This is a genomic window from Ramlibacter monticola, assembly GCF_016722785.1.
GTDB classification, from domain to species: domain Bacteria; phylum Pseudomonadota; class Gammaproteobacteria; order Burkholderiales; family Burkholderiaceae_C; genus Ramlibacter; species Ramlibacter monticola.
In genome coordinates this window covers 1-52500 of the sequence record NZ_JAEQNE010000012.1, presented here as the reverse complement: position 1 = coordinate 52500, position 52500 = coordinate 1, and the positions used below count along the sequence as shown (strand labels likewise).

61 protein-coding genes and 1 pseudogene (1 of these 62 only partly in view) are annotated in these 52500 nt (G+C 70.2%); 27 read left to right on the top strand and 35 right to left on the bottom strand.

Annotation, left to right across the window (positions count from 1 at the left end; translation table 11 throughout):
• Positions 1-59, bottom strand: partial view of a DUF3612 domain-containing protein gene (locus tag JJ685_RS28655; RefSeq protein WP_201677807.1) — the beginning only. It extends 1510 nt beyond the left edge of the window; 59 of the gene's 1569 nt are visible here — the first part of the coding sequence; it begins with the start codon at positions 57-59; its stop codon lies off the left edge, out of view.
• A 131-nt stretch (positions 60-190) separates the two neighbouring features.
• Here JJ685_RS28655 and JJ685_RS28650 point away from each other — a divergent pair, with 131 nt between their 5' ends.
• The 6 genes from JJ685_RS28650 to JJ685_RS28625 all read left to right on the top strand — a co-directional run bounded on the left by JJ685_RS28650 (position 191) and on the right by JJ685_RS28625 (position 6138).
• Positions 191-1267, top strand: coding sequence for a hypothetical protein (locus JJ685_RS28650; protein WP_201677806.1), 1077 nt, complete (start codon positions 191-193; stop codon positions 1265-1267).
• Positions 1268-1429: 162 nt separating this feature from the next.
• On the top strand, positions 1430-3367 hold the full coding sequence (gene ftsH, locus JJ685_RS28645) for an ATP-dependent zinc metalloprotease FtsH (protein ID WP_236599365.1): 1938 nt from the start codon (positions 1430-1432) through the stop codon (positions 3365-3367).
• A gap of 15 nt (positions 3368-3382) precedes the next feature.
• A complete protein-coding gene (gene lhpI / locus JJ685_RS28640) occupies positions 3383-4426 on the top strand; it encodes a bifunctional Delta(1)-pyrroline-2-carboxylate/Delta(1)-piperideine-2-carboxylate reductase (protein WP_201677804.1) in 1044 nt (347 codons plus the stop codon).
• Between the two features lie 26 nt (positions 4427-4452).
• Positions 4453-4803: a RidA family protein gene (locus JJ685_RS28635; protein WP_201677803.1), complete on the top strand. Its 351-nt coding sequence runs from the start codon at positions 4453-4455 to the stop codon at positions 4801-4803.
• A 143-nt stretch (positions 4804-4946) separates the two neighbouring features.
• Positions 4947-5474, top strand: a complete 528-nt coding sequence (locus tag JJ685_RS28630) for a hypothetical protein (RefSeq protein WP_201677802.1) — start codon at positions 4947-4949, stop codon at positions 5472-5474.
• A gap of 103 nt (positions 5475-5577) precedes the next feature.
• Positions 5578-6138 carry a hypothetical protein gene (locus tag JJ685_RS28625; RefSeq protein WP_201677801.1) on the top strand — a complete coding sequence of 187 codons (561 nt, stop codon included), beginning with the start codon at positions 5578-5580 and terminating at the stop codon, positions 6136-6138.
• Positions 6139-6193: 55 nt separating this feature from the next.
• Here the strand turns inward: JJ685_RS28625 and JJ685_RS28620 are convergent, their stop codons facing one another.
• The 9 genes from JJ685_RS28620 to JJ685_RS28580 form a co-directional block, all read right to left on the bottom strand.
• Entirely contained in the window at positions 6194-7153 is a 960-nt protein-coding gene (locus tag JJ685_RS28620; protein WP_201677800.1) for an MBL fold metallo-hydrolase, read from the bottom strand.
• 142 nt (positions 7154-7295) lie between these two features.
• Positions 7296-8540 (bottom strand): CoA transferase, encoded by a 1245-nt coding sequence (locus JJ685_RS28615; RefSeq protein WP_201677799.1) that lies wholly within the window; start codon positions 8538-8540, stop codon positions 7296-7298.
• A 29-nt stretch (positions 8541-8569) separates the two neighbouring features.
• On the bottom strand, positions 8570-9319 hold the full coding sequence (fabG, locus tag JJ685_RS28610; RefSeq protein WP_201677798.1) for a 3-oxoacyl-ACP reductase FabG: 750 nt from the start codon (positions 9317-9319) through the stop codon (positions 8570-8572).
• A gap of 24 nt (positions 9320-9343) precedes the next feature.
• On the bottom strand, positions 9344-10387 hold the full coding sequence (locus tag JJ685_RS28605) for an NAD(P)H-dependent flavin oxidoreductase (RefSeq protein WP_201677797.1): 1044 nt from the start codon (positions 10385-10387) through the stop codon (positions 9344-9346).
• 74 nt (positions 10388-10461) lie between these two features.
• Positions 10462-11190, bottom strand: coding sequence for a TetR/AcrR family transcriptional regulator (locus JJ685_RS28600; RefSeq protein WP_201677796.1), 729 nt, complete (start codon positions 11188-11190; stop codon positions 10462-10464).
• A gap of 29 nt (positions 11191-11219) precedes the next feature.
• On the bottom strand, positions 11220-12401 hold the full coding sequence (locus JJ685_RS28595; protein WP_201677795.1) for an acyl-CoA dehydrogenase family protein: 1182 nt from the start codon (positions 12399-12401) through the stop codon (positions 11220-11222).
• 13 nt (positions 12402-12414) lie between these two features.
• Entirely contained in the window at positions 12415-13185 is a 771-nt protein-coding gene (locus tag JJ685_RS28590) for an enoyl-CoA hydratase/isomerase family protein (protein ID WP_201677794.1), read from the bottom strand.
• Positions 13186-13195: 10 nt separating this feature from the next.
• A complete protein-coding gene (locus JJ685_RS28585) occupies positions 13196-14014 on the bottom strand; it encodes an enoyl-CoA hydratase family protein (RefSeq protein ID WP_201677793.1) in 819 nt (272 codons plus the stop codon).
• Positions 14015-14037: 23 nt separating this feature from the next.
• Complete coding sequence (locus tag JJ685_RS28580; RefSeq protein WP_201677792.1) at positions 14038-14787, bottom strand: SDR family NAD(P)-dependent oxidoreductase; 750 nt, start codon at positions 14785-14787, stop codon at positions 14038-14040.
• 173 nt (positions 14788-14960) lie between these two features.
• Between JJ685_RS28580 and JJ685_RS28575 the strand changes: the two genes are divergently transcribed.
• Positions 14961-15143, top strand: a complete 183-nt coding sequence (locus tag JJ685_RS28575) for a hypothetical protein (RefSeq protein WP_201677791.1) — start codon at positions 14961-14963, stop codon at positions 15141-15143.
• Positions 15144-15241: 98 nt separating this feature from the next.
• Here JJ685_RS28575 and JJ685_RS28570 read toward each other — a convergent pair whose 3' ends face one another.
• The 6 genes from JJ685_RS28570 to JJ685_RS28545 form a co-directional block, all read right to left on the bottom strand.
• On the bottom strand, positions 15242-16198 hold the full coding sequence (locus tag JJ685_RS28570; protein ID WP_201677790.1) for a Bug family tripartite tricarboxylate transporter substrate binding protein: 957 nt from the start codon (positions 16196-16198) through the stop codon (positions 15242-15244).
• Positions 16199-16377: 179 nt separating this feature from the next.
• A complete protein-coding gene (locus JJ685_RS28565; protein WP_201677789.1) occupies positions 16378-17163 on the bottom strand; it encodes a helix-turn-helix domain-containing protein in 786 nt (261 codons plus the stop codon).
• 34 nt (positions 17164-17197) lie between these two features.
• Positions 17198-17587, bottom strand: a complete 390-nt coding sequence (locus JJ685_RS28560) for a response regulator (RefSeq protein ID WP_201677788.1) — start codon at positions 17585-17587, stop codon at positions 17198-17200.
• Between the two features lie 145 nt (positions 17588-17732).
• Positions 17733-17987, bottom strand: a complete 255-nt coding sequence (locus JJ685_RS28555; RefSeq protein WP_201677787.1) for a hypothetical protein — start codon at positions 17985-17987, stop codon at positions 17733-17735.
• A gap of 95 nt (positions 17988-18082) precedes the next feature.
• On the bottom strand, positions 18083-18697 hold the full coding sequence (locus JJ685_RS28550; protein WP_201677786.1) for a YbhB/YbcL family Raf kinase inhibitor-like protein: 615 nt from the start codon (positions 18695-18697) through the stop codon (positions 18083-18085).
• Positions 18698-18825: 128 nt separating this feature from the next.
• Complete coding sequence (locus JJ685_RS28545; RefSeq protein WP_201677785.1) at positions 18826-19203, bottom strand: hypothetical protein; 378 nt, start codon at positions 19201-19203, stop codon at positions 18826-18828.
• A gap of 312 nt (positions 19204-19515) precedes the next feature.
• On the opposite strand from JJ685_RS28545, the gene glgC reads away from it, so the two are divergent.
• Together glgC and JJ685_RS28535 are read left to right on the top strand one after the other, a co-directional pair.
• Positions 19516-20775, top strand: a complete 1260-nt coding sequence (gene glgC, locus JJ685_RS28540; RefSeq protein WP_201677862.1) for a glucose-1-phosphate adenylyltransferase — start codon at positions 19516-19518, stop codon at positions 20773-20775.
• 45 nt (positions 20776-20820) lie between these two features.
• On the top strand, positions 20821-22080 hold the full coding sequence (locus JJ685_RS28535; protein WP_201677784.1) for a multidrug effflux MFS transporter: 1260 nt from the start codon (positions 20821-20823) through the stop codon (positions 22078-22080).
• Between the two features lie 444 nt (positions 22081-22524).
• Here JJ685_RS28535 and JJ685_RS28530 read toward each other — a convergent pair whose 3' ends face one another.
• Both JJ685_RS28530 and orn read right to left on the bottom strand, forming a co-directional pair.
• Positions 22525-24099, bottom strand: a complete 1575-nt coding sequence (locus JJ685_RS28530) for a DEAD/DEAH box helicase (protein WP_236599364.1) — start codon at positions 24097-24099, stop codon at positions 22525-22527.
• 240 nt (positions 24100-24339) lie between these two features.
• Positions 24340-24945 (bottom strand): oligoribonuclease, encoded by a 606-nt coding sequence (orn, locus tag JJ685_RS28525; RefSeq protein ID WP_236599363.1) that lies wholly within the window; start codon positions 24943-24945, stop codon positions 24340-24342.
• Between the two features lie 36 nt (positions 24946-24981).
• Here orn and JJ685_RS28520 point away from each other — a divergent pair, with 36 nt between their 5' ends.
• From JJ685_RS28520 to trxC, 3 genes are all read left to right on the top strand, one after another.
• Positions 24982-26235: a M48 family metallopeptidase gene (locus tag JJ685_RS28520; RefSeq protein ID WP_201677781.1), complete on the top strand. Its 1254-nt coding sequence runs from the start codon at positions 24982-24984 to the stop codon at positions 26233-26235.
• Between the two features lie 27 nt (positions 26236-26262).
• Entirely contained in the window at positions 26263-27177 is a 915-nt protein-coding gene (gene rsgA, locus JJ685_RS28515) for a ribosome small subunit-dependent GTPase A (RefSeq protein WP_201677861.1), read from the top strand.
• A 62-nt stretch (positions 27178-27239) separates the two neighbouring features.
• A complete protein-coding gene (trxC, locus tag JJ685_RS28510; RefSeq protein WP_201677780.1) occupies positions 27240-27692 on the top strand; it encodes a thioredoxin TrxC in 453 nt (150 codons plus the stop codon).
• Between the two features lie 51 nt (positions 27693-27743).
• On the opposite strand, the gene JJ685_RS28505 is transcribed toward trxC, so the two are convergent.
• The 6 genes and pseudogenes from JJ685_RS28505 to rpsP form a co-directional block, all read right to left on the bottom strand.
• Positions 27744-28736 carry a CobD/CbiB family protein gene (locus JJ685_RS28505; RefSeq protein ID WP_201677779.1) on the bottom strand — a complete coding sequence of 331 codons (993 nt, stop codon included), beginning with the start codon at positions 28734-28736 and terminating at the stop codon, positions 27744-27746.
• 34 nt (positions 28737-28770) lie between these two features.
• Positions 28771-29487: a CoA pyrophosphatase gene (locus JJ685_RS28500; RefSeq protein ID WP_201677778.1), complete on the bottom strand. Its 717-nt coding sequence runs from the start codon at positions 29485-29487 to the stop codon at positions 28771-28773.
• Positions 29488-29560: 73 nt separating this feature from the next.
• Positions 29561-29941: pseudogene (gene rplS / locus JJ685_RS28495) on the bottom strand (50S ribosomal protein L19); the annotation flags it as partial.
• Positions 29942-30048: 107 nt separating this feature from the next.
• Complete coding sequence (gene trmD, locus JJ685_RS28490) at positions 30049-30792, bottom strand: tRNA (guanosine(37)-N1)-methyltransferase TrmD (protein WP_201677776.1); 744 nt, start codon at positions 30790-30792, stop codon at positions 30049-30051.
• 10 nt (positions 30793-30802) lie between these two features.
• On the bottom strand, positions 30803-31396 hold the full coding sequence (gene rimM / locus JJ685_RS28485) for a ribosome maturation factor RimM (protein ID WP_201677775.1): 594 nt from the start codon (positions 31394-31396) through the stop codon (positions 30803-30805).
• 7 nt (positions 31397-31403) lie between these two features.
• Positions 31404-31673, bottom strand: coding sequence for a 30S ribosomal protein S16 (gene rpsP / locus JJ685_RS28480; protein ID WP_201677774.1), 270 nt, complete (start codon positions 31671-31673; stop codon positions 31404-31406).
• A 139-nt stretch (positions 31674-31812) separates the two neighbouring features.
• On the opposite strand from rpsP, the gene JJ685_RS28475 reads away from it, so the two are divergent.
• Together JJ685_RS28475 and JJ685_RS28470 are read left to right on the top strand one after the other, a co-directional pair.
• Positions 31813-32346: a GNAT family N-acetyltransferase gene (locus JJ685_RS28475; RefSeq protein WP_201677860.1), complete on the top strand. Its 534-nt coding sequence runs from the start codon at positions 31813-31815 to the stop codon at positions 32344-32346.
• Positions 32343-32789, top strand: coding sequence for an NINE protein (locus tag JJ685_RS28470; RefSeq protein ID WP_201677773.1), 447 nt, complete (start codon positions 32343-32345; stop codon positions 32787-32789). Before JJ685_RS28475 ends, JJ685_RS28470 begins: the two co-directional genes overlap by 4 nt.
• A gap of 66 nt (positions 32790-32855) precedes the next feature.
• Here JJ685_RS28470 and JJ685_RS28465 read toward each other — a convergent pair whose 3' ends face one another.
• The 3 genes from JJ685_RS28465 to JJ685_RS28455 form a co-directional block, all read right to left on the bottom strand.
• Positions 32856-33866, bottom strand: coding sequence for an inorganic phosphate transporter (locus JJ685_RS28465; protein WP_201677772.1), 1011 nt, complete (start codon positions 33864-33866; stop codon positions 32856-32858).
• Positions 33867-33876: 10 nt separating this feature from the next.
• Positions 33877-34524, bottom strand: coding sequence for a DUF47 domain-containing protein (locus tag JJ685_RS28460; RefSeq protein ID WP_201677771.1), 648 nt, complete (start codon positions 34522-34524; stop codon positions 33877-33879).
• 66 nt (positions 34525-34590) lie between these two features.
• Positions 34591-34962, bottom strand: a complete 372-nt coding sequence (locus JJ685_RS28455) for a DMT family protein (RefSeq protein WP_201677770.1) — start codon at positions 34960-34962, stop codon at positions 34591-34593.
• On the opposite strand from JJ685_RS28455, the gene JJ685_RS28450 reads away from it, so the two are divergent.
• The 4 genes from JJ685_RS28450 (at position 34961) to bktB (ending at position 38299) form a co-directional block, all read left to right on the top strand.
• Positions 34961-35599: an RluA family pseudouridine synthase gene (locus tag JJ685_RS28450; RefSeq protein WP_201677769.1), complete on the top strand. Its 639-nt coding sequence runs from the start codon at positions 34961-34963 to the stop codon at positions 35597-35599. The genes JJ685_RS28455 and JJ685_RS28450 overlap by 2 nt on opposite strands.
• A gap of 32 nt (positions 35600-35631) precedes the next feature.
• Entirely contained in the window at positions 35632-36249 is a 618-nt protein-coding gene (locus tag JJ685_RS28445) for a dioxygenase family protein (RefSeq protein ID WP_201677768.1), read from the top strand.
• Positions 36250-36260: 11 nt separating this feature from the next.
• Positions 36261-37013, top strand: a complete 753-nt coding sequence (locus JJ685_RS28440; RefSeq protein ID WP_201677767.1) for an SDR family NAD(P)-dependent oxidoreductase — start codon at positions 36261-36263, stop codon at positions 37011-37013.
• A 101-nt stretch (positions 37014-37114) separates the two neighbouring features.
• Positions 37115-38299, top strand: a complete 1185-nt coding sequence (gene bktB / locus JJ685_RS28435) for a beta-ketothiolase BktB (RefSeq protein ID WP_201677766.1) — start codon at positions 37115-37117, stop codon at positions 38297-38299.
• Positions 38300-38449: 150 nt separating this feature from the next.
• Here the strand turns inward: bktB and JJ685_RS28430 are convergent, their stop codons facing one another.
• A complete protein-coding gene (locus JJ685_RS28430; RefSeq protein ID WP_201677765.1) occupies positions 38450-39178 on the bottom strand; it encodes a 2OG-Fe dioxygenase family protein in 729 nt (242 codons plus the stop codon).
• Between the two features lie 74 nt (positions 39179-39252).
• Between JJ685_RS28430 and JJ685_RS28425 the strand changes: the two genes are divergently transcribed.
• The gene (locus JJ685_RS28425) at positions 39253-39699 is read left to right on the top strand and encodes a hemerythrin domain-containing protein (RefSeq protein WP_201677764.1); all 447 of its coding nucleotides are present in this window, start codon (positions 39253-39255) and stop codon (positions 39697-39699) included.
• Here JJ685_RS28425 and JJ685_RS28420 read toward each other — a convergent pair whose 3' ends face one another.
• The gene (locus tag JJ685_RS28420; RefSeq protein ID WP_201677763.1) at positions 39700-40605 is read right to left on the bottom strand and encodes an SDR family NAD(P)-dependent oxidoreductase; all 906 of its coding nucleotides are present in this window, start codon (positions 40603-40605) and stop codon (positions 39700-39702) included.
• Between the two features lie 203 nt (positions 40606-40808).
• Here JJ685_RS28420 and JJ685_RS28415 point away from each other — a divergent pair, with 203 nt between their 5' ends.
• Entirely contained in the window at positions 40809-41468 is a 660-nt protein-coding gene (locus JJ685_RS28415) for a hypothetical protein (RefSeq protein ID WP_201677762.1), read from the top strand.
• Between the two features lie 70 nt (positions 41469-41538).
• On the opposite strand, the gene infA is transcribed toward JJ685_RS28415, so the two are convergent.
• The 3 genes from infA to gshA all read right to left on the bottom strand — a co-directional run bounded on the left by infA (position 41539) and on the right by gshA (position 44540).
• Positions 41539-41802, bottom strand: coding sequence for a translation initiation factor IF-1 (gene infA, locus JJ685_RS28410; protein WP_201677761.1), 264 nt, complete (start codon positions 41800-41802; stop codon positions 41539-41541).
• A gap of 299 nt (positions 41803-42101) precedes the next feature.
• Positions 42102-42854, bottom strand: coding sequence for a hypothetical protein (locus tag JJ685_RS28405; protein ID WP_201677760.1), 753 nt, complete (start codon positions 42852-42854; stop codon positions 42102-42104).
• A gap of 132 nt (positions 42855-42986) precedes the next feature.
• Entirely contained in the window at positions 42987-44540 is a 1554-nt protein-coding gene (gene gshA, locus JJ685_RS28400; protein WP_201677759.1) for a glutamate--cysteine ligase, read from the bottom strand.
• 162 nt (positions 44541-44702) lie between these two features.
• Between gshA and JJ685_RS28395 the strand changes: the two genes are divergently transcribed.
• Positions 44703-45176, top strand: a complete 474-nt coding sequence (locus tag JJ685_RS28395) for an SRPBCC family protein (protein WP_201677758.1) — start codon at positions 44703-44705, stop codon at positions 45174-45176.
• Positions 45177-45238: 62 nt separating this feature from the next.
• On the opposite strand, the gene JJ685_RS28390 is transcribed toward JJ685_RS28395, so the two are convergent.
• Both JJ685_RS28390 and JJ685_RS28385 read right to left on the bottom strand, forming a co-directional pair.
• Positions 45239-45874 carry a YidB family protein gene (locus tag JJ685_RS28390; RefSeq protein WP_201677757.1) on the bottom strand — a complete coding sequence of 212 codons (636 nt, stop codon included), beginning with the start codon at positions 45872-45874 and terminating at the stop codon, positions 45239-45241.
• A 76-nt stretch (positions 45875-45950) separates the two neighbouring features.
• A complete protein-coding gene (locus tag JJ685_RS28385; RefSeq protein ID WP_201677756.1) occupies positions 45951-46616 on the bottom strand; it encodes an alpha/beta hydrolase in 666 nt (221 codons plus the stop codon).
• Between the two features lie 133 nt (positions 46617-46749).
• Here JJ685_RS28385 and JJ685_RS28380 point away from each other — a divergent pair, with 133 nt between their 5' ends.
• The 3 genes from JJ685_RS28380 (at position 46750) to JJ685_RS28370 (ending at position 48647) form a co-directional block, all read left to right on the top strand.
• On the top strand, positions 46750-47139 hold the full coding sequence (locus JJ685_RS28380; RefSeq protein ID WP_201677755.1) for an HPF/RaiA family ribosome-associated protein: 390 nt from the start codon (positions 46750-46752) through the stop codon (positions 47137-47139).
• 183 nt (positions 47140-47322) lie between these two features.
• Entirely contained in the window at positions 47323-47682 is a 360-nt protein-coding gene (locus JJ685_RS28375; RefSeq protein ID WP_201677754.1) for a PA2779 family protein, read from the top strand.
• A gap of 5 nt (positions 47683-47687) precedes the next feature.
• Positions 47688-48647, top strand: coding sequence for a PA2778 family cysteine peptidase (locus tag JJ685_RS28370; RefSeq protein ID WP_201677753.1), 960 nt, complete (start codon positions 47688-47690; stop codon positions 48645-48647).
• Here the strand turns inward: JJ685_RS28370 and JJ685_RS28365 are convergent, their stop codons facing one another.
• A complete protein-coding gene (locus JJ685_RS28365; protein ID WP_201677752.1) occupies positions 48648-49703 on the bottom strand; it encodes a serine hydrolase domain-containing protein in 1056 nt (351 codons plus the stop codon).
• Positions 49704-49745: 42 nt separating this feature from the next.
• Between JJ685_RS28365 and JJ685_RS28360 the strand changes: the two genes are divergently transcribed.
• From JJ685_RS28360 to JJ685_RS28350, 3 genes are all read left to right on the top strand, one after another.
• On the top strand, positions 49746-50621 hold the full coding sequence (locus JJ685_RS28360; protein ID WP_236599362.1) for an NUDIX hydrolase: 876 nt from the start codon (positions 49746-49748) through the stop codon (positions 50619-50621).
• A 376-nt stretch (positions 50622-50997) separates the two neighbouring features.
• Positions 50998-51441 (top strand): DUF4864 domain-containing protein, encoded by a 444-nt coding sequence (locus JJ685_RS28355; RefSeq protein ID WP_201677751.1) that lies wholly within the window; start codon positions 50998-51000, stop codon positions 51439-51441.
• Positions 51442-51453: 12 nt separating this feature from the next.
• Positions 51454-51966, top strand: a complete 513-nt coding sequence (locus JJ685_RS28350) for a DUF4864 domain-containing protein (protein ID WP_201677750.1) — start codon at positions 51454-51456, stop codon at positions 51964-51966.
• Positions 51967-52500: the final 534 nt, after the last annotated feature.

The following is a 52500-nucleotide window of genomic DNA, read 5'->3' as shown; positions in this document are numbered from 1 at the left end:
TTGCGCAGCGTGCGCAGCTTGCTTCCGAGGAGGCGCGTGTTGCGGGTGTGCTGGGCCATCCGTCCAGCATACGCTGTGAAATTAACTCTGTGAAATTTCCTTAGTGAAATTTACAGGCTCCCGTTTCACATAATGACTTCAACGCCGGCCCGCGGGCACGTGCCACAGGTTTTCAACATCGGAGAATCGCATGGCTTCCATCCTCGTCCTCGGGGCGTCCTACGGGTCGCTCCTCGCCACCAAGCTCCTGATGGCGCACCACCGGGTCTGCCTGGTGTGCACCGCGCCCACGGCCGCGCTGATCAACCGGGAAGGCACGGTGGTTCGCTTCCCGGTCAAGGGGCGGGAAGGCCTGGTGGAGATCGCCTCGCGCGACCTGCCCGGCGTGCTGCAGGCCGCCACGCCGGACCAGGTGCAGCCCGAGGTGTTCGACCTCGCCGTGCTCGGCATGCAGGAGTCGCAGTACGGCGAGGACGGCGTGCGCGAGCTGATGCAGCGCATCGCCCGCGCGCGCATCCCCTGCCTGGCGATCATGAACATGCCGCCGCTGCCCTACCTGCGGCGCATCCCGCGCATCCAGCCGGACCTGCTGAAGGACTGCTACACCGATCCCGAGGTCTGGGCCGCCTTCGACCCCGAGCTGGTGACGCTCGCCAGCCCCGACCCGCAGGCCTTCCGGCCGGCGGGCGAGCCCAAGAACGTGCTGCAGGTGGGCCTGCCCACCAACTTCAAGGCCGCGCGCTTCGCCGGCGAGGCGAACACGCGGCTGCTGCGGGCGCTCGAGTCCGACATCGAGGACGCGCGCTACAGCATCGGCGGCGAGATGGACGACATCCCGGTGAAGCTGAAGGTGCATGACTCCCTGTTCGTGCCGCTGGCCAAGTGGCCGATGCTGATGACCGGCAACTACCGCTGCATCCGCCCGCAGGGGATGATTCCGATCCAGGAAGCGGTGCACGGCGACCTCGAGCGCTCGCGCGAGATCTACGGGTGGGTGGCCGACCTGTGCTGCCGCCTCGGCGCCGACCCCGCCGACCTGGTGCCGTTCGAGAAGTACGCGCAGGCCGCGGCCTCGCTCAAGAAGCCGTCCTCCGCCGCCCGCGCACTGGACGGCGGCGCGCTGCACATCGAGCGCGTCGATGCCCTGGTGCGCCGCATCGCCGGCCAGCTCGGACTGTCCAACCACGACCTGCAGGAGATCGTCGGCCGGATCGACGCCCGCCTGAGCGGCAACCGGCTGGCGCGCGAAGAGCGCATCGCCGCCTGAGACGGGCGTTTCGATGACACTGGCGCGGGTGGCGCTGTCCACCCGCGCGCCGCCATTGAAGTGCATCATGCGGGACTGCCTCGCCCTGGCGCCACCCGCATGAACGGTTTCAAGCAGCCCCCCAGCCCTCCTCCCCCCACCGGAACCCGCCCGCCTGCGAAGATGCCGCCGCGCAAGGTGTGGGGGCTGTTCGCGCTGGTGCTGCTGGTCAACTACCTGGTGATGAGCTTCCTGTTCCCGGCGGCCGACGCGCCGGTGACCATCCCCTACACCGTGTTCCGGGACGAGGTGGCCAAGGGCAACGTGGCGGCCATCTACAGCCGCAACACGAGCATCGAGGGCCGCTTCAAGGCCGCGGTCACCTGGCCGACCGAGGAGATCCGGCAGCAGAAGCTGCCGCCGCAGGCACCGGCCGCGGAACGGGCCCAGGCCCGGCAGCCGGCGCGCCAGGCCTCGGTCTTCCTCACCGAACTGCCGGCCTTCTTCGACCGCGGGCTGGAGGGCTTCCTCCTCAGTCACAGCGTGGAGATCAGCGCCGTGCCGATCCAGCAGGGCAGCGCCTGGTCCACCCTGCTCTTCGGCTTCGGGCCCGCCATCCTGCTGATCGCCTTCTACGTCTGGATGTACCGGCGCGCGGCCGCGCAGGGCGGCGGCGGCATGGGCGGCATCTTCGGCATGGGCCGCAGCCGGGCCAAGCGCTACGACGCCGACTCCGAGAACCGCATCACCTTCAACGACGTCGCCGGCATCGACGAGGCCGAGAACGAGCTGGTGGAGATCGTCGACTTCCTCAAGGCGCCGGAGAAGTACACCCGCCTGGGCGGCACGGCGCCCAAGGGCGTGCTGCTGATCGGGGCGCCCGGCACCGGCAAGACGCTGCTGGCCAAGGCGGTGGCGGGCGAGGCGGGCGTTCCCTTCTTCTCCATGAGCGCCTCGGAGTTCGTCGAGATGATCGTCGGCGTGGGCGCGGCACGCGTGCGCGACCTGTTCAAGCAGGCCCGCGACAACGCCCCGGCCATCATCTTCATCGACGAGGTCGACGCGATCGGCCGAGCCCGCGGGCAGATGGCGATCGGCGGCGCCAGCGAGCAGGAACACACGCTGCAGCAGATCCTGACCGAGATGGACGGCTTCACCGGCCGCGAAGGGATCATCGTGCTGGCCGCCACCAACCAGCCCGACGTGCTGGACCGCGCGCTGCTGCGGCCGGGGCGCTTCGACCGCCGGGTGGTCGTGAACCTGCCGGACAAGGCCGGCCGCAAGGCGATCCTGGACGTGCACGTGCGCAAGGTGCCGCTGGCCGAGGACGTCAGCCTGGAGGAGCTCGCGCAGGCCACGCCGGGGTTTTCCGGGGCCGACCTGAAGAACCTGGTGAACGAGGCCGCGCTGCTCGCCGCGCGCCGCAACGAGGCCTCGGTGCACCACAAGGACTTCCTCGATTCGCTGGAGAAGATCGTGCTGGGCCCGGAGCGGCCGCTGCTGCTGGGCCCCGAAGACCGCGAACGCATCGCCTACCACGAGAGCGGGCATGCCCTGCTGGGCCTGCTGGTGCCGGGCGCCGACCCGGTGCACCGCGTGAGCATCGTGCCGCGCGGACAGGCGCTGGGCGTCACCTACCAGCGGCCGCAGACGGACCGCTACAACTACCCCGAGGACTACCTGCGCGCCCGCATCATCGGCATGCTGGGCGGCCGCGCGGCGGAGGAGGTGGTGTACGGCACGCGCACCACCGGCGCCGAGAACGACATCGAGCAGGCCACCAACCTGGCCCGCAACATGGTCACGCGCTGGGGCATGAGCGACGTGCTGGGCATGGTACAGCTGGCGCCGGCGCAGAACGCCTTCCTCGGCACCGGCGGCGCCTACATGGGCGAGAAGCCCTTCAGCGACCAGACGGCGAGCCTGGTGGACGCCGAAGTGCAGCGCATCATCAACGAATGCCACGGCGAGGCCAGGCGCCTGCTCCAGGTGAACCGGCGCGCTCTCGACGCGCTGGTGCAGGCGCTGCTGCAGAAGGAAACGCTGTCGGAACAGGAGATCCTGGACGCCACCGGCCTCGGCCGCGCGCCCGACCTGCAGAGCCGGCCCCTGAAGGCCTGATAGGCTCCCGGTGCCATGCGCATCCACGACGCCTCGGCCACCGCGGCCGCCCTGCCCTATGCGCGCCTCGTGCCGGCGCTGCAAGCCATGTTCGCGCGCGGCTGCGAGGTACCCGCGCGCCACGTGCACGAAGTGAAGAAATCGGGGTCAGATTCCAATTTCGCCGCGGCGGGTTGCGCCGCCGGCCAGCAGGCCGAGGGCGAACGCTCTACGAAATTGGAATCTGACCCCAATTTCTCCGAACCGGATTTCTCCGATTTCTTCACGTCGCTGATCATGCCGGCCTGGGTGCCGGGGCGCTATTACGGCGTGAAGACCATCAACATCGCGCCCGGCAATGCGCGGCGCGGGCTGCCGGGGCTGCATGCCACCTACCTGCTGTACGACGGCAGCACCGGCGTGCCGCTGGCGCTGATGGACGGCGACGCGATCACGGCCCGGCGCACGGCGGCGGCCTCCGCGCTCGCGGCCCGCTGGCTCGCCCGCGCGGATGCGCGGCGGCTGCTGGTGGTCGGCGCGGGGCGGGTGGCGCGCGAGCTGCCGTTCGCCTACCGAGCGGTCCGCGCCATCGAGGAAGTGCAGGTGTGGGCGCGTTCGCCCGCGAGCGCCGAGGCGCTGGCGCAAGCCTGGCGCGCCGAAGGCCTGAACGCGCACGCCGTGGCCGACCTCGCCGCCGCCTGCGCCGAAGCCGACATCGTGAGCTGCGCGACGCTGGCCACCGAGCCGGTCGTGCACGGCGCCTGGCTGCGGCCCGGCACGCACCTCGACCTGATCGGCAGCTTCACGCCCGCGATGCGCGAAGCGGACGACGCCTGTTTCGCCGGCGCTTCGCTGTACGCCGACACCGAAGAGGCGCTGAAGAAGAGCGGCGAGCTGCTGGGCCCGATGGCGCGCGGCGTGTTCGCGGCGTCGGACCTGCGCGGCACCCTGGCCGCGCTGGCGCGCGGACAGGTTTCCGGCCGCGCCAGCGAATCCGAGCGCACCGTCTTCAAGTCGGTGGGCAACGCGCTCGAAGACCTCGCTGCCGCCATCGTGGTGCACGAGGGCACGCAGGCGTGACTGCGGGAAAGGAAAGGGACCGGGACATGATCCAGAGATTCGACGTGGGCAGCCGCCTCTCCGAGATGGCGGTGCACAACGGCATCGCCTTCCTCGCCGGCCAGGTGCCGGACGACGCCACGCAGGACATCCGCGGCCAGACGCGGCAGGTGCTCGCCGCGGTCGACAGGCTGCTCGCGCGCGCCGGCTCCGACAAGACCCGCATCCTGATGGCGCAGGTCTTCCTGTCCGACCTCGCCGACTTCGCCGGCATGAACGAGGCCTGGGACGCCTGGGTACCGGCCGGCCACGCGCCCCCGCGCGCGACGGTTCAGGCGCAGCTGGCCCGGAAGGAGTGGCGGATCGAGGTGGTGGTGACCGCGGCCGCAGGCACATAAGCGCCTCGTGCTGGTGCGATTTTGTCGCCGCGACGATAGCGTGTGACGGATCGTCACCGGCAGAGCCGATTGGCGGGCGCGCGTGAGCAATCGATTGCAGGTCTTACAGGTGACACGGGCGGGTCCGCGAGTACGCTCGAGCGATGGCACGTCAGTGGATCTCCGAAGGCAGGACCGGCGCCGGCAACGGCAGCCAGGAGCACTGGCATTCGCGCGCGCCTGCCCCCGATGCGCAGGAGGGTGGCGAGTCCGCGTGGGAACACTGGCAGGAAGCCTCGCGCCGGCTCGATCTCGCCTTCGCGCCGACGGAGCCTTCGAGCATCGCGCCGATGTCCACCGGGGGCGACCTGGGGGACCTGCTGCCGGCCGGCAAGCCCTCCCACCTGCTGAACGCGCACACGCTGATGGTGGTGGCGCGGCGCAACAACCGCGTCTGTCCGCGTCCCCTGCAGTGGGCGGCGCTCTACGACCTGCTCGGTGGCGACCGGCAGCAGGACCTGCCGATCCCGCCGGTGCAGCCCTGGCTGTGGTCGCATCTGTCGGGGCTGCAGAAGCGCCTGCGCTTCCGCGAGCACGTGGAGTGGGCCGAGCGGCACGGGCGACTGGCGGAAATGGCGAAGTTCATGGGCAGCCTCGCCGAAGGCGACTGGGTGCACATGGGCGATGACTGAGCGAGCCTCCGCCGCGGATCCGCTTCGTTCAGGGCACTAGTTCCGCAAGAAATCCGGGCAAGCGTCCCGTGCAGTGCGCCGGCAGGCGCCCTAGGCTTCGCCCATGGCACGCCCTCCCCGCCCCGGCCCGCGAACCGACGACTGGCAAAGCGGCCACTGGCCCTACACCATGCCCAGCCCCGAGGCGAAGGAGGGTGGGCAGTCGCTGTGGGAACTCTGGCACAGCGAGAAGCAGCGGCTGGACGCGGCCTTCGCGCCGACCCGGCCCTCGGAGGCCGCTCCATTGGCCGGCGCGCCGGTCGCCGCGTCGGCGGAACCTGAGCCGGAACCGGATCCGCAACCGGAACCGGAACCGGATCCGGATCTCGCGCGCGCCCGCCGGCTGAGCGCCGACCTGCTGATGACGGTGGCACGGCGCAACAACCGCGTGTGTCCGCGGGAAGTTCCGTGGACGCGACTGTACGAGTCGCTGGGAGGCCGCCGTTTCGAGGACCTGCAGCCACCGCCGGGGGATGGCGTATGGCCGAACCTGTCCTTCCTGGAGAAGCGCGTGCGCTTTCGTGAGCACATGCTCTGGGCGCAGCGCCACGGGCGCTTGAGGCAGGTGGCGCTGTTCGTGCAGGGGCTGGCGGAGGGGGATTGGGTGCACGTGGGGGAGGAGTAGCGCACTACGCCGCTGCTTCGATCCTGCGCCGGGCGCAGACCCCGCCCCGGCACCCTCAATCCGGCGACTGGCGGCCCCAGATCTCCAGCCCCTGCGCATTCAGCTCCACGTCGGCTTCCACGAGCTGCAGCACCTCCCGATCGCCCAGCCCCACTCCCTGCGCGCGCGCTTCGGAAAGATAGAGGGCCCGCAGCCCGTCCCGCAGCCGCTGCCCGAAGCCCGGTGTGCCGTGCAGGTCGCGCGTCAACGCCGCCATCGCATCGCTCTGCCGCACCACCATCTCCGCCTGCGCCGCGACGTGCCCCACCGCGCCATAGTGGGTGATGTAGAGCGCGGAGGGCCGCAACGCCAGCACACGCGCGACGGAGTCCCGCAGCGCCAGCGGGTCGTACTGCACCGGCGAGCTCGAAGGCAGCGCGTAGTGCCAGCGCGCGTCGTGGAACTCCCGGTACGAGATGCCCAGCGTGTCGCCCGTGAAGCAACCCCGGCTCGCCTCGTCCCAGATGCACAGGTGATGGCGCGCATGGCCTGGCGTGTCCAGCAGGCGCAGCGGCCGCTTCGCGAGATGGACGACCTGGCCGTCTTCCGCCGCCAGCACGCGGTCCGCGCTCACCGGCACCAGCTCGCCGTAGTCGCGCGCGACGACATCCTCCCCGTACACCGCGCGCACGCCCGCCAGCAGCAGCGACGGATCCACCATGTGCCGCGCCCCGCGCGCATGCACCAGCAGCCGGGCCCGTGGCAGGTGCCGCATCAGCAAGCCCGCCCCGCCGGCATGATCCAGGTGGATGTGCGTGGGGATCACCCACTCGACATCCGCCGGCGCGAGCCCCCGGGCTGCGATCGCCGCCAGGATCCGCGGCACCGCGGCATTGGTTCCGGTGTCGATGACCGCGGCCCGCCCCTCCTCCACCACCAGGTAGGCCGCATCGAACTGCGGACGCACGAAGCCGGTGTCGACCACCGTGATCCCGTGCGCCAGGCGCTCGTCCTGCAAGGCCGCCGGCGCGTTCACTGGATAACCTCCCCCAGGCTCCGCACTGCGTGCTCCGCCACACCTCTCACCCCACAAAAATGCTGAAGCATTTTTGTGGGGACCCCAGAGGCCCCCCTCCGCAAGCGGAGGGGGCGAGCGCCTTCGGGCGGCCGTGCGGCGCTCATGCCGAGGGATCCCGCTGCGGCCCCGCGACCACGCCCGCGTCGTGCAGCCGCCCGATGGCGCCGGAGTCCAGGCGCAGGACTTCGTGCAGCACTTCGTCCGTATGCGTTCCCAGCAAGGGCGCGGGGGAGGTGGTTTCGCGCTCCAGCCCCGACGCCCGCACCGCCGCGCCCGCGGACAGGTGCGAGCCGATCCCCGGCGTCGCGATGCGCTCGAACACCGGGTTGGCCTCGCCCACCCGCGCGTCGTGCGCGAGCAGGCCGGTCGCCGTGTCGTAGCGGCCCCAGCACGCCTTGTTCGCTTCCAGCGCCGCTTCCGCTTGCTGCCGCGTCCGCGCGGCGAACCAGGGCTCCACCAGCGCCGCGATCTCCTCGCGCCCTTCGAAGCGCTGCGCCTCGTCGGCGAAGTCCAGCCCCAGGCGGCGCTCCAGCGCCGCGACCTGCTCGCCGATGCCGCAGGTGGCGACCAGCGCCTTCCACTGGTTGATCGAGATCGCGGCCACCATGAGGCGCGCGCCGTCCGAGGTGCCGAAGTCGCGCCCGAAGGCGCCGTACAGGTGGTTGCCCAGCGAGGGCCGGTCCTGCTGCTGCAGCTCCGCCTCGGCCAGCACGCCCAGGTGCGACAGCGTCGTGAACGCGACGTCCGACAGCGCCAGCTTCAGCTCCGCGCCCTGCCCGGTCCGTCCCCGGTGGCGCAGGGCCCCCGCGATCGCCAGCGCCGCCTGCCAGGCGCAGGCGATGTCCCAGGCCGGCAGCACCTGGTTGACCGGCCGCTGCAGCGAGCCGCCGCCGGTGATCGCCGGATAACCGGTGGCGCAATGCACCGTGTAGTCCAGCGCGGTGCTGCCATCCGGGTTGCCCTGGATCGTGCACGTGATCACGTCGGCCCGCTGCGCGGCAAGCACCTCGTGCGCCAGCCAGGGCGTGCCGATGTTGGTGAGCAGCACGCCCGCATCCGGGCCCGGCGCGGTCGCCAGCTGCTGGACCAGCTCGCGGCCCTCGGGCCGGCGCAGGTCGATGGCGATGGATCGCTTGCCCTTGTTCAGCGCCGTCCAGTAGAAGCTGCGGCCGCGGCCCTCCGGATGGGGCACGCGAGGCATGCGACCGTAGTCGATGCCACCGCCGATCATGTCCACGCGGATCACGTCGGCCCCGTGCTGCGCGAGCGCCAGGCCCGCCAGCGGCGCGGCGATGAAGGCCGAGCTTTCGACGACGCGCAGGCCGGAGAGGAAGGGATAGGTCATGCCGCGATCATGCCGGATCGCGGCAACCTTCAACCGTAGCGCCCGCCCGTGACGTGCACCACCTCGCCCGAGATGAAGCCGGCCCGCTCGGACGCGAGGAAGGCCACCGCGTCCGCGATGTCGCCGGGCCGCCCCACCCTCTTGACCGGTTGCATCTGGATCGCGCGCTCCTTGATCGTCTCGTAGGTGGCGAGCGCCTGCACCATCTCGGTCTCGATGAAGCCCGGCGCGACGCAGTTGACCGTGATGCCGTAGCGGCCTTCCTCGATGGCCAGCGCCTTCGCCATGCCGATCAGCCCCGCCTTCGCGGCCGAATAGTTGGCCTGCGTGGGATTGCCGAAGTGCGCGCGCGAGCTGATGTTGATCACGCGGCCCCAGCCCTGCTCGATGAGGCGAGGCATGACGGCCTTCGTGACCAGGAAGGCGCCCTTCAGCATGACGCCCATCACCAGGTCCCAGTCCTCCTCGCTCATCTTCACCAGGTACTTGTCGCGCGGGAAGCCGGCGTTGTTCACGAGGATGTGCACGCCGCCGAAGTGCGCCACGGTCTCGTCGACCAGGCGCTGCACCTCTGCGGCCCGGGTGATGTCGGCGACGATGCAGTGCGCCTGCAGGCCCTCCGCGCGCAGCGCGGCTGCCGTGGCCCCGGCCTGCTCCGCGAGGATGTCGTTGACGATCACCTTCGCGCCCTCCTGGGCGAGCCGGCGCGCGGTGGCGGCGCCGATCCCGCGGGCCGAGCCTGTGACGATGGCGACCTTGCCGCCGATTTCCAGATCCATGTCTTTCCTCCTCGATACGACTCGCTAGCGCGCGCAGCCGCGCGCCAACTCGCGCGTGACTTCCGCCGCCGGGACCGCCCGGCAGCCGCTCGCGTTCTGACCCGACCACAGCGGCGAGAAATCGCTGCGGCCCAGGCTCTCCGCCTTCGCGCGCAGCACGCCCATCGCGGGCGCGGCCTGCGGGAAGGCAGGCGCCGCCGCGTCGATCGGGCCCAGTTCGCGGATCGCGCGGTTCACGATCCCGCGCGCGGGCCGGCCCGTGAAGACGTTGGTGACGGCGGTGACCCGCGCGGCCTCGCTCGCGAGTGCGGCACGGTGCAAGGTGCTGGTGCTCGCCTCGGGGCACAGCAGGTAGGCCGTGCCCACCTGCACGCCGGCGGCGCCGAGCGCCATCGCCGCCGCGACCCCTGCCGCATCGGCGATGCCGCCGGCCGCGACCACGGGGACCTTCACCGCCTGCACCACCTGCCGCACCAGGGCCAGCGTGCCGAGCTGCGTGTTCAGGTCCTCCGACAGGAACATGCCGCGGTGGCCGCCGGCCTCCAGGCCCTGGGCGATCACGACGTCGACGCCGTGGGATTCGAGCCAGCGCGCCTCCTCCACCGTGGTGGCGGAAGACAGCACCTTCGCGCCCCAGCCGCGCACGCGCTCCAGCAGGTCCGGCGACGGCAGCCCGAAATGGAAGCTCACCACGGGCGGGCGGAACGCGGCCAGCACCGCGGCGGCGTCGGCGTTGAAGGGCAGGCGGCCCGGCCCCGAGGGAATCGAGGCCGGATCGACCCCCAGCTCGGCGAAATAGACACCGAGCCGTTCGCGCCAGGCTGCGTCGCGTGCCGCATCGGGCTCCGGCGGGTGGTGGCAGAAGAAGTTGACGTTGAAGGGCCGGTCCGTGCGCGCGCGGATCGCCGCGAGCTCCTTGTGCATGGCGTCGGGCGCGAGCATCGCGCAGGGGAGCGCGCCCAGTCCGCCGGCCTCGGAGACGGCGATCGCGAGGGCGCTGCCCTGCACGCCGGCCATGGGAGCCTGGAGGATGGGGACGGAGATTCCGAGGAGTTCGGCAAGGCTCATGGCGGCTGCATGGGATGGAGGGGAAGACGGATCGTGCAGCAACGCGGAGAGGCTTGTAAAGCGCGAGGGTGGCGCTAGTGGCGCGGCTTGGCGCCTTTGCGTGCCGTCGTCTTGCGTGCCGCCGGGCTGGGCTTCCCTTCGGCCACCGCCAGCCTGCGGGAGTCCACGGAGGCGAGCGAGCGTTTGCCGCGCGCGGTGACGACCGGGTGCAGCATCAGCTGCAGGCCGCGGTCCACGTACTGCGCGATGGTGAGCCGGCCGCGGAAGCGCCAGGATTTCAGCGCCCAGGCATGGCAGAACATGACGATCATGTACGTGAGCATCTCCACGTCCACCTCGTCGAAGAGCCCCTGGGCCACGCATTGCTCGATGCAGTCGGAAATCAGCTTGTTGCTCTCGATCTCCTTGGCCTTCAGCAGCTCGCGGCGCTGGCGGCCGAGCGACTTGGTTTCGCGGTAGACCAGCAGCGTGGCCTCGATGCGCTCGTCGATCACGCGCCCGTAGGCATGCACCGCGGCGCCGAAGCGCTCCATCGGGTCGGCGAGGCCTTCGAGCGCCTGCGGGATTTCGCGCAGGTACGAGTCCAGCACCTCGACGAGCGCGAGGAACAGCACGTCCTCCTTGTCGTGGACGTACTGGTAGATCAGGCCCACGCTCACGTTGGCGCGTTGCGCGACCTCGCGGATGGTGGTGACGTGGTAGCCCTGCCTGCCGTACAGCTCGATCGCCGCCTTCAGGATCTGGGTCTGGCGCTTCTCCACCAGCTCCGGGACCTCCACCTTGCTGACCACTTCGAGCGCCATGCGTTCTTTCTCCGGAATGCGCGGCGATTCTATAGGCGCGCCTCGCCCCGGAAAGCGTTCAGCGTCTGGCGCGCGATGATCAGTTGCTGCACCTCGGTGGCCCCTTCGTAGATGCGCAGCGCGCGGATCTCGCGGTACAGGCGCTCCACCGGCTGCTCCGAGACGACGCCCAGCCCGCCCCACAACTGCACCGCGGCATCGATCACCTGCTGCGCCGTCTCCGTCGCCTGCATCTTGGCCATCGCCGCCTCGCGCGTGACGCTGCGGCCCTGGTCGCGCAGCCAGGCGGCCCGGTAGGTGAGCAGGGCCGCGCTGTCGATGCCCGTCGCCATGGCGGCCAGCTTCACCTGCGTGATCTGGAAGTCGACCAGCAGCTGGTCGAACATCCTGCGCGTCGTGCTGCGGGACAGCGCCTCGGCCAGCGCGCGCCGCGCGAAGCCCAGCGCCGCCGCCGCCACCGAGGTGCGGAAGATGTCCAGCGTCTGCATCGCGATCCGGAAGCCCTGGCCGGGCTCGCCCAGCCGCTGGGCGGCGGGGATGCGGCAGCCCGTGAAGCGCAGGCGCGCCAGCGGATGCGGCGCGATCACCGGGATGCGGCCGGCGACCTGGAACCCGGGCGTGTCCGCCTCGACGATGAAGGCGGACAGCCCGCGCGAGCCGTGCGCCTCGCCGGTGCGGGCGAACACGACGTAGAAGTCGGCGATGCCGCCGTTGGAGATCCAGGTCTTCTCGCCATCGAGGACGTAGTGCTCGCCTTCCCTGCGCGCGCTGCATCGCATGGCCGCCACGTCGGACCCGGAATCGGGCTCCGACAGGGCGAAGGCGGGGATCGCCTCGCCGCTCGCCACGCGGGTCAGGTAGCGCTTCTTCTGCGCCGGCGTCCCGTGCAGGGTGATCGCGCCGGACCCCAGTCCCTGCATCGCGAAGGCGAAGTCGGCCAGGCCGGAATGGCGCGCCAGGGTCTCGCGCAGCAGGCAGAGGCTGCGCGTGTCGATGGTCTCGCCCGCGCCGCCCCATTCGCTGCCGCCCACCGCATGGCGCAGCCAGCCGGCCGTGCCCAGCTTGCCCACCAGGGCACGGCAGGCCGCATCGATGTCCTCGGGGTGGTCGCGAGGCAGTTCCCGCTCGCACCAGCCCTCCAGGTCGCGGGCCAGCGTGCGGTGCCGCGCTTCGAGGAAGGGCCAGTCGAGCCAGCTCTCGTCGTGGTACATGGGAATGACTCCTTCAGCCGGCCAGGAAGCGGCGCACCAGGGCCTGGCTCTCGCCTTGCGCATAGAGCATCGCGGTGCCCTCGACCTCCGCGGCGTAGCCGTCTTCCTTGCCTTCCACCGCGGCGGTGATGCAGCGCTTGCAGGCCGCCAGGGCGGCGGTGGGAACCGCCGCGATGCGTTCGGCCAGTGCGCGCGCCGCGGCTTCCAGTTCGGCGGCCGGCACGCATTCCTGGGCGAGCCCCAGCGTCGCGGCACGCCGGCCGTCCACCACGTCCGCGGTGAAGATCATGCGGCGCGCCATCGCGTCGCCGCAGAGGCGCGTGAGGCGCTGGGTGCCGCCGGCGCCCGGCAGCAGGCCCAGGCTCGCCTCCGGCAGGCCCAGCTTCGCCGTGTCGGCCACGATGCGGACATCGCACGCCAGCGCCAGTTCGAGCCCGCCGCCCAGCGCGGCGCCGCCGACCTCCACCAGCGACACCCGCGGGCTGTGCTCGATGCGCGCGAACACCTTCTGCATCGCACGCGTCAGGTCCACCATCCGCGCACGCCCGTCCTCGGTCGCGAAGCGCTCGCGCATCAGGGCGAGGTCGGCGCCGGCGCAGAAGGTGCGGGTGGCGCTGCGGATCCACAGCACGTGCACGCGGGCGTCCGCCTCGACCTCGTCGAGGATGGCGTCCAGGCGGGCGACCCAGGCATCGTCGATCGCGTTGACCGGCGGCCGGTCCAGCGTCGCGATGGCGATCGTGCCTTCGATGGCGAGCGTGATGGGGGGGCGGGCCGTGTCCATGCGTGCGGCCTCAGTCGCCCTGGAACACCGGCGTCTGCTTGGCGACGAAGGCGTGGTAGGCGCGCCCGAAGTCCTTCGTCTTCATGCAGATCGCCTGCGCCTCGGCTTCGGTCTCCAGCGCCTGCTCGATGGTCTGGTTCCACTCCTGGTGCAGGCACTTCTTGGTCATGAAGTGCGCGAAGGCCGGGCCGTTCGCCAGCGTCTGCGCCATGTCCTTCGCCTTCGCCTGCAGGCCGTCGGAGGGCAGCAGCTCGTTGAAGTAGCCCCAGGCGAGGCCTTCCTCCGCGCTCATGGAACGCCCCGTGTAGAGCAGTTCCGACGCCCGCCCGTGCCCGATCAGGCGCGGCAGGATCGCGCAGGCGCCCATGTCGCAGCCGGCCAGGCCCACCCGAACGAAGAGGAAGGCGGTCTTGGTCTTCGCCGTGCCGTAGCGCAGGTCCGAGGCCATGGGCAGGATCGCGCCGGCCCCGGCGCTCACGCCGTCGACGGCCGCGATGATCGGCTGCGGGCACTGCCGCATCTCCTTCACCAGGTTGCCCGTCATGCGGGTGAACGCGAGCAGGGCGTCCATCTCCATGCCGACCAGCGGGCCGATGATGTCGTGCACGTCGCCGCCCGAGCAGAAATTGCCGCCCTCGCCCGTGAGCACCACCACGCGCACGTCGTCGACGTACTGGAACTTGTGGAAGGTGTCGCGCAGCTCCGCATAGCTGTCGAAGGTGAGCGGGTTCTTGCGGTCCGGCCGGTTCAGCGTGACGGTCGCGACGCGGTCGGCGACGTCCAGCCGGAAGTGTTTCGGACGGAATTCCGAGGCCTTGAGCTTGTACATGGTGGCTCCTGGGAAGGGATGGTTCAGCCGGCGAGCGTCAGCCCGCCGCTCACGCTGAGCACCTGGCCGGTGACGAAGCCCGACTGCTCGGTGCAGAAGAACAGCACGGCGTCGGCGATCTCGGAAGGCTGCGCCAGGCGCCGCATCGGCGTCGCCTTGACGAAGGCTTCCTGGTGCTTCTCCGGCACGGCTGCCAGCAGCGGCGTGGCGGTCGGCCCGGGGCAGACGCAGTTCACGTTGATGTTGTGGCGCGCGACCTCGCGCGCGAGGCTCTTGGTGAAGGCGATGGCGCCGCCCTTGGCGCCCGAGTAGACCGTCTCGCCGAGGCTGCCGACGCGGCCGGCATCGCTGGAGACGGTGACCACCTTGCCGCCCTGCCCCTGCTCGATCATTCCGCCGAGGAAGGCATGGGTGACGGCGATCGGCCCCATCAGGTTGAGGTCCACCACCTTGCGCCAGAACTCCGGGGTGTTCTCCAGGAAGGGCTGGATCTTCCCCCAGCCCGCGACGTTGGCGACAATGTCCACGTGCGCGCTCTTGCGGTAGGCCTCGGTGCGGAAGGCCGCGATCGAGTCGGCATCGGTCACGTCGAGGCGGATGAAGTCCGCCTGGCCGCCCTGTTCGCGGATTTCGGCGGCGGCGGCCCGCCCGCCTTCTTCCGCGATGTCGGCCAGCAGGACGTAGGCGCCGGCCTCGGCCAGCTTGCGGGCCGTGGCACGGCCGATGCCCGAGGCGGCGCCGGTGACGACGGCAGTCTTCCCCTTCAGTTGCATGAACGAATCTCCAGGCGGTGTGCGTTGCGGGATCCGGCGGGGCGCCGGAGTGCGACTGAATGATCGTTCAGTCATCCTCCGGGAAACTTTGCGCGGCATCAAAATCGCGCGCGGTGCGCCCTAGGGATTGCCCGCCCCCGCTGCCGCGCGCAAGAACCGTCCCGGCCGGGCAGGTGGTCTTCTTCGAGCGCGACGTGCCCTGGCAGGCCGGCGCGCGCGACCTCGCCGAGCTGCCCGGCGGCGAGCTCGTTCTCTACCCGGACCGGGATGCGATCCGCGTCATGGCGCCGTACACGCCGAGCGCCTCGGCCAGCGCTTCATCCAGGGACGTGGGGACGACGCCGCGGATGTCGTAGGCCTTGAACAGGCCGGCCGGGATGCGCAGGGAGTCCTCCCTTCGGGCCGCGCCATTCCAGGAGGCACGGCATCCTTCGGGGGACGCTCCCGTGCGAGCTCACTTCACCTTCTGCGCCTTCGCGATGACCGGCGCCCAGCGCTCCAGCCCCGAGCGCACCAGCTCGCGCAGTTCCTCGGGCGAACTGCCCACCGGCTCCAGCATGCGCTTGCGCAGCGCTTGCGCCACCGCCGGCTGGCGCAGGGCCGAAGAGAGCGCGGCACTCAGTTTCGCCGCGACCGCCGGCGGCAGTTTGGCGGGCGCAAAAAAACCCACCCAGCCGGGCATCACGAGATCCGGCACGCTCTCGGAGATGCTCTGGACGCCGGGCAGCGCGGGCAGGCGGGCGGCGTCGGCGGTCGCGATGATGCGCACCTTGTCGTGGCGCGGCGCCAACGTCGTCAGCGTGCTGATCACCATGGGAAGGCGGCCGGCCAGCAAGTCCTCCACGGCGGGGCCCGAGCCCTCGTAGGGCACGTGCACGAAGCGGCCGCCGGTGCGCTGGTTCAGGAGTTCGCCGATCAATTGCGGCGGCGAGCCCTCGCCCATCGAGCCGAAGGAGATGCCGCCCGCGCGTGTCTTCGCCGCCGCGATGAGTTCCGGCAGGTCGTTCACCGGCAGCAGCGCAGGGTTCACCGCAATGACCATGGTCGTGCGCACCGCCAGAGCGAGGGGCGTGAAATCCCTCAGCGGGTCGTACGCCACCTTCTTCTTCATCAGCGGCACGGTGACATGGGTGGCCTCGTTGCCGATGCCGATGGTGTAGCCGTCGGCCGGTGCCTGCGCGAGCAGCCCCATGCCCACCAGTCCGGTCGCGCCGCTGCGGTTCTCGACGGTGACGGGCTGCCCCAGGCTGGCCCGCAGTTCCTCGGAGACGGAGCGTGCGATCAGGTCCGCAACGGTGCCGGGGGGAAAGGGAACGATGATGCGGATCGGCTGGCGCGGAAAATCCTGCGCATGCGCGAACGCTGTCCACAGCGCGAAGGCCAGTGCCAGTCCCTGGACGATCCGCTTCATTTGCCTTGGCTCCGTTTGCACATGCAGGGCAATCTAGCGTGCAGCTCGGCTGTTGTATGCACCCGCGAGTGCTGTCCGACGCAGATTCCAACCTTGGTTCCGCGGTTCCCGGAACTTTGGTTCCCCGCGGGGCGGGATTCTTCGTACGAGCGGACGAGCCCGCTCCCCGATTCACTGCATCACTGCACCGGGCCGTCGAAGATTTGCTGGAGCGCGTCGAGGTCCAGGATCTTCACGTGCTTCTTGTCCACCTTCAGCAGGCCCTGGTGCTGGAAGGAGGTGAAGGTGCGGCTCACCGTCTCGAGCTTCATGCCCAGGTAGCTGCCGATGTCCACGCGCATCATGCGCAGGTGGAATTCGCTCGCGGAGTAGCCGCGGGCCTTCATGCGCTGGGAGATATTCAGCAGGAAGGCGGCCAGGCGCTGTTCCGCGTTCATGCTGCCCAGGAGCATCATGAGGCCGTGCTCGCGCACGATCTCGCGGCTCATCATGCGCGACATCGCGAGGTGCAGGTGCGGGCTCACCGTGGCCAGTTCGGTCAGGTGCGCGTAGGGGATGGCGCAGATCTCGCCGTCCTCCAGCGCGATGGCGCTGCTCGCGTGCTTGCCGGAGGCGAGGCCGTCCAGCCCCAGGAGCTCGCCCGCCATCTGGAAGCCGGTCACCTGCTCGCGCCCGTCCTTCAGGTTCAGGATCGACTTGAAGGTGCCGCTGCGCACCGCGTAGAGGAACTGGAAATTCTCGCCCTCGTGGTACAGCGCCTCGCCTTCCTTGACGCGGCGGCGCGCGAACTTCAGGCCGTCGAGGCGCTCCACGTCGATGCCGGTCAGCCCGCAGGGCAGGCACAGCTCCTTCAGGTGGCAGGTGGAGCACAGCGTGGTGATGGCGGCGGGGGAGGCCGGTGCCTGCAGCGCGGTTTCGCGCGGGACGAAGCGGACGGGGGCGGTGGCGGCGACGACGGTTTGCATGGCAGGGGCTCCTCTTGCTGCGGCAATTCGTTGTTCAGTGGACTGTGCGGGCGCGCGCGCTGGCGACGGCCTGGGGCAACTGGTCGAGTTCGGTGCTCTTGTCCAGGAAGTCGGCCGCGCCTTCCTTCAGGAAGCGGTCGCGGTACACGCTGGTGGAGTTGTTGCTGAAGACCACGAAGGCGACGTTCGGGTCGGCCGAGCGCACCGCCTTCAGCACCTGCAGGCCGCTGCCGCCTTCCAGCTGTACGTCCAGCACGACGACGTCGGGATGCAGGGCCAGGATCTGGTCGATGGCCCCCGCCGGGGTCGCGGCCTCGCCGACCACGTCCATGCTGGCGCGGGCGAACACGCAATGCAGCCGCTCGCGGATGGGCGCGGAGTCCTCGGCGAGGAAGATCTTCAGGGAATCTTTGCTGGTGGACATGCATGAATGATGCAATCCACCCGTCGGATGGCCCATCGGCGGGCACTGAAAGGGGCCCTAGTCCCCGTCTGAATCGCGACCGGGCATGCGCCGAGGCCGCCTCGGATTATTCCGAGTCGCGCGCAACGGCCGCGCTGGAGGGCGCTCAGCGCAGGGCGATGGACGGTGTAACCGGGCGTCGCACCATCAGCAGGTCGCAGCCGCGCATCTGCGCGCTGGTACCGAAGGAGACCGACCGATAGCCCATGTCGGCGAGGTCGCTCTGGATGCGGCGGACGCCGTCCGCGCCCCGCATGGTGATCCGGGCGAAGACGTTGAAGCCTTCGTCACAGACGCCGATCTGGAACTCGGGGTCGAGCTCGTCCGCTTCGAAGGCGGTGGGGGTCTGGCGGCAGTGCATGGCCGAAGTGTGGAAACCTGGCTGTGCAACCAAAGTAGGACATCGACTTACATCCGGGTAGGTCTCCGGCCTGCCCGCTCGCCGCCGTGACCCCTTCACGCCGCAACCGCTGCCGCGCTGCGGATCTTCTCGGAACCGTCGCGCTCGTAGGTACCCACCAGCATGCCGCTCGCCAGGCCGCGCTCCGCGACCGCGCGCAGCACTTCGGAACGGCCGGGCTTGGCCGGGAAGGAATCGCCCGGCCCCAGCGCGAAGAGCTGGAACACGTAGCGGTGCGTGCCGTGGCCGGTGGGCGGATCGGGTGGCAGCCAGCCGGAGCGCAGGTAGGAGTTGCGGCCCTCGTGCGCACCGCCGCCCTCGTGGTTCGGGCTGTGCAGTTCCCCTTCGGGCAGCGCTCCGTCGTCGCCGGGCAGGTCCACCACGATCGCGTGCACGAGCGGTTCGGGCGTCGGCGCATCCGCATCCTCGACGATCAGCACCAGGCTGGCCGCGCCGGCCGGCACGCCGGTCCAGTGCAGCGGCGGCGAAACGCCCTCGCCGTCGGCCGTATAGCGGGCCGGGATGGGCGCGTGGTCCGCGAACGCGAGACTCGCGAGGACGAGAGTGCCATGGCCCGCGCGCAGGCCGCAGCGGTTGAAGACGAGCTTGTCCAGGCCGGCGCGCGCGTCGCGCAGCGCGTGGCCGAGCGGCTCCGGGAGTTTCTCGAGCATGCACCCTCCTGTGATGCAGCCAAGGCTAGCCGGCGCGCCGGCGCCGCGCTGCGGGTGCCCGTCCGGGCCGTGCGTGGGACGCTTCCTGCGGGACGGCAAGGGCGGCCGGCCCGATGGCGGCGGCGCGCTCAGTGGTGCTGTTGCGCGTCCGCCTTCCACGCCGCCTGCCGCGCCTGCGCGCCCTTGCGCACGGCGGCGAGGTAGGGCTCCGGGATCTCGCCGGGGCGCGCTTCGCGCAGCGTGAAGCCGGTCTTGCGCACCGGCGGCGCCGGCGGCGATTCTTCGCGCGGGAGCGGCAGCAGCTCGCCGAGCTGCTGTTCGGCCTCGCGCGCCAGCGACCAGGCCACGCCGACGGCCAGCACTGCCGCCGCACCGGTGATCGCGACGGCGACCGCCAGCGCGCCGGACCCCAGCCGCAAGAGGCTGTGGATGGCGACTCCCGTCAACACGATCAGCACCGCCAGCAGGGTGGCGACGAGCAGGCCAAGGCGGTGCGAACTCTTCATGGCGGCGCTCCGTGACAGCGTGAGGAGGATGCTAGCGCCAAAGCCCAGCTGTGTGCGGCCGGAACAATCCGTCTGGCAGGCAGTCGCTGGCTTGTCCTACGAACGGCCCCGCGGCCCATAGCTGCAAGCCCGCGCGAACCCCGCGGCGGCTGCCTCCGGCATCGGGGCGGAAAGGCGGCTGCGTCCTACATGGCCGCCCCTGAGCCTGGAAGACATTGGCGTCGGGCTTTCAGGGGGAACAAGTCCATGAAGGAAAACCTGAGCATCCTCGAAGCGGTCGGTGGGCTCGGCCGCGACACGGCGATGGAACGCATGATCCTGGCCCGCGAACTGCCCAAGCGGACGATCGCTCTGGTGCTGGCCGGCGGCCGCGGTTCGCGGCTGATGGACCTGACGGACCGCCGCGCCAAACCGGCGGTCTACTTCGGCGGCAAGTTCCGCATCATCGACTTCGCGCTGTCGAACTGCATCAACTCGGGCATCCGCCGCATCGGCGTGCTCACCCAGTACAAGTCGCACTCGCTGCTGCGGCACCTGCAGCGTGGCTGGAACTTCCTGCAGGGCGCGCACAACGAGTTCATCGACCTGCTGCCGGCGCAGCAGCGCGTCAACGAGGCGTTCTGGTACCGCGGGACCGCCGACGCGATCACCCAGAACATCGACATCCTGCGCGCCTACGAGCCCGAGTACATCCTCGTGCTCGCGGGCGACCACATCTACAAGCAGGACTACTCGCTGATGCTGCTCGATCACGTGGAGAGCCAGGCCAAGGTCACCGTGGGCTGCATCGAGGTGCCGCGCATGGAAGGCGTGGCCCTGGGCGTGATGCACGTCGACGAGCACCGCCGCATCACCGACTTCCTCGAGAAGCCCGCGGACCCGCCCGCGATTCCGGGCAAGCCGGACCGCGCGCTGGGCAGCATGGGCATCTACGTCTTCGACGCGGAGTACCTGTACCGGCTGCTGGAGAAGGACCTCGGGGACGACGCCTCGGAGCACGACTTCGGCAAGAACCTGATCCCGGAGATCGTGGGCGACGGGGGCGCCATCGCGCACCCGCTGAACCTCTCGAGCATCCCGGCGCAGACGCGCAACAGGCCCTACTGGCGCGACGTCGGCACGGTGGACTCGTTCTGGGCCGCCAACCTCGACCTGGCGGGCGACATGCCGGAGCTGAACCTGTACGACACGGACTGGCCGGTGTGGACCTACCAGGAGCAGCTGCCGCCGGCGAAGTTCGTGCCGGACGAACGCGGCCTCAACGGCGAGACCTCGAACGTGCTGATCTCGGGCGGTTGCGTGGTGGTGGGCTCCAACATCGGGCGCTCGGTCCTGTTCTCCAACGTGAAGGTGCACTCCTGCTGCACGATCAGCGAAGCGGTGATCATGCCGGACTGCGTGATCGGCCGCGGCGCGCGCCTGTCCAAGGTGGTGATGGATCGCGGCTGCGTCATCCCCGACGGCATGGTGATCGGCGAGGACGCGCGCACGGACAGCGAGCGCTTCCACCGCAGCGAGAAGGGCGTGGTGCTGGTCACCCGGGAGATGCTCGATCGCCTGCCGTCGTCCTGAGCGACGCGGGAGGGCGGGCTCTGGTACAAACCCGCTCTCCCCTCCATGAATCCCGAAGCCGGCCAGATCTGGACCGCCCCCCGCTGGGCGCTCGCGCTGCTCCTTGCCCTGCTGGGCATGCTGGGGCCGTTCTCGATCGACACCTACATCCCCGCCTTCTCCGGCATCGCCCGCGCGCTGGAGGCGACGCCGGTGCAGATGCAGCAGACGCTGTCGGCGTACCTGTTCGGCTTCGCCTTCATGAACCTGTTCCACGGCGCGCTGGCGGACAGCTTCGGCCGCCGGCCCGTGGTGCTGTGGGGCATCGCGGTGTTCACGCTCGCCTCCATGGGCTGCGCGCTCTCGGAGAGCATCGCTTCGCTGGTCTTCTTCCGGGCCGTGCAGGGCCTGTGCAGCGGCGCGGGCTGGGTCGTGTCGCGCGCGGTGATCCGCGACATGTTCCCGCCGGAGCAGGCGCAGAAGGTCATGAGCCAGGTCACCATCTACTTCGGCGTCGCCCCCGCGATCGCGCCGGTGATCGGCGGCTGGCTGTTCGTGCATGCGGGCTGGCACAGCATCTTCTGGTTCCTGACCGGCATCGGCGTCCTGCTGTGGACGGCCAACTGGCGGCTCCTGCCGGAGACCCTGCACGCCACGCACCGGCAGCCGTTCAACGTGCGCAACCTCATGCGCGGCTACTGGCAGCTGGGGGCGAGCCCGCGCTTCCTGCTGCTGGCGCTGGCGAGCGGCATCCCCTTCAACGGCATGTTCCTCTACGTGCTGTCCGCCCCCGCCTTCCTCGGCGAGCACCTGGGCCTCGCGCCGACGCAGTTCTTCTGGTTCTTCCTGCTCACCATCAGCGGGATCATGGGCGGCTCGTACCTGAGCGGGCGGCTGGCCGGCCGCGTCGCGCCGAAGCAGCAGATCCGCTACGGCTTCACGGTGATGGTGCTGGTGTCGCTGCTGAACGTCGCGGCCAACTTCCTGTTCACGCCGCGTGCGGGGTGGGCGCTGATCCCGATCGCGGCATTCTCGTTCGGGTGGGCGCTGATGGTGCCGGTGGTGACGCTGCTGGTGCTGGACCTGCATCCGGAGCGGCGCGGCATGGCGTCGTCGCTGCAAGCCTTCATCGGCTCGGCCGCGAATGGGTTCGTGGCCGGGGCGGTGGCCCCGCTCGTGATGGGTTCGACGCGGGAGCTGGCGCTGGCCTCGCTGGGGATGATGAGCATCGGCCTGGTGGCGTGGCTCGTCGTGAAGAAGCGGTGGCCGGAGACGGGTCGGTCGCCGACGGAGGCGGCAACGCCGGTGGTGTCGTCGCGGGCCTGACATCGGAAAGCCGCCGCCTGGCGAGCCGCAGGTTCGTTGCCAGTGGGCCGGACCAGGACGGTCCTGCGCACTGCGCGAATCAGGCAGTTCCCCTCGCGCACCTGCTTCTTGCGGAGGACGGCTTGCGGCCCGAGTCAACGGAGCTGCTGCACACGAACCCGGCGCGGCGCAGGACCAGAGCGGGGCTGTCCGGCTCGGCGACATAAAGGAGGAGGCGCGGGCGCCGCTCTCACCCGGGGCGCGTTTCTCATCCGCGCCGGGGGACAGTCGCAGAGACGGACAGCCCCGTTCTGGTCCGGCAAGAAAGCCACTGCCCCCACCCGCGGATTCCCGCATCCGGCGGAAATGAACCCACTCCAGCAGCCTCCCCGGAGATCGGAGCAAAAAAAAGGGCGCTTTCGCGCCCTTGTTCGCATCCCCGCCTGCGCGGGGTTGACGGCGAACTTACCGGCCGCCGCGCGAGCGGGCGCCGCCGAAGTCGCGGTGGTGGCCGCCCGTGTCGCGGCCGCCGAAGCTGCCTTCACGCCGGGCGCCGCCGAAGCCGCCCTCGCGAGGCGCGCCGCCGAAGCCGCCCTCGCGGCGCTCGAAGGACTTGGCGCCGAAGCCCGAGTGCTTGCCGTAGCCGTTGCCGGTGCCCTGGCGACGCTCGCCCGGACGGCCCGGCTTGCCGCCGAAGCCGCTGCGCGGCGGACGCTGCTCGAAGCGCGTCTTCGGCTCCAGGCCCGGGATCGTGTGGGCCTGGATCGGCTGGCGGCTGTACTGCTCGATGTCGCCGATCTTGCGGCGGTCGCGGAACTCGGCGAAGGTCACGGCGAGGCCGTCACGACCCGCGCGACCGGTGCGGCCGATGCGGTGCGTGTAGTCCTCGCTCTTCATCGGCAGGCCGTAGTTGAAGACGTGCGAGATGCTCGGCACGTCGATGCCGCGCGCGGCCACGTCGGTGGCCACCAGGAACTGCACCTGGCCGCTGCGCAGCGCCATCAGGCGCCGGTTGCGCAGCCCCTGCGGCAGGTCACCGTGCAGCGACACGGCGGCGAAGCCGGCCTGCTGCAGGTCCTCGGCCAGGCCGTCGCACTCGATCTTCGTACTGGCGAACACGATCGCCTGCTCGATGCTGGTGTCGCGCAGCCAGTGGTCCAGCAGCTGCCGCTTGTGCTGGGCGTTGTCGGCCCAGAACAGGCGCTGCTCGATGTTGACGTGCCGGTCCTGCGGCGAATCGATCTGCAGCCGCTGCGGCTGGCGCATCACGCGCGTGGCCAGCTGCTGGATGCGCGGCGCCAGCGTGGCGCTGAACATCATCGTCTGGTGCCGGTTGGCCGTGAGCTGGTGCACCTCGGCCAGGTCGTCGGCGAAGCCCAGGTCCAGCATGCGGTCGGCCTCGTCCACCACCAGGAACTGCACCTTGTCCAGCTTGATCTGCATGGAGCGCTGCAGGTCCAGCAGGCGGCCGGGCGTGGCGACCACGAGGTCGGCGTTCTGCAGGCGGGCGATCTGCATCTGGTAGGGCATGCCGCCCACCACGTTGGCGATCCGCAGGCCGCGGCAGTGCTTCACCAGGTCGATGGCGTCATGGGCCACCTGCTGCGCAAGTTCGCGCGTGGGGCACAGCACCAGCGCGCCCGGCGTGGCGGCCTTGAAGTGGCGCGGGCTCAGCGGGTTGCGGCGGGGCCGCTTGGTCGCGTCCTCGCCGCGCGCGATCGCGTCGGCACGCGCCTGCTGCTCGGCCTCGGCTTCGGCGGCCTTCTGCGCGATCAGCGTGTTCAGCACCGGCAGCAGGAAGGCGGCGGTCTTGCCGCTGCCCGTCTGGCTGGAGACCATGAGGTCGTTGAAGGCCGTGCTGCCGGCCGTGGCTTCCTGCGCCATCGCGAGGCCGATGGCCTGCTGCTGCACCGGGGTGGGCTGGGTGAAACCGAGGTCGGCCACGGCCGCCAGCAGTTCGGGGGCGAGGCCCAGGGCGGCGAAGCCGTTGGTCTCGGGGGTGTCTTGTTCTTGGTCTTGGTCTTGCAGGATGTCGGTCATGAAAAAGTCCATGCGACGCAGCCCGGGGCGGGCGGCGCCGTCATCAGAATGATTGGGATACATCAACCATTCCAACGACAAACAGGACTTTCGGCCTGCGGCCCATTTCGCTCGTGGAGAGCGGGCCAGTGCAAGAAGGCGGATGCGCGAATCAGCTGCCGTGAAGCAGCAAGCCTGCGATTATCGCATGTTCCGGGTTTTCCCGCACAACGCCGTACAGCCGCCGGGGTTTCACCCCCCTTACGCGAGCTTCAGGAAGTGCTCGCGGTAATGGGCCAGTTCGTCGATCGACTCGTGGATATCGGCCAGCGCGGTGTGCAGCTGCCGCTTCTTGAACGAGGAATAGACGTCCGGACGCCAGCGCCGCGACAGCTCCTTGAGCGTGCTCACGTCCAGGTTGCGGTAGTGGAACCAGGCTTCCAGCTTCGGCATGTACTTCACCAGGAAGCGCCGGTCCTGGCCGATGCTGTTGCCGCACATCGGGCTCGCGTTCTTGGGGATGTACCTGGCCACGAACTCCAGCAGTTGCTGCTCGGCCTCCGCCTCGGTGACGGTGGAGGCGCGCACCCGCTCCGTGAGGCCGCTCTTGCCGTGCGTGCCCCGGTTCCAGGAGTCCATCAGGTCCAGCTGGGCATCGGTCTGGTGGATCGCGAGCACGGGACCCTCGATGCGGGGCTCCAGGTGCGGCCCGGTCACCACCACGGCGATCTCGATGATGCGGTCGCGTTCCGGGTCCAGCCCGGTCATTTCACAGTCGAGCCAGACGAGGTTCTGGTCGTTCTTCGCCAGGGTCGGCGCGGGCGTCTCGTTCGAATCGGCCACTGCGTGCGTTGTAGGTTCGGCCATGCTGGCCATTGTCGCCGATGGCCGTAAGATCCCGGGATGCAAGCTTCCGCCGCGCTGACGTTCGCGTTCGCCGCCTTTCTCCTCGCCGGCCTCCTCGTGAAGTTCTGGCTCTCCAGCCGCCAGGTGCGCTACGTCGCGCGCCACCGCGAGCAGGTCCCCGAACCCTTCGCCGCCACCGTCTCCCTCGCCGCCCACCAGAAGGCGGCGGACTACACCGTCGCCAAGTCGCGCCTGGGCCTGCTGGAGACGGCGTTCGCCGCCGCGGTGCTGCTCGGATGGACGTTGCTGGGCGGGCTCGACGCCCTGAACCAAGTCCTGGTGCGCTGGCTCGGCACCGGCATGACGCAGCAGCTGCTGCTGCTCGCATCGTTCGCGGTGATCGGCGGCTTGCTGGACCTGCCCTTCTCGCTGTACCAGACCTTCGTGGTGGAAGAGCGCTTCGGCTTCAACAAGATGACCTTGCGCCTGTGGCTCGCCGACCTGTTGAAGGGCGCGCTGCTCGGCGCGCTGATCGGCCTGCCGATCGCGGCACTGATCCTGTGGCTCATGGGCGCGGCGGGCCCGTGGTGGTGGCTGTGGGCCTGGGCCGTCTGGATGGGATTCAACCTGCTGCTGCTGGTGATCTACCCCACTTTCATCGCGCCGCTGTTCAACAAGTTCCAGCCGCTCGAGGACGAGACGCTCAAGGCGCGCGTGACGGCGCTGATGCAGCGCTGCGGCTTCGCGGCCAAGGGCCTGTTCGTGATGGACGGCAGCAAGCGCAGCGCCCACGCCAACGCCTACTTCACCGGCTTCGGCGCCGCCAAGCGCGTCGTCTTCTACGACACCCTGCTGGCCAAGCTCTCGCCGGGCGAGGTCGACGCGGTGCTGGCCCACGAGCTGGGGCACTTCAAGCACAAGCACATCGTCAAGCGCATCGTGGCCATGTTCGCGCTGAGCCTCCTGGGCTTCGCCCTGCTCGGATGGCTCGCCAGCCGCGTCTGGTTCTACACCGGCCTCGGCGTGCGCCCCAACCTCGACGGCCCCAACGACGCGCTCGCGCTGCTGCTGTTCATGCTGGCCGTGCCGGTGTTCACGTACTTCGTCTCGCCGGTGATGGCGCAGTTCTCGCGGCGCCACGAGTTCGAGGCCGACGCCTTCGCCGCCACGCAAACGAGCGGCCGCGACCTCGGCAACGCGCTGCTGAAGCTGTACGAAGACAACGCGTCGACGCTCACGCCCGACCCGGTCTTCGTCAAGTTCTACTACTCCCACCCGCCCGCCTCCGAACGGCTGGCCCGCCTCGCATGAACGGAAAGGCCTGCCTTGCCTGAACTCATGGCGCAGCCGGGACTGGTGGTCGCGAGCCACGGCCGCCACTGCCTGGTGGAGTCGCCCGACGGCGGCCGCCGCCTCTGCCATCCGCGCGGCAAGAAGAGCCAGGCGGTGGTCGGCGACCGCGTGAAATGGCAGTCCAGCGGCGACGAGGGCGTGATCGAGGCCGTCGAGCCGCGGCGCAACCTGTTCTACCGGCAGGACGAGATCCGCACGAAGTCCTTCGCGGCCAACCTGGACCTGGTCCTGGTGCTGATCGCGGCCGAGCCCGAGTTCTCCGAGATGCAGCTGGCGCGCGCGCTGATCGCCGCCGAGGCGGAGCGCATCGCGCCCCTCATCGCCCTGAACAAGAGCGACCTCGTTGAGCCCTTCGAACGCGCGTGGGGGCGCCTGGTGCCCTACCAGCACATGGGCTACGGCGTGCTGCCGCTGTCGCTGCGCATGTCGGGCGATACCGACCGCGAGCACCTGCTCAAGCACCTGCGCGGCAAGACCACGCTGGTGCTCGGCCCCTCCGGCGCCGGCAAGAGCACGCTGATCAACCTGCTGGCACCGCAGGCGCGCGCACTCACCGGCGAGATCTCGCAGGCGCTGAATTCGGGCCGGCACACGACGACGGCCACCACCTGGTACTGGGTGGACGAGGAGCGCACGACGGCATTGATCGACTCGCCCGGCTTCCAGGAATTCGGGGTGCACCACATCGACCGCATGCAGCTGGCCGCGCTGATGCCCGACCTCAAGCCGCACGTGGCCAATTGCAAGTTCTACAACTGCACGCACCTGCACGAGCCGGGCTGCGGCGTGATCGCGGCCCTCGCGGATGGGCCCGGCGCGCCCGCGGGACGCGTGGAACCAACCCGCCACCGCATCTACCGCACGCTGTTCGAGGAGTTGTCGCAAGCGCCTCGTTACTAGGGCTCAGCCCTTGTCCGCGGGATCGCCGCCCTCATCTGAATGGAAGGAGGCAAGAGATCCCGATGAGCCAGCTGCATGTCGTCTGTCCCCATTGCCACACGACCAACCGCATCCGCGACGCGGACCTGGACCGTAACCCCGATTGCGGCAGCTGTCGTGGCGCGCTGTTCGCGGGGCAGCCGGCGAACCTGAGCGCCACGGAGTTCGAGCGCCACACCACCCGCAGCGACCTGCCCGTGCTGGTGGACTTCTGGGCCCCGTGGTGCGGCCCCTGCCGCATGATGGCGCCCGCCTTCGAGCAGGCCACCGCGGAGCTCGCGCCGCGCGTGCAACTGGTGAAGGTGAACACCGACGAGGCGCAGGGCGTGGGTGCGCGGCTGAACATCCGCAGCATCCCGACGATCGCGCTGTTCATCGGCGGCAAGGAGGTCGCGCGGCAGGCCGGCGCCATGGCCGCGGGGGACATCGTGAAGTGGACGCGCGCGCAGCTGGCGCGCGCGACGACGACGGTCTAGCAGCCGGCGCGCTGCAGCGCCGGTGTCCGGGCTGCGCCGCTCGCCGCCCGCCTACCCGAGCAGGCGCGCCAGCGTCAGCAACGCCAGCAGCACCATCCACAGCACCACCGAGCGCCACACCAGTCCGACGATGCTGCGCAGGTGCGCGATCTCCGCCTCACGTCCGGGCGTGCTGGCAGTGTCCATCGTCGGCTCGCCGCCGGTGGTCTGGAAGATCTGCGCGCCGTCCGGCGCGAACACCGGCTTGAGCGACTCGCCGCCGAGGCGCACGTTCACCGCGCCCGACGTGGCCGCGAGGATCACGCCGTCATTGTCGTTCGGGAAGCGCTGGGCGTAGTTGCGCCAGCAGTCGATCGCCTCCTCGAAGCTGCCCACCACCGCGAAGGCGATGGCGGTGATGCGCGCGGGCAGCCAGTCCACGGCCAGCCAGGCACGCGCGGCGGCCGACTGCAGCGCCTCGCTGGCCGGCTGCAGCTGCATGCGGTTGCGATAGCGCCAGTAGCGGACCACGAATTCGGCCATGCGGTACAGCACCGCGCCGGCCGGCCCGAGGCCGAAGGCGGCGAGGATGGAGAACCAGGCCAGCACCCCGAACACGTGGCGGTGGGCGGCCAGCACCGAGTACTCGATCACGTGCCGCACGATCTCGCTGCGGGGCAGTTCGCTCGCATCGACGCGCTGCCAGCGCGCCAGCAGTTCGCGGGCGCGGGTCTCGTCGCCCGCTTCCAGCGCGTCGCGGATGCCGGTGAAGTGGTGGCTGAACTGGCGGAAGCCGAGGGTGACGTACAGGACCAGCACGCTCCACACCATGGACGCGGGCCAGCCGAGCGTCATCAGGAGGCCCCAGTGGATGCCGAGCGCCAGCAGCGCCGGCGCAGCCACGGCGAGCAGCCAGCACACCCACCCGTGCTGCGGCCCGCCCGCGTCGAAGTTGCGGCTCACCCAGCGCGCCCAGACACGCAGCCCGGCGTGGATGGGGTTGTGCGCTCCCAGCGGTCGCACCTGCTCGATCAGCAGTGCGAACAGGATCGCGAAGAAGGACATGGGCGGATCATAGCCGCGTCGCCGCGCGGGACTTTCAGGCCGCCAGGAAGCGATAGAGGTTGCGCAGCATTCCCGCCGTCGCGCCCCAGATGAAGCGCTCCCGCTCCCCGTCGCGGTAAGGCATCGAGAACCACTCGCGCCGCGAGCCGCCGAACTCCAGCGCGTGGCGGCGGTGGTGCGCGGGGTCCATCAGGAAATCGAGCGGGACCTCGAAGGCATCGGCCACCTCGTGCGCGTTGAGCGCGAGGTGGTACTCCGGGCGGACCAGCGCCACCACCGGCGTGATCACGAACATCGTGCCCGTGGTGTACGTGGGCAGCTCGCCGATCACTTCGGCCAGCGCGCGGTCGAGGCCGATCTCCTCGTGCGCCTCGCGCAGCGCGGTATCGGCGGCATCCACGTCGGTGTCGTCCCGCTTGCCGCCGGGGAAGGCCACCTGGCCCGAATGCGTGGACAGGTGCGCGGTGCGCTGCGTCAGCAGCACCATGGGCCGCTCGCGCGTCACCACCGGGATAAGCACCGAAGCAAGCGCCGTCCGGCGGTTGGTGAAGGCCGGTTCCAGCCGCAGTTCCGGCTGCCATTGCGGCGGCCAGGCGAAGCGCTGGCGCAGCGCCTCGGGCGCGAGGTGCGCCGGGGCGATGGCAGGCAGGTGCTCGTCGGCCGCGAGCACGGGCACCTCCCGCGGGTCGAAGCCGGGCAGCTTCGACAGGGGCGTGTCCGGCGGGATGGTGGCGGCGGGGTCGATCGGCATGGCGTCGCAAAGAAAAACCGCCGCGGGCTGCGAGGCCGGCGGCGGTTCGTCGCAAGGGGGCGCTGCGTTACTCCGCGGCGGCCGCCTTGTCCTTCTGGGTGTGGGCCAGCTTTTCCTTGATGCGGGCCGACTTGCCGGAACGCTCGCGCAGGTAGTACAGCTTGGCGCGGCGGACGTCGCCGCGGCGCTTCACCTCGATGCCGGCGATCAGCGGGCTGTAGGTCTGGAACGTGCGCTCCACGCCTTCGCCGCTGGAGATCTTGCGCACCGTGAAGGCGCTGTTCAGGCCGCGGTTGCGCTTGGCGATCACCACGCCTTCGTAGGCCTGCACGCGCTTGCGGGTGCCTTCGACGACGTTCACCGAGACGATCACGGTGTCGCCGGGGGCGAATGCGGGGACGTTCTTGCCCAGGCGGGCGATTTCCTCTTGCTCGAGGGTCTGGATCAGGTTCATGGTTTCCTCAGCGATCGTGCCTGCGGCTGCTCTTGGAATGGTCCTGGCTTCGCTTCACCGGGGTGAAGGGGCCCGGACGGCCGGGTAGAGGATCGGAAAGCCGGCCATTATAGCGTGCGCAGGAAATCCTCGTCGGCGCGGTTCAGCCGGCCCGATTGGCGGGCGGCGGCGATCAGGTCCGGCCGGTGCTTCGCCGTCACCGCCAGCCGCTGCTGGCGCCGCCAGGCCTCGATACGGGCATGGTGGCCGGACAGCAGTTCCTCCGGCACCCGCACGCCCTCCCACTCTTCCGGCCGGGTGTAGTGGGGGCAATCCAGCAGGCCGTCGAGGGCGGGGTTGAAGCTGTCTTCCTGGTGGCTGTCGGCGTCGTTCAGGACCCCGGGCTGCAGCCGGGCCACCGCGTCCAGCAGCGCCATCGCGGCGATCTCGCCGCCGGAGAGGACGAAGTCGCCCAGGCTCAGCTGCACGTCGACATGGCGGTCGATGAAGCGCTGGTCGACGCCCTCGTAGCGGCCACAGAGCAGGATCGCCCCGGCGCTGGCCGACCAGCGCTCGACGCCGGCATGGTCCAGCCGCTCGCCGATCGGGGAGAACAGGACCAGCGGCGCGGCGTCGCCCCGGTCCGCCCGGACCGCGGCCAGGCAGCGCGCCAGGGGCGCGGCCAGCATGACCATGCCCGGGCCGCCGCCGAAGGGCCGGTCGTCGACGCGCCGGTAGTTGCCTTCGGCGTGATCGCGCAGCTGCCACAGGCGCACGTCGACCTGCTTCGTCTCGAAGGCGCGGCGGGTCACGCCGGCGGCCAGGAAGGGGGCGAACAGCTCGGGAAAGAGGGTGAGGACGTCGAACCGCATGCCGCCGCGACTAGTAATCGGGCTGCCAGTCCACCGTGATGCGGCGCTGCCGCAGGTTCACGTCGTCGACGTAGGCGGCCACGAAGGGCAGCATGCGCTCCTGCGGCTTGCCCTCCTGCTCGTACTCCACCACCAGCACGGTCTGGGGGCCGGTGGCCATCAGGTCCCTGACCCGGCCCAGGTGCACGCCTTCGCGGTTGACCACTTCCAGGCCGATCAGGTCGACCCAGTAGTACTCGTCGTCGGAGGCGGTGGGGAAGGAGGAACGCGGCACGAAGATGCGTGCGCCGCGGAGCATTTCCGCGGTGTTGCGGTCTTCCACGGCGTCCGCCCGGGCGACCACGGAATCGGAATGCTCCTTCGTCTCCCGCACGCGCAGCAGCACCGTGCCGGCAAAGGCTTGCGGGCCCTTGTCGGACGGCTGCAGGTACCAGCGCGTGGAGGAGAACAGCGCCTGCGGGTCGGCGCTGTGGGGCAGGACCTTGAGCCAGCCCTTGACGCCCCAGGCGTCGAGGATGCGCCCGACTTCGATGGCATCCGCGGGAAGCTCCGCGGGTTCGATGTCCGGTGGCAGCGAGGCTGCCGGACGGCCGGGCGCGGCCATCGGGAGATCAGGCCTGGGCGGGAGCGGCGGCCGGGGCGGCAGGGGCCTGCGTCAGCAGGCGCTCGACCGTCGGGGACGCCTGGGCGCCGACGCCCTTCCAGTACGTCAGGCGGTCCTGCGCCACGCGCAGCTTCTCTTCGCCTTCCTTGGCGACCGGGTTGTAGAAGCCCAGGCGCTCGATGAAGCGGCCGTCGCGGCGCACCCGCTTGTCGGCAACGACGATGTTGTAGAACGGACGGTGCTTGGAACCGCCGCGGGAGAGTCGAATGACGACCATGATTTATCCTTCGGGTGGACGACGTGCCGGCAGTTTCTGTTTCGCCGGCGCGCTGATGTTCTTCCGGCGTTGAGACACGCGACTGGCCACCCGGCCAGCGACACGCCGAAAAGCCCACGATTATAACTTGTTCTGCCCTATGCTGACTTTGCGGCCGAGTACCGATGCCGACGTCCCGGCGATCACCGCCATCTACGCCCACCACGTGCTGCACGGAACCGGCACTTTCGAGACCACCCCGCCCACCGAGGCGGAGATGGCCGCCCGCCGGGGCGACGTGCTCGCCAAGGGCCTGCCCTACCTGGTGGCCGACAACGACGGCCAGGTCCTGGGCTTCGCCTACTGCCAGTGGTTCAAGCCGCGGCCGGCCTACCGCTATTCCGCGGAGGACTCCATCTACCTGGACCCGAAGGCGGCCGGCCAGCGCATCGGCAACAAGCTGCTGACGGAACTGACGAGGCAGGCCGAGGCCATGGGCCTGCGCAAGCTGATCGCCGTGATCGGCGACTCGGACAACGTGCGCTCCATCGGCGTGCACCGCGCCGTGGGCTTCCGGCACGCCGGGAAGATCGAGGCCTGCGGCTGGAAGTTCGACCGCTGGCTGGACATCGTACTGATGGAAAAGGCCCTCGGGGAGGGCAGCCGCAGCGCCCCGGAAGCGCCGACGAAGTGAAGAGCAAGACCCTGGCGGCGTGGCTCGCGTTCCTGGGCGGGCCACTGGGGCTGCATCGCTTTTACCTGCGCGGCTTCGGCGACACGATCGGCTGGCTGCTGCCGATCCCGACCGCGGCGGGCCTCTACGGCATCGAGCGGGTGCAGCAGTACGGGCAGGACGACGTCCTGAGCTGGCTGCTGGTGCCCCTGCTCGGGTTCACCATCGCGGCGTGCTGCCTCAATGCCATCGTCTACGGGCTGATGCCGCGCGAGAAGTGGAACGCCCGCTTCAACCCCGGCGCGCCGCAGGAGGCCGAACCGGGCGCGACCCACTGGGGGACGGTGTTCGCCGTGGCCCTGTCGCTGGCGGTCGGCGCGGGGGTGCTGATGGCGAGCATCGCCTTCAGTTTCCAGCGCTATTTCGAGGCCCAGGTCGAAGAGGGGCGGCGGATCAGCGAGTGAGGCCGGCGCAAGCGGGAGAGGGAGCGCCCCACCCACCCCTCCCCCGCAGGGGAGGGTGCAAGGCGGTCAGAACAGCTTCAGGCTGGCCCAGTAGGCGATCGCCGCGACGAACGCGCTGGCGGGGATCGTGAAGATCCAGGCCCACACGATGTTGCCCGCCACGCCCCAGCGCACCGCGCTCATGCGCTGGGTGGATCCCACGCCGACGATGGCGCCGGTGATGGTGTGGGTGGTGGACACCGGGATGCCCAGGGCGGTCGCGAGGAACAGCGTCAGGGCACCGCCCGTTTCCGCGCAGAAGCCGCCCACGGGCTTGAGCTTGGTGATCTTCTGGCCCATCGTCTTCACGATGCGCCAGCCGCCGAACATGGTGCCCAGGCCCATGGCCGTGTAGCAGGTGGCGATCACCCAGGTCGGCGGGCTCTTGTCGCCGGCGGCGACGTAGCCGGTGGCGATCAGCAGCATCCAGATGATGCCGATCGTCTTCTGCGAGTCGTTGCCGCCGTGGCCCAGGCTGTAGGCGCCGGCCGAGATCAGCTGCAGCCGGCGGAACCACTTGTCCACGCGCGAGGGGCGGGTCGAGCGGAAGATGTTCGACACGATGGCCATCATCAGCGAGCCGAGGATGAAACCCAGCGTCGGCGAGATGAAGATGAAGATCACCGTCTTCCAGATGCCCGAGGCGATCAGCTGGCCGGCGCCGGCCTTGGCGATCACGGCGCCGCAGATGCCGCCGATCAGCGCGTGCGAGGAGCTGCTGGGGATGCCGTACCACCAGGTGATCACGTTCCAGGTGATCGCCCCGGCCAGCGCCCCGAACACCACGTGGGTGTCCACGATCCCCGGCTCCACGATGCCCTTGCCGATCGTGGCTGCCACGCTCAGGTGGAAGATGAACACGGCCACCACGTTGAAGAAGGCGGCGAAGGCCACCGCCTGCGTCGGCTTCAGCACCCCGGTGGACACCACCGTGGCGATCGAATTGGCCGCGTCGTGGAAGCCGTTCATGAAGTCGAACAGCAGCGCCACCACGACCAGCAGGACCACGACCCACAGGGCCGTTTGCGTCGCTACCATCGCGCGGTCCTCAGGAGTTCTCGAGCACGATGCCTTCGACGACGTTGGCCACGTCCTCGCACTTGTCGGTGATCGTCTCCAGCAGCTCGTAGATGGCCTTGAGCTTGATCACCTCGCGCACGTCCGGCTCTTCCCGGAACAGCTTGCTCATCGCGGAGCGCATCACGCGGTCGGCCTCGGATTCGATCTTGTCGATCTCCTCGCAGGTCTTCAGCGCGGCCTGGGCCGTGTTGTGGTCCGACAGCTTGCTCAGGTGCGACACCGCGTCGCGCACCTGCTCGCAGCAGCGCACGCTCAGGTCGGTCAGGCGGGTGATCTCGGCGGTCATGTGGCGCACGTCGTACAGCGCCATGGTCTCGGCCGAGTCCTGGATCAGGTCGGCCACGTCGTCCATCGTGTTGATCAGCGTGTGGATCTGCTCGCGGTCGATCGGCGTGATGAAGGTGGAGTGGATCAGCCGGTTGACTTCGTGCGTCACCTTGTCGGCGGAGCGCTCGGCGTGGTCGACTTCGCGGTTGTGCTGGTCGCGCAGGTTGGCGTCGTTGTAGTTGGCCACCAGCCGGGAGAAGGCGTGGGCCGCTTCGACGATCCGCTCCGCGTGCTGGTTGAACAATTCGAAGAAGTTGCCTTCTTTCGGGAGCAGTTTCTTGAAGAGCATGGGCGCTCCGGGGAGGAGTACTTGTGTGTTTTGGGAACCGCCGGGGAGTTTACCCGCCGCCCTTGGTCAACCGTTGCGGAATATGAAATACACCGCGCCCACCATGCACAGGGCGGCCCAGAGGTAATCGAGCCTCATGGGCACCTTCAGGAAGTAGACAGAAAACGGCAGGAACACGGCCAGGGTGATCACTTCCTGCATGATCTTGAGCTGGCCCACGCTGAAGCCGGCCTGCTGGAAGCCGATGCGGTTGGCCGGCACCTGCAGCAGGTATTCGGCCAGCGCGATCCCCCAGCTCACGAAGGCGGCCGCGTACCAGGGCGCCGTGGCCAGGCTGCGCAGGTGGCCGTACCAGGCGAAGGTCATGAACACGTTGGAAGCGACCAGCAGCAGCACGGTCTGCAGGGAAAGAGGAAGAAAGGAAGTCAGCGCGGGCATGGCAGCATTATCCGAAGGCCTGGTCTACGTGGACGAGCACCTGCTGGTGCTGGAGAAGCCCGCCGGCCTTCTGGCCGTGCCCGGCCGCGGCGAAGACAAGCAGGACTGCCTGTCGGCCCGGGCCCAGCGCCTGTGGCCCGACGCGCTCGTCGTTCACCGGCTGGACATGGCCACGTCGGGCCTGTTCCTCATGGGGCGCGGCCTCCACGTGCAGCGGCTGCTGAGCCGCGCCTTCGCGGAGCGGGCGGTGGACAAGCGCTATGAGGCCGTGGTGGAAGGACGGCTCGGCGCGCCGGGGACCGAAGGCACGATCGCCCTGCCGCTCGCCGCCGACTGGCCCAACCGGCCGCTGCAGAAGGTCGACCCCGAAACGGGCCGGCCCAGCACCACGCACTGGCGGGTCCTGGAGGCGCACGGGGACCACAGCCGGCTGGAACTGGAGCCGGTCACCGGCCGTTCGCACCAGTTGCGCGTGCACCTGCTGGCCATCGGCCACCCGATCCTGGGGGATGCGCTCTACGCCCCGCCGCCGGTGCGCGAGCGCGCGCCCCGGCTGCTGCTGCACGCGAAGTCGCTGCGGCTCGCGCATCCGGTGTCGGGCGAACCCCTCGCCTTCGACAGCACGCCGCCCTTCTGAGACACTGGCCGGGCACTTCCGGGAGGTCCGCCATGAGCACGCGCCTGAGCCGCCGCACCGTCGCCGCCGCACTGGTCGCCCTGCCCGCCTGCTGGACGGGCGTGCGCGCGCAGCCCGCCGCGCCCCGCCGGCCGACGCCGGGGCAGACCGAAGGGCCCTTCTATCCCGTCAGCCTGCCCCAGGACAGCGACGGCGACCTGTTGCGCAACGGCACGCTGCAGTACACGAGCGGCGAGCCGGCCTGGGTCGAGGGCGTGGTGAGCGACCTGGACGGCAAGCCGCTCGCCGGCGCCCAAGTGGAGATCTGGCAGTGCGACCACGCCGGCCACTACCACCACCCGGGCGACGGCGGCCACGCCGACCCGAACTTCCAGGGCTTCGGCCGCGTCACCGTCGGCAGCGACGGCCGCTACCGCTTCCGCACGATCCGGCCCGTGCCCTACACCGGCCGCACCCCGCACATCCACGTCAAGGTGAAGATGCAGCGGCGCGAGCTGCTCACCACGCAGCTCTATGTCGAGGGCGAGCCGCGCAACGAACGCGATTTCCTCTGGCGCAACCTGGGCGCGGACCGCGAGCTCCTGACGGTGCCCTTCCGCGACGGCCCCGACGGCGTGCGCGCCACCTTCCCCATCGTCATCGCCACCTGAACCACCGGACAATGACCCACCTCACCATCCTCACCGGCGCCTCGCGCGGCATGGGCCTGGCCATGGCGCGCCAGCTGCTCGCCGCCGGCCACGACCTGCTGTGCATCTCGCGCAGGACCAGCGAGGAACTCGCGCAGCAGGCCGCCCGCGCCGCCCGGCACTGCGAGCAGTGGCCGCAGGACCTCGCCCGCGCCGCGACGGCGGCGGCGCGGCTGGAGACCTGGCTGGAGGGGCAGGACAGCGGGCGCTTCGCGTCCGTCACGCTGATCAACAACGCCGGCTTGATCCCGCGCATCGCGCCGCTGGAGGAGATCCCGGCGGAGCAACTGGCCGAGGCGATGCGGGTGGACCTGGAGGCGCCCATGCTGCTGGCCGCCGCCTTCCTGCAAGCCACGGCGGGATGGAAGGTGCCGCGGCGCATCCTCAACATCTCCTCGGGCCTGGGGCGGCGCGCCATGGCCTCGCAGGCGGCCTATTGCGCCGCCAAGGCGGGCCTGGACCATTTCAGCCGCTGCATCGCCCTGGAGCAGGCCAGGCAGGACAACGGCGCCCGGATCTGTTCGCTGGCGCCCGGCGTGATCGACACCGACATGCAGGTGCAGCTGCGTGGCGCCGATCCCGATCTCTTTCCGGATATGGGGAACTTCGTAGGACTGAAAGACAAGGGCATGCTCACTTCGCCGGAAGAGGCCGCGCGGCGTGTGCTCGCCTTCCTCGAGCGGCCCGATTTCGGCGTCGATCCGGTCGCCGACGTCAGGGCCTAGCAGCGGAAGCCCGCGATCGGGCGGGCACAATGTCGGTGTAAGCCGGAGGCCTTAGCCTCCGGCCTCTCTTTTTCCGGCCTTTGAACCAGGAGATTCCCCCCATGACACGTGAAGTGGTTGCCGTCAGCGCGGTGCGCACGGCCATCGGCACCTTCGGCGGCAGCCTGAAGGACATTCCCCCGACCGAACTCGGCGCGCTGGTCGTGCGCGAGTCCCTGGCGCGCGCCAAGGTCGACGGGGCGGACGTCGGGCACGTGGTGTTCGGCCACGTCGTCAACACCGAACCGCGCGACATGTACCTGTCGCGCGTGGCCGCGATCAACGGCGGCTGCGGCGAGGGCACGCCCGCCATGAACGTCAACCGCCTGTGCGGCTCCGGCCTGCAGGCGATCGTGTCGGCGGCGCAGACCATCCTGCTGGGCGACTCCGACATCGCGATCGGCGGCGGCGCGGAGAACATGACGCGCGCCCCCTATGCAGACCTCACCGCCCGCTGGGGCGCGCGCATGGGCGACGCGAAGATCGTCGACATGATGATCGGCGCGCTGCACGATCCCTTCCACAACATCCACATGGGCGTGACGGCGGAGAACATCGCCGCCAAGTGGGGCATCACGCGCGAGGACCAGGACCGCCTGGCCGTCGAGAGCCACAACCGCGCCGAGCGGGCCACCGCCAACGGCTGGTTCAAGGACCAGATCGTGCCGGTCACGCTGAAGTCGAAGAAGGGCGACACCCAGTTCGCCGCCGACGAGCACTTCCGCCCGGGCGCGAAGATGGAGGACATGGCCAAGCTGAAGGCGGTGTTCCTGAAGGAGAACGGCACGGTGACGGCCGGCAACGCCTCCGGCATCAACGACGCCGCCGCGGCGGTGGTGCTGATGGAGCGCAGCGTGGCCGAGAAGCGCGGCCTGCAGCCGCTGGCCCGCCTGGTGGGCTGGGCCCATGCAGGCGTGGATCCCAAGTACATGGGCATCGGCCCGGTGCCGGCCACGCGCAAGGTGCTGGAGAAGACGAAGATCGGCGCCCACCAGCTCGACGTGATCGAGGCCAACGAGGCGTTCGCGGCGCAGGCCTGCGCGGTGGTGAAGGACCTGGAGCTCGATCCCGCCAAGGTCAACCCGAACGGCTCCGGCATCTCCCTGGGCCACCCGATCGGCGCCACCGGCGCGCTGATCACCGTGAAGGCGCTGCACGAACTGAAGCGCACCGGCGGCCGCTACGCGCTGGTCACGATGTGCATCGGCGGCGGCCAGGGCATCGCGGCGATCTTCGAGCGGATCTGAGGGAGCGCCCCGTCGGGGCGTCAAACCGAACAGCCGAACGCAGAGGGCGCAGAGGATTCGCAGAGGACGCAGAAAAGACATTCTTCAAAAGGATGTTCTTCTGCGTCTTCTGCGTAATCTCTGCGTCCTCTGCGTTCGGCTGTTCGGTTTTCACGCGTCCTGGAACCCCCCCGCGCGGTACGTGAGCACCAGCGTGTCGCGGAACCCCGCCTCCCCCAGCGGCTGGATCGGCGTGGTTTCGTGGATCACGCGTTCGTCGTCCAGCAGCAGCGCGCTCCAGGGTTCGGTGAGTGTGAAGCGCTGGCCCGCCGGGCCGTCGGCCTGGAAGACGCGCGTTTCGCCGCCCTTGATGCCTTCGCGGGCGACGAGGAAGACGGCGACCAGGTCCACGCCGTCCCGGTGCGCGCCCTCGGGCGTGGGGCGGCCGATGCCGCCGGCGGTGTCGATCCGGAACTGGTGCGCCTCCAGGTACCAGGGCCGCGGCCCCTTCAGGTCGCTGGCCACGCCCGCCAGGGCGAGCAGCAGGCGCTTCCACGCGGGCTGCGCCACCACCTGCGGCTGGACCGGCTCGAACCAGCGCTGCATGCCGCCGTGCAGCGCGTTGTATTCCAGCGGCTGCCAGTGCGCCCGGTGCGGCGCCTGCGCGAGGCTCCCGCCTTCCGCGACGAACGAGGAATGGCGCCGCCGGCGGTAGCGGCCGCCGTCCTTCAGGTAGGCGTCGGGCGCGAGATCGGCCCATGCCGGTCCCAGCGCCTGCAGTTCAGCGGCGGCGCAGCCGCACAGCTGGGCGACGCCCTGCGGGCTGAGCACGGCGTAGCCCTGCTGGCGCATCTGCGTCAGCAGCTGTTCGGGATAGGTATAGGCGGGATGCAGGAGCATCCATGAAGCTTAGCCTGCATCAAACCCGCCCCCGCAACGGGCTCCTAAGCTGGCCTTCCGCACCGGAGACCGCCATGCCCGCACTGCCCTGGACCGACGGCCTGAAGCTCGGACTGCCCCCCATGGACGACACCCACGAGGAATTCGTCGCCCTGCTCGCGCGCGCCGAGGCCGCGGACGACGCGACGCTGCCGGCGCTGTGGGACGAGCTGGTCGAGCACACCACCGAGCACTTCGCCCGCGAGGACGAATGGATGCTGGCCACCGGCTTCGCGCTGGGCAACTGCCATGCGACGCAGCACAAGGCGGTGCTGCAGGTGCTGCGGCACGGGGCGGCCGCGGCGGCGCGGGGCGACCTGGCGCCGATCCGCAAGGTGATCCGGGAAGTGGCGGTCTGGTTTCCGCACCATGCCCAGACCATGGACGCCGCGCTGGTGCTGCACCTGCGGGGGCTCGGGTTCGACCCCCATACCGGCGAGGTGAGCCGGCCGGACGCGCTGCCGGCCGAAGCGATCGCCTGATCAGCGCTGCTCGCGCAGCAGCCGCAGCTCGTTGGTGCCCTGCTCCGAACCGTTGGCCGGCACCATCTCGCCGCGGCGGTCGCGCACGGCATCCAGTTGCGCCAGCAGCCTTTCCGGGGCCTGCGGGCCGGAGCCGATCCAGGCGCCGTGGGTCAGCGTGACGTGGGCCGCCTCGACCCCGCCGCCGCCCGCGCACAGGGTGGTGCGCGTGGGCGCTTCCTCGCTCGCCAGCACCAGCATCGCCGGCACGACCGCCTCCGGGCCGAAGGCCTCCAGCATGTCCTGCGGCAGCAGGGATTCGGTCATGCGCGTCACCGCCGTGGGCGCCAGGCAGTTGACCCGGATGTCCGCCCTGGCGCCTTCCAGCGCCAGCGTCTGCATCAGGCCCACCAGCGCCAGCTTGGCGGCGCCGTAGTTGGTCTGGCCGAAGTTGCCGTACAGGCCCGTGGAGGACGTCGTCAGCACGATGCGACCGTACTTCTGCGCCGTCATCACCGGCCACAGCGCCTTGCAGCAGTGGACGGCGCCCATCAGGTGGACGTCCAGCACCTGGCGGAAGTCCGCCAGGTCCATCTTGGCGAAGGTCTTGTCGCGCAGGATGCCGGCGTTGCTGACCAGCACGTCGACCCGGCCCCAGGTGTCCATCGCCTGCTGCACCATGGCCTGGACGGCGCCGAAGTCGGTCACCGAGGCACCGTTGGCAATGGCCTCGCCGCCGGCGGCGCGGATCTCCGCCACGACCCGCTCGGCCGCGGTGAGGGAACCGCCGGAGCCGTCGACCGCCCCGCCGAGGTCGTTGACCACCACCCGCGCGCCGCGCGCCGCCAGCGCCAGCGCGTGTTCGCGCCCCAGTCCGCCGCCCGCGCCGGTGACGATCGCCACCCGGCCGCTGAAATCCAGTGCCATCCCGGCCTCCCATTGCCGTGTTCGGAAGATCGGGCACTGTAGCGCATGAGCCTGACTGCCCGGCGGTCGACTTTCCCGCCCGGCGGTGCCGCCCGCCGGTCTGCCGGTCGCGCGATTTTGAATCAATATGTAAAACTAAAACCCGTGAACGCGGTCCCGCAGCGCACCCCGCCTGCTCCGCATCCTCAGGAGGAAGCCATTCCATGGGAATCTTCGATACGTTGCTCGGGCGCAAGCCGGCCCCCGCCGTGGCCAGGGCACGGACTTCCGGCGGCGCTCCGAGCACCCAATTCGATTCCCAGCTCACCCAGGCCGGGAGCACCTCGCAGTCCGTCCGCAAGGACCTGCTGAAGGTGGTGTTGCGCGAAACCCTCATCCGCAACGGCATCCCGCCGAGCTGGCTGTCCGCCGACATGCTGCGCACCAGCAGCCCGTCGCGGCGCGACACCGGCCTGCACGTGCGCTTCCTGGTCCGCCACTGGGATCCGCGCCTGCTGGAATGCGCGGTGGCCTTCGAATCCGAATTCACCGGCCGGCTGCAGGCGCTCGACCCGCTGGCGTCCAACTGGCTGATGGGCTTCTCGTGGCAGATCGCGCTGGAGGACAAGAGCGTCTGCCCGCGCCTTCCGCATCCCGGGGCCTGGACGGCCCCGCCGCCGCAGACCGCCCCGGCGCCCCTGACGCAGCCGAGCAGTTTCGGCGACGTCATCGCCGGGCCGACCGCGCTGGAAGGCTCCAAGCCGCTGGACGACGTGCGGGCCGATCTCGAGGCCCTGCTGGCCCTGCGCGACGCCGACATGCGCAAGCATGCCGCCGCAGGCGGCGACCGCGCCTACGCCGCCACCCGGCCGGCCTCGTTCTGAGGGCGCGCGCCCCAAAAGCAAAAGGGCTGCCCCGGGGCAGCCCTTTCTTGATTTTGGGGCGCGAAGCGCGTCAGCGACGGCGGTGGGGCGGCGGCGCGCCGCCGGTGTTGCGGTTCGGCAGGTGGCGGAACATGATCCGGCCCTTGGTCAGGTCGTAGGGCGAGAGCTCCAGGCTCACCAGGTCGCCCGCGATGATGCGGATGTGGTTCTTGCGCATCTTGCCGCCGGTGTAGGCCACCAGTTCGTGGCCGTTGTCCAGGATCACGCGGTACCGCGAGTCCGGCAGGATTTCGGCCACGCGGCCGTTCATTTCGATCAGTTCTTCCTTCGCCATGCAGATCCTTCTGGGACGGCTCCCGCCCGCTCGTGCGAAACGACGCCGCGACCTGCTCAGGGCAGGAGCCTTGCCGTGGGTATATCGGCCGGCCAAGGGGCCGGTGCATGCAGACCTGCGCGTTCCAGGCCTTGCAGCTGCAGGGCGGGGTCTGCTTAGGGGCCGGCCGCGCACGCCATGCAGTCCAGCCCCAGATCCCGCGATTGTAAGCCGCCCGCACGATTCGTGCCGGGAAGGGGTTGTCCGCGATGCGGCCCGGAGCGTTCGGAGCGGCTGCCGCCGCTCCTTTTCGGGGGGCCTCAGTTCGGGATGCGGCTGATGCCGTCCACCACCATGCCGGAGCCGGACGCGACCAGCACCAGTTCGCCGTCCACGCGCAGGTAGCGGTGGCCGGGCGGCAGCTTGGGCAGGCTGGAGCGCAGGTCCTGCGGCACCGTCGCGACCGCCGCACCGCGCGGCACCGCCTGCCCGACCTGCCAGTTCGCCGCCTGGCCGGCCGCGGGATGGGCCTCGTAGTACTTGCGCACGGCGGCCCGGTCCTTGTCGTCGAAATAGGCCCCCGGGCCCAGCGGCTTGCGCGCGAAGTGGGTGCCCTTGCCGACGTCGTCGGTACGCAGTCGCGGGTCGGCGCGGTCGTCCAGCGCCTGCTTGGCCTGCCGCGCAGGGGCGGGTTGCCCGTCGTCGTCGCGCGAGGCCGCGGCGGCACCGGCGCCGAGCGCGGCGGCCCGCGGGACGGCGGCCTTCTGCGCCAGGGCGGCCCCGGCGCCGGGCTCGGCGGCCCGCGGCACGGCGGCCTTCTGCACCGGGGCGCCCCCGGTGACGGCGCGGGGCGCGGGAACCGGCTGGCGCGCCATCTTGGCGGGTGGGGGTGTCGTCGGCTTGCGTGCCTCCGGCTTGCGGGGCTGCACCGGGCGGATCTGGTCGAGCGGCCGGCCGATCACCGCCGGGGCGATAGGGTCCGGCATGGGCGACTCGGCCAGCGCGATCGTCGCGCAGGTGGTCTCGGCCAGCAGCAGGGCCAGCAACAGCGGCAGGCGGAGCTTCAGGTCCATGGGTGTCCTCGGGAGTCGGTGCGGGCGACATGCACTTTGAGGTCAGCCATGGACGCCGGCGTGTCCGCCCGCATCCGCTTTGCAGGTCGGACCCGGCCGACTGCGGGCGGCCAGACGGCCGCCAGCGGACGCTTAGACCGCCGCCAGAGCCGGCGCGACGGCGCTCTGGCCGCGGCCCAGCCGCTCGGGCGCGACGTACTGCTGCCGGTACTGCTCGAAGGGCATGGAGTCGCCCGCTTCGACCGCGGCCTGGTCGCGCACCGACTGCGCCGCCAGCGCTTCCATGCGCTGGTGCAGGGCGCCGCCGTAGGGCAGCTTCAGCAGCTTGTCCTTGGCCTGCTGCGACTGCGCGCGGGCGAAGGCCCCGAAGCCGTTGTCGTGGTCGCGCGCCATCGCGGCGAGCACGCGCGCCGAGGGCAGCATGTCCGGTGTGGCCAGCAGCGCCTGCCCCGCGCGCAGGGCGTCGGAGTAGTCGCTGGTGGCATGCACAGAATCGAGCAGCGCCGCGATCGGCACGCATTGCTCCAGCACCTCTGCGCCCCAGTCGGTGAGCTTGACCTCGCGGCCGTCCCGTTCCAGCAGCAGCGCCGGGTCGCGCCCGAAGGCGGCGGTGCGGTGCTGGTTGCGGCCGAGCGCGGCGATCTCCTGCGGCGTGTCCTCGGGGCTGTCCGCCAGCAGGCAGTGCAGCAGGAACACGTCGAGGAAGCGCAGCGTCTGGGCCTTGATGCCGATCGGCACGAAGGGGTCCAGGTCCATCAGCCGCACCTCCACGTACTCCACGCCGCGCTCGCGCAGCGCGTGCAGCGGGCGCTCGCCGGGCCGGATCACGCGCTTCGGCCGGATGGTGCCGTAGAACTCGTTCTCGATCTGCAGCAGGCTGGTGGCGAGCTGGTTGTACTCGCCGCCGGGGTTGACGATGCCGATCGCCTCGTAGGCCGGATAGGGCCGCGTCAGCGCGTCGTACAGCGACGTGGCATAGCCTTCCAGGCTGTTGTAGCTCACCGCCAGCGAGGCCTGGGCGTCGCTCTGGTAGCCGAGGCGCCCCATGCGCAGCGAGGTGCCGTAGGGCATGTAGACCGTGCCCTGCGACAGGGTCTGCAGTTCGTGCTTGCGGCCGGTGACGAAGCTCGCGCAGGCGGCGGGCGAGGCGCCGAACAGGTACAGCAGCAGGAATGCGTGCCGGCGGAAGTTCCGGATCAGGCCGAAGTACTCGGCATCGCTCACGCCGGGCATCGACCAGTTGTAGTGGATGCCGGAGATGGTCTGCATGCGGCGGCCGTAGCGGTGCGCCAGGCCGACGCGGTAGACGCTCTTGGCGCGCCCGACGTTCGAGGAGCCGTAGCGGCCGATCGGGATGTTCTCGTCCGCCGGCAGCGCGCAGGGCATGCTGCTGACCCACAGCAGTTCGTCCCCGAGGGCGCGGTAGACGAACTGGTGGACGTGGGTGAGCTCCCCCAGGCACTGCTCCACGCTGGCGTGCACGCCGGTGATCAGCTCGAGCTGGGATTCGCTGTAGTCGGTGGTGATGTGCGGATGCGTCAGCGCAGAGCCGAGCGCCGCCGGGTGCGGCGTCAGCGCCAGCGCTCCCCCCGCCGCGGCGCGCAGGCTCTCTTTCTCGATGCCGCGCCGGATGCCTTGCAACCGCGCGGGCGCCAGCGTGCTCAAGGCCTGTTGCAGTTTGCTCATGGAAATTATTCTCGCCACCCTCGGGATCTCGTTGCGTGCGAAGTTAACACCTTTGCACAAAGCCTGCTTGCGGGCGGTCAACCTGAGCCTGGGGGCGGGCGTTGTGGTTTCCCCGGAGCGGGGTGCAGAATGGCCGCGTTCGGTTCGCAACGGGAGGCCACCATGAGCGTGAGCGTGAAGATCGAGCTGGGCTACGAATTCGAGGTGCGGGCGAAGTTCGAGGAGGTGTTCGCGGTGCTGTCGGACGTGCCGCGTTCCGTGTCGCACTTCCCCAAGGTGGACCGCCTCACCGATCTGGGCGACGGGGTCTACAAGCTGGAGATGAAGAAGGTGGGCACCGAGCAGGTGAACATCCAGACCGTGTACGCCAGCAAGTACGTGAGCGACAGGAACCTGGGCACGGTGACCTGGACGCCCGTGCAGGGCGTCGGCAACGCCCTCGTCGGCGGCAGCTGGAAGATCACGGACACGAAGGGACGGTCCACCAACTGCGTGCTGAACGTCGAGGGCACGGTGGACGTGCCGCTGCCGGGGCTGATGAAGCCGGTGGTGAAGCCGGTGGTGGAGAACGAGTTCGAGAAGGCCATCGAGAAGTACATCGACAACCTGATCAAGGAGTTCGGCGGGGAGGTATGAGACTCGCCGCGCGCGGCGAGTCCATCCTTGAATCCCGCCTGCGCGGGAATGACGCCGGGGCGTCACTGGGGCGGCGAGACCTCCCGGTACTGCACGTCCTCGATCTCCTTTTCCAGCGTGCGGGTGCTTTCGTCCAGCACCGCGTCCGCTTCCTGCGGCATGCGGCCGTCCGGGGTCAACTTGTCGACCATCTCCGGCATGATCTCGGCGAAGGCCTGCGCCACCTGCTCCTCGGGCACGCCGAGGCGCTGGGCCATCTGCTGCAGTTCCTCGCGGCCCACCACCTGCTCCACGGAGCCGCTGTCGATCGTCTCGTTGTCGCCGGTGGACATCCAGGACTGCGCCTGCCGGCCCAGCCCCTTCTGGCGGAACTTGTCGAGGACGCCGTCCATGCCGCCATTGCGCTGCACCCAGCGCATGGCCAGCGGCAACAGCATCACCAGCAGGGCGGTCTGGTTCGCGTAGGGCCGCTTGCCGCCGGGCACGCCCATGGGCTGGCCCTGCCCGCGGCCGCGCATCATGCCGGCCAGCACGCTGCCCAGCGCGATGCCGCCGAGGGCTCCGCCCATGCCGCCACCCGTGCCGCCGCCGAGGCCGCCGCCCATGCCGCCGCCCATGCCGCCGCGCATGCCGCGCTGGCGCATCGCCTGTCCGAACAGGCCGCCGAGGACCTGGCCCAGCAAGGGATTGGTGTTCATCGAAAGCTCCTTCTTTTGCGTGGATGCTTTCGATCTTGGGGCGGCGCCCGGGCGCCCCTGTAGGCGAAGGTCGGCGTTACGCCGCGGAGAGCACGCGCACCAGCCAGGCGTTCAGTTCCTCGATCTCCAGCGGGTTGACCGCGTGGCCCATGAGGTACTCGTGCCACTCCACCTCGTGGCCCAGCGCCTGCAGCGTGTCGCGCGAGGACTCCGCGCGCTCCAGCGCCACGACTTCGTCGTGGCTGCCGTGGGCGAGGAAGATCGGGGTCCGGAGGCTGGCGCTGCTGCGCTCCGCGGCGGTCTTGTCCGCCAGCGGGAGGTAGCCCGAAAGGCCCATGATGCCGGCCAGCCGTTCGGGATGGCGCAGGCCGGTCAGCAGCGAGATCGCGCAGCCCTGCGAGAAGCCCCCCAGCACGATCCGGTGCGCCGGCACGCCGCGCTCCTTCTCGCGTTTGAGCAGCGCCTCCACGAGTTGCTGCGAGTGGCGCAGGCCGGCCTCGTCCTGCGGCGCGCCTTCCTCGAAGCCCAGGATGTCGTACCAGGCCCGCATGCGATAGCCGTTGTTGAGGGTCACCGGCATCACCGGCGCATGCGGGAAGATGAAGCGGACCGGCCCCACCTGCCCCAGTTCCAGTTCCTCGGCGATCGGGACGAAATCATTGCCGTCCGCGCCGAGGCCGTGGAGGATCAGAATGGTGGCGGTCGGGTCCGGACCCGACTCCGCCTCGATGATGTCGAGCATGCGTGTCTCCTTCGATGCCGAGCATAGCCTGCGCGCGGCTGCAAGCCGCGTCCGACAGCCCTATGGAAAGCGTCCCGACTTACGCGCAGCCCGGCCGTCCGCAGGATGGGAGCAGACGCTGAAAGGAAACCGCATGAAAGTGCAAGTCAACACCAGCAACGACATCGACAACAAGGACGCGCTCGAACGCTGGGCCAGCGATTACCTCAACGAGCACCTCGGCCGCTTCGACCAGGACATCACCAGCGTCGAAGTGCAGCTGACGGACGAGAACCACTCGAACAAGGGCGGTGGCATCGACAAGCGCTGCATGATGGAGGCCCGGATCAACGGCCGGGCCCCGATCGCCGTCACCAACTACGGCCCCGACCAGAACCTGGCCTTCCGCGGCGCCGCCGACAAGCTGGAGCATGCGCTGGAGCACGCCTTCGGCAAGCTCGATCGCCGCGAACACCGCGTGCGCGAAACGATCCGCCGCGACCCCGAAGCCCTGGAGGGCACCGCCCTTCCGCCCCAGTCCTGATCCCTGCCCCCGCCCGCGTGCCTCAAGGCTGCGGCGCAGCGCAGACACGATTGGCAACACCTGCATCGACGTGTTTCCGATCCGTGGCCTGCCCCGCCGCGGGGGCATGCTGCGTGCGTAAATGGCGCTCCGCGTTTGCCGGCCCTCCGTGCAAGCGGGACCAAGAAACAAGGAGCGCATTCCATGAATCTCGCACTGAGAAAAACGACCTGCCGGGTGCTGGTGGTTTCGCTGCTGGCGCTGTCGTTCCAGACCGCGCGCGCCGGCCTCATCGGCGCCGACCAGGCCGCGGCCGGCACGACCAGCCCCGAGCGCGCCCTGGTGCTCGCCGCGCTGGACCGCGCGGACGTGGCCGCGCAGTTGCAGGCCGCAGGCGTCGACCCGCGCGCGGCACGCGAGCGCGTGCAGGGCATGACGGAGCAGGAAGTGCATGCCCTGGCGCAGGACATGCAGGCGGCCCCGGCGGGAGGCGTCAGCACCTGGGGCTGGGTCGCGATCGTGCTCGTCGCCGCCCTGATCTGGTACTACGCCATCCGCAAGTAAAGGGGATGCCGGCGACTTCGGCCCTGCGCCGGGCCCGGCGGTTCGCCCTGGCGGCGGCCGTGTTCCTGCTCGCGGGCTGCAGCACGCTGATCCCCCAGACCGTCGCGCTGCGCACCGGCTGGCCGGCCGGGGTTCCGCTGCAACTGGAGCTCGCGCAGGTCCCCTTCTTTCCCCAGGGCGACTACCAGTGCGGGCCGGCCGCGCTGGCGATGGCGATGCAGTTCGCCGGCGCGCCCGTGCGCCCCGAGCTGCTGGTCGGAGAGGTCTGGCTGCCCGCGCGCCGGGGCAGCCTGCAGGTGGAGATGCTGGCCGCCCCGCGCCGGCACGGGCTGGTGGGCTACCGGCTCGAGGCCCGCTATGCGGACCTGCTGCGCGAACTCGCCGCGGACCACCCTGTCGTGGTGCTGCAGGACGTCGGGCTGCTGCTGCCCGAGTGGCACTACGCCGTCGTGAACGGGTTCGACTACGCGAGCGGCACGATGCTGCTGCGCTCGGGGCTGCAGTCGCGGCAGGAAATGCCCTTCTCGTACTTCGAACGCACCTGGCGGGCGGGCGGGTACTGGGCGATGGTCGTCACGCAGCCCGAAGACATCCCGGCCACGGCCACCGAAGCCCGTTGGCTGGAGGCGCTGCTGGGACTCGCGCGCGCGGGCCCCAACGAGGCGGCGGTGCGCGGCTACCGCGCCGCGCTGGCGCGCTGGCCCGACAGCCTGCCGGCCGCCGTCGGACTGGCCAACCAGCTGCATGCGGGCGGCGCGCTGGACGAGGCCGCGGGCGTGCTGCGCGGCGCCCTGCGGCGGTTCCCGCATTCCGTGGTCCTGATCAACAACCTGGCGCAGACCCTGTCGGACCAGGGCCGCAACGCCGAGGCGCTGGCGCTGATCGACCAGGCGCAGGACCCGCAGAGCCCGTTCGCGGGCGAGGTGCGCTCCACGCGGCGGCTGATCGAGGAGCGGCTGCGCTGACTAGCGCCCCGCCAGCACGCGCGCCACGCGCGTGACGAAGCCCGGCGAGTGCGCCGGGTCGATCCAGCGCACCACCACCACCGCGCGGTGCTTCGGGTCCATCCACACGTAGTGCCCCCCGGCGCCGACCATGAACCAGCTCTCGCGCGAGGCATCGGCGAACATGCCGCCCTGGCGATTGAGCCACGTGAGCCAGCCGTAGAAGGGCGCGATGGCGCAAGGCTGTTGCATGCGCTCGACCCAGGCGGCGGGAACCAGCTGCTGGCCCGCATGGATGCCGCCATCGAGCAGCAGTTGCCCGATGCGGGCCTGGTCGCGGGCGCTGATCGACACCCCCGCGCCCCAGTGCGTGCCGCCCGGCACCGACTGCATGCCCAGCCCGCCGATGTCGACCCAGGCGTCGTCGTAGCCGACCCAGCGGAAATCGCGCCCGCCACCGAGCGGCTGCAGCACGGACTGCCCGAACACTTCGGGCAGCGGCTGGCGGTACAGGTGCAGCAGCGCCAGCGACAGCTGGTTGATGCGCACGTCGTTGTATTCCCAGTAGCTGCCCGGGCGCTGCAGCGCGCGCGCCTCGCCCTTGCGCCCCTGCGGCGGCTTGGGATCGTGCGCCACGCGGCGGTTGTGTTCCACCTGGTCCGGCATGCCGAGGCAGCTGCCGTGCCACTCGCTGGTCTGCTCCAGCATGTGGGCCCAGGTGATCTCGCGGTTATGCGGATCGTCGAAGCCGATTCCCGGCAGCCGCGACGAGATCCTTTCGTTGGGATCGAGCAGGCCGCGGCCCTGCGCCACGCCGGCGAGCAGGGCGAGATAGGTCTTGGCGACACTGAACGTGAGGTCCGCCCGGTCAGGCTCGCCCCAGGACGCGACTTCCTCGGCGCCGACGCGGATCACGCCGGACACGCCGCCGCGCGCATGCACCGGCCCGCGCAACCGGTTGTACGGCGGCGGGTCCTCGTGGTGCACGCCCCATTTCGCGGGCTCGGCGGCGGGGTCGCGCGGCCACGGCACTTCGTGGCCCTGCGCGTAGCGGATGGCATCGGAGAAGTCGGGCATGCACCGAGCATAGCGCGGGCGCTTCCGTGTGACACTCCGGACATGGCCCTGGAATTGATGACGAAGCGCAACTTCGAGACCCCGGCGCCCTCGGCCACGGTGGTCCTGTTGCGCGATGGCCCGGACGACCTGGAGGTCCTGCTGCTGCGCCGGCACAGCCAGTCTTTCGTGCTGGGTGGCGCGTACGTGTTCCCCGGCGGCAAGGTCGATCCCGAGGATGCGGCATCGGCGTCGCGCCTCGATCGCGAACTGTCCGTGCTGCACGCACAGCTCGGGGAACCCGAGCTGCCGGCGGCGGAGGCCGGCGCCCTGTACGTGGCGGCGATTCGCGAACTGTTCGAAGAAGCGGGGCTGCTGCTCGCGGACGTGAGCCCGGAGCAGGCGGTGGGCGCGTGGACGGCGCTGCGCGCCGGCGAGCGCTTCGACGCACTGATCGCCGCGCTGGACCTGCGCCTGGCCGCCGGCGCGCTGCAGCCCTGGTCCCGCTGGATCACGCCCACCCTCAGCAGCGTGGGGCGCCGGCGCTTCGACACCCGCTTCTTCCTCGCCGCCGTGCCGCCGGGGCAGGTCGCGCGGCACGACGAACACGAAGCCACCGAGAGCCTGTGGATCGCGCCGCGGGCCGCGCTGCGCGAATACTGGGCCAATCGCATCGACCTGGCGCCGCCGCAGATCATGAGCCTCACGCACCTCGCGCGCCACCGCGACGTGGCGAGCGCCTTCGCCGCGGCGCGCTCGCGCAAGCCGCCCTGCATCCGGCCCGAGCCCCACGAGATCGAGGGCACGCGCGTGCTCTGTTATCCCGGCGACCCGGGCCATCCGCAAAGCGAGCAGCTGTTGCCCGGGCCCACCCGCCTGTGCTGGCGCAACGAGCGTTTCGAACCCGAAGCCGGATTGGGCATCCTCCTGGGGGAGTAGCCCACAGGGGCGCCCGAGCCCTGCCTACAGGCGCTCGCGTGCGCGACCTTCGCACTCGCCACGGCCCGGAAGACTCCAATCCATCAAGGCCAACCGGTCATCGCGCTACAAAGACAGGGATCGGACTCTTCTGCGACCGCAAGCGGATCAGCGAGACCATTGTCCAGTGGGCCGGTTGGCTCCCCCTGCGGCCGCGCCGGCCGCCATCCTTCCCCCGGAACCGTTGATATTCACGCGCTGCGCGCGCGAGCGCATGTGCGCCGTCATCGGTGCTGTGGCAGCTCCCACGACCGACACCGCCGTTGGCCTACAGGGGCGCGCCGCACGGCGGACCTACCCTGCAGCCACGTCACACACAAGGTCAGGGAGCCATTTCATGAGCCCGCTGTTCATGCGCATCTTCACCCTGGTCGGCATCGCGCTGGCCGCCGCGAGCATGCAGTCGAAGGCGCGCGCGGAGAGCCTGACCGGCCCCGCCGTGCAGCAGGTGCAGGCGGTAGTGGTGGCGCAGCTGAAGGCGTTCTCGGAAGAAGATGCCGACGCCGCGTTCGCCGCGGCCACGCCCGCGATCCGCCAGTCGGTCGGCGACCCGAGCCGCTTCCTCGCCATGGTGCGCGGCAACTATCCGATGGTGCACCACCCGGCGGGTTACGCCTTCCTGGCTCCGCAGATCGAGAAGGACCAGGTCCTGCAGGCCGTCGCGCTGCGCGACGAGGACGACAAGACCTGGATCGCATTGTTCACCCTGGAACGCCAGCCGGACGACTCGTGGCGCATCGGCGCCTGCATCGTGGCCGAGAACGACTGGCGCTCCACCTGAGGATTCCCACCCATGCAGTACCCGATCGCCCTCTCGTCCCAGGAATCCCCGGGGCAGCACCGGCGCCACGGCGCCCGCCGCCTGGGCGTCGGCTGGTCCCTCGTGTTCTCCGCGCTCCTGCTCGGTGGCGGCCTGGCCGCCGCGAACCTGCCGCACGGGTGGGGCACCCCCAGCGCCTCCCCGCAGCTCCTGCAGCAGGTGGTGCAGCGGCAGCTGCGTGCGCTGGCGCGCGAGAACGCCGGCGAGGCCTTCGCGCTGGCGGACGTCGGCCTGCGCACGCAGTTCGGCAGCCCCGAGGCCTTCCTCGCCACCGTGCGCGACGAGTACCCGATGCTGATGCATCCGGCGAGCTTGCTGTTCCTCAAGCCCCGGACCGACGGCAGCTTCGCGATGCAGAAGGTGCGGCTGACCGACGAGGATGGCGCGTCCTGGTCGCTCACCTACCTGCTCAATCGGCAGCAGGACGACCAGTGGAAGATCAGCGGCTGCGTGGTGACGCCGGAGGGCCGGCAGGTGATGACCTGAGAAAGGGCCGCGATGCAAGTCTTCGTTCTTAATGAAATCAAGGACTTAGCTCATTCCGACCGTTCGTCTGCACATCCCAATGCAGATAGAGGTTTGGTGCTTTCCACGACGCCAGTGTTGCTTCTAGGAAACTTGCGCGCCTCGACGAGGGGCGCGCGCCCCTTGACGAGGGCTGTACGCTCGGGGCTCCGCTGGGCAGGCGCCCGAGCGCACGCGGCGCGCCAGTATCGTCGCCGAAGTGAAGACAGGGCGACTCCACTGTTGCCTCTCCGCACTTTGATGTTTGCCAGCTCATCTGTTTGCGCTGAATAATCCGCCGGATGCAGATTTGTGAACGGCGACAAGAGCTTGCGACGCAGGGTTGGCGGTTCTATCCGGCACCCCAGGTTTTATCCCGCAGTAGCCTGCGGGCTACATTACGTTGAACTAAACCGCTGACGCGGTGGTTGGTCCATCAGGCCGCCACCGCGTTTTCATTTGCGTTGCCCGGTGTGAGGCGCAGCCTTGAAGGGGGAATGTTCCCGGCCCTTCAAG

What these genes read in the sequence shown, in the direction of transcription:
- lhpI (WP_201677804.1), top strand. Translation starts at nt 3,383, where the DNA reads ATGCGCATCCACGACGCCTCGGCCACCGCGGCCGCCCTGCCCTATGCG.
- JJ685_RS28465 (WP_201677772.1), bottom strand. Translation starts at nt 33,866, where the DNA reads ATGGTAGCGACGCAAACGGCCCTGTGGGTCGTGGTCCTGCTGGTCGTG.
- JJ685_RS28625 (WP_201677801.1), top strand. Translation starts at nt 5,578, where the DNA reads ATGGCACGCCCTCCCCGCCCCGGCCCGCGAACCGACGACTGGCAAAGC.
- JJ685_RS28440 (WP_201677767.1), top strand. Translation starts at nt 36,261, where the DNA reads ATGACCCACCTCACCATCCTCACCGGCGCCTCGCGCGGCATGGGCCTG.
- JJ685_RS28530 (WP_236599364.1), bottom strand. Translation starts at nt 24,099, where the DNA reads ATGACCGACATCCTGCAAGACCAAGACCAAGAACAAGACACCCCCGAG.
- JJ685_RS28545 (WP_201677785.1), bottom strand. Translation starts at nt 19,203, where the DNA reads ATGAAGAGTTCGCACCGCCTTGGCCTGCTCGTCGCCACCCTGCTGGCG.
- JJ685_RS28425 (WP_201677764.1), top strand. Translation starts at nt 39,253, where the DNA reads ATGCCCGCACTGCCCTGGACCGACGGCCTGAAGCTCGGACTGCCCCCC.
- rimM (WP_201677775.1), bottom strand. Translation starts at nt 31,396, where the DNA reads ATGGCCGCGCCCGGCCGTCCGGCAGCCTCGCTGCCACCGGACATCGAA.
- orn (WP_236599363.1), bottom strand. Translation starts at nt 24,945, where the DNA reads ATGGCCGAACCTACAACGCACGCAGTGGCCGATTCGAACGAGACGCCC.
- JJ685_RS28350 (WP_201677750.1), top strand. Translation starts at nt 51,454, where the DNA reads ATGCAGTACCCGATCGCCCTCTCGTCCCAGGAATCCCCGGGGCAGCAC.
- JJ685_RS28430 (WP_201677765.1), bottom strand. Translation starts at nt 39,178, where the DNA reads ATGCTCCTGCATCCCGCCTATACCTATCCCGAACAGCTGCTGACGCAG.
- rpsP (WP_201677774.1), bottom strand. Translation starts at nt 31,673, where the DNA reads ATGGTCGTCATTCGACTCTCCCGCGGCGGTTCCAAGCACCGTCCGTTC.
- JJ685_RS28355 (WP_201677751.1), top strand. Translation starts at nt 50,998, where the DNA reads ATGAGCCCGCTGTTCATGCGCATCTTCACCCTGGTCGGCATCGCGCTG.
- JJ685_RS28375 (WP_201677754.1), top strand. Translation starts at nt 47,323, where the DNA reads ATGAATCTCGCACTGAGAAAAACGACCTGCCGGGTGCTGGTGGTTTCG.
- fabG (WP_201677798.1), bottom strand. Translation starts at nt 9,319, where the DNA reads ATGGATCTGGAAATCGGCGGCAAGGTCGCCATCGTCACAGGCTCGGCC.
- JJ685_RS28380 (WP_201677755.1), top strand. Translation starts at nt 46,750, where the DNA reads ATGAAAGTGCAAGTCAACACCAGCAACGACATCGACAACAAGGACGCG.
- JJ685_RS28390 (WP_201677757.1), bottom strand. Translation starts at nt 45,874, where the DNA reads ATGAACACCAATCCCTTGCTGGGCCAGGTCCTCGGCGGCCTGTTCGGA.
- JJ685_RS28565 (WP_201677789.1), bottom strand. Translation starts at nt 17,163, where the DNA reads ATGCAAACCGTCGTCGCCGCCACCGCCCCCGTCCGCTTCGTCCCGCGC.
- JJ685_RS28365 (WP_201677752.1), bottom strand. Translation starts at nt 49,703, where the DNA reads ATGCCCGACTTCTCCGATGCCATCCGCTACGCGCAGGGCCACGAAGTG.
- JJ685_RS28630 (WP_201677802.1), top strand. Translation starts at nt 4,947, where the DNA reads ATGGCACGTCAGTGGATCTCCGAAGGCAGGACCGGCGCCGGCAACGGC.
- JJ685_RS28550 (WP_201677786.1), bottom strand. Translation starts at nt 18,697, where the DNA reads ATGCTCGAGAAACTCCCGGAGCCGCTCGGCCACGCGCTGCGCGACGCG.
- JJ685_RS28455 (WP_201677770.1), bottom strand. Translation starts at nt 34,962, where the DNA reads ATGCCCGCGCTGACTTCCTTTCTTCCTCTTTCCCTGCAGACCGTGCTG.
- JJ685_RS28535 (WP_201677784.1), top strand. Translation starts at nt 20,821, where the DNA reads ATGAATCCCGAAGCCGGCCAGATCTGGACCGCCCCCCGCTGGGCGCTC.
- JJ685_RS28360 (WP_236599362.1), top strand. Translation starts at nt 49,746, where the DNA reads ATGGCCCTGGAATTGATGACGAAGCGCAACTTCGAGACCCCGGCGCCC.
- JJ685_RS28370 (WP_201677753.1), top strand. Translation starts at nt 47,688, where the DNA reads ATGCCGGCGACTTCGGCCCTGCGCCGGGCCCGGCGGTTCGCCCTGGCG.
- JJ685_RS28585 (WP_201677793.1), bottom strand. Translation starts at nt 14,014, where the DNA reads ATGTACAAGCTCAAGGCCTCGGAATTCCGTCCGAAACACTTCCGGCTG.
- JJ685_RS28580 (WP_201677792.1), bottom strand. Translation starts at nt 14,787, where the DNA reads ATGCAACTGAAGGGGAAGACTGCCGTCGTCACCGGCGCCGCCTCGGGC.
- JJ685_RS28405 (WP_201677760.1), bottom strand. Translation starts at nt 42,854, where the DNA reads ATGGACCTGAAGCTCCGCCTGCCGCTGTTGCTGGCCCTGCTGCTGGCC.
- JJ685_RS28450 (WP_201677769.1), top strand. Translation starts at nt 34,961, where the DNA reads ATGGCAGCATTATCCGAAGGCCTGGTCTACGTGGACGAGCACCTGCTG.
- JJ685_RS28600 (WP_201677796.1), bottom strand. Translation starts at nt 11,190, where the DNA reads ATGGCGCTCGAAGTGGTCAGCAAGGTGGAGGTCCCGGAGCTGGTGGAG.
- JJ685_RS28415 (WP_201677762.1), top strand. Translation starts at nt 40,809, where the DNA reads ATGGGAATCTTCGATACGTTGCTCGGGCGCAAGCCGGCCCCCGCCGTG.
- infA (WP_201677761.1), bottom strand. Translation starts at nt 41,802, where the DNA reads ATGGCGAAGGAAGAACTGATCGAAATGAACGGCCGCGTGGCCGAAATC.
- JJ685_RS28420 (WP_201677763.1), bottom strand. Translation starts at nt 40,605, where the DNA reads ATGGCACTGGATTTCAGCGGCCGGGTGGCGATCGTCACCGGCGCGGGC.
- JJ685_RS28635 (WP_201677803.1), top strand. Translation starts at nt 4,453, where the DNA reads ATGATCCAGAGATTCGACGTGGGCAGCCGCCTCTCCGAGATGGCGGTG.
- JJ685_RS28595 (WP_201677795.1), bottom strand. Translation starts at nt 12,401, where the DNA reads ATGTACCACGACGAGAGCTGGCTCGACTGGCCCTTCCTCGAAGCGCGG.
- JJ685_RS28615 (WP_201677799.1), bottom strand. Translation starts at nt 8,540, where the DNA reads ATGACCTATCCCTTCCTCTCCGGCCTGCGCGTCGTCGAAAGCTCGGCC.
- JJ685_RS28555 (WP_201677787.1), bottom strand. Translation starts at nt 17,987, where the DNA reads ATGCACTGCCGCCAGACCCCCACCGCCTTCGAAGCGGACGAGCTCGAC.
- JJ685_RS28500 (WP_201677778.1), bottom strand. Translation starts at nt 29,487, where the DNA reads ATGCCGATCGACCCCGCCGCCACCATCCCGCCGGACACGCCCCTGTCG.
- JJ685_RS28395 (WP_201677758.1), top strand. Translation starts at nt 44,703, where the DNA reads ATGAGCGTGAGCGTGAAGATCGAGCTGGGCTACGAATTCGAGGTGCGG.
- ftsH (WP_236599365.1), top strand. Translation starts at nt 1,430, where the DNA reads ATGCCGCCGCGCAAGGTGTGGGGGCTGTTCGCGCTGGTGCTGCTGGTC.
- JJ685_RS28505 (WP_201677779.1), bottom strand. Translation starts at nt 28,736, where the DNA reads ATGTCCTTCTTCGCGATCCTGTTCGCACTGCTGATCGAGCAGGTGCGA.
- JJ685_RS28650 (WP_201677806.1), top strand. Translation starts at nt 191, where the DNA reads ATGGCTTCCATCCTCGTCCTCGGGGCGTCCTACGGGTCGCTCCTCGCC.
- JJ685_RS28520 (WP_201677781.1), top strand. Translation starts at nt 24,982, where the DNA reads ATGCAAGCTTCCGCCGCGCTGACGTTCGCGTTCGCCGCCTTTCTCCTC.
- JJ685_RS28460 (WP_201677771.1), bottom strand. Translation starts at nt 34,524, where the DNA reads ATGCTCTTCAAGAAACTGCTCCCGAAAGAAGGCAACTTCTTCGAATTG.
- JJ685_RS28475 (WP_201677860.1), top strand. Translation starts at nt 31,813, where the DNA reads ATGCTGACTTTGCGGCCGAGTACCGATGCCGACGTCCCGGCGATCACC.
- JJ685_RS28570 (WP_201677790.1), bottom strand. Translation starts at nt 16,198, where the DNA reads ATGAAGCGGATCGTCCAGGGACTGGCACTGGCCTTCGCGCTGTGGACA.
- JJ685_RS28590 (WP_201677794.1), bottom strand. Translation starts at nt 13,185, where the DNA reads ATGGACACGGCCCGCCCCCCCATCACGCTCGCCATCGAAGGCACGATC.
- JJ685_RS28445 (WP_201677768.1), top strand. Translation starts at nt 35,632, where the DNA reads ATGAGCACGCGCCTGAGCCGCCGCACCGTCGCCGCCGCACTGGTCGCC.
- gshA (WP_201677759.1), bottom strand. Translation starts at nt 44,540, where the DNA reads ATGAGCAAACTGCAACAGGCCTTGAGCACGCTGGCGCCCGCGCGGTTG.
- rsgA (WP_201677861.1), top strand. Translation starts at nt 26,263, where the DNA reads ATGGCGCAGCCGGGACTGGTGGTCGCGAGCCACGGCCGCCACTGCCTG.
- glgC (WP_201677862.1), top strand. Translation starts at nt 19,516, where the DNA reads ATGATCCTGGCCCGCGAACTGCCCAAGCGGACGATCGCTCTGGTGCTG.
- JJ685_RS28560 (WP_201677788.1), bottom strand. Translation starts at nt 17,587, where the DNA reads ATGTCCACCAGCAAAGATTCCCTGAAGATCTTCCTCGCCGAGGACTCC.
- trmD (WP_201677776.1), bottom strand. Translation starts at nt 30,792, where the DNA reads ATGCGGTTCGACGTCCTCACCCTCTTTCCCGAGCTGTTCGCCCCCTTC.
- bktB (WP_201677766.1), top strand. Translation starts at nt 37,115, where the DNA reads ATGACACGTGAAGTGGTTGCCGTCAGCGCGGTGCGCACGGCCATCGGC.
- JJ685_RS28605 (WP_201677797.1), bottom strand. Translation starts at nt 10,387, where the DNA reads ATGAGCCTTGCCGAACTCCTCGGAATCTCCGTCCCCATCCTCCAGGCT.
- trxC (WP_201677780.1), top strand. Translation starts at nt 27,240, where the DNA reads ATGAGCCAGCTGCATGTCGTCTGTCCCCATTGCCACACGACCAACCGC.
- JJ685_RS28385 (WP_201677756.1), bottom strand. Translation starts at nt 46,616, where the DNA reads ATGCTCGACATCATCGAGGCGGAGTCGGGTCCGGACCCGACCGCCACC.